This is a genomic window from Sporosarcina jiandibaonis (assembly GCF_013184495.1).
Lineage (GTDB): Bacteria > Bacillota > Bacilli > Bacillales_A > Planococcaceae > Sporosarcina > Sporosarcina jiandibaonis.
Genome location: NZ_JAAOIY010000007.1, coordinates 115,344 through 173,014 on the forward strand (window position 1 = coordinate 115,344; position 57,671 = coordinate 173,014).

Below are 57,671 nucleotides of genomic sequence, written 5' to 3' on the forward strand. Positions count from 1 at the left end.
CAAGGAATTGCGTCAACGCTATTCCAAAGAAGAAGTATCACGGTTGTTTTCAAAAGCCGCGGAAGAACTTTATAAACTAGGTGATTTTCTTAACGCCATTGAATTATCCATGCGAGGAAATATTTTTGTCGATGCAATGAAATGGATTGAAATCCATGCGCTTGATATTTTCAAACTTGGTTATACAGAAACTCTTAAAGGTTGGATTGACTTATTATTAAAAGAGCAGCAAGAACTAAGCATTGAAATGACAACATTATTTGCATTGGCTCATGCGATGTTACAAGATTTTGGTCGTACATTTCACATCATTGAACAATTGGAAAAGCGGCATGAAATAGATCATTGGATGGATAACGAAGAATACAACAACGAAGCCGCAGATTTTCTAGCAATTAAAGCTTATGCTTTGCTAGTTGATCAAAATAGTATGAACACCTCACTGCGGTTAATGTTGAAGCAATCAAAGCGGGAGGCGAAGGATTCTAACTTCAATAAAATATCGATTCGATACAATGTATGGAACCTGACACTATTGCATACAAAGATTGGCGGTAAAGGGAAACTTAACTGTGAAGAAATAGAAAGCTTCTTGAATAATCATCAAACAAAGGACTATAAACGATTAATTGTGACGGGATATTATCTGGGGGTGTACGCTGAAAAGTTGGTGGAATGGAATCGAAGCGAAGAGGCCTTGCTTGTCATAAAAGAGGCAATCAAAATTGGGAGAAGTTTTCGAGATTCTGGTCTGGTGATTCCGATGTTTGTATTAAAGTGTCGGATTGAAATCACTAAACAAGATTATGCAGAAGCACAGCACTATTTGGAAAAAGCGAAATCTTATGCACTAAACAAAGATGAACCTCACTGGGTGGATTTACTTCTATTAATGGAAGCAACAATCTTTATTCAACAGGATAAACTTGCAATAGCAGAAGAAAAACTCGCCGCAGCAAAAGCAAATGAATACATTGGTGGCATCGAAAACGAATTTTGGTGGTTTGTCCATGTTCGATTACTTATTAAAAAGAAAGACTTTGAAACAGGATTACAATTGGTCGAACAATTAAAAGCTCGTGCGTATGAAGAAGAACAAATCTCTTTAATAATAGAATCTTCTTTATTGGAAGCGACACTTCATAAGTTGAACGGAAATAATAGACAAGCGCTCGATATGCTAAATGAAGCCTTGAAATTCGGGAATCGTTATGGATATATAAGAATGTTCCTAAATGAGAGCGAAATCTATCCTTTGATGGAAAGGTATATCGAACTAAGAAGAGAGCGTCATATTCCATCCTGGAGTTCGATTCCCTTGGATTACGTTGAACGTATAATGAATATTTCCAAAGAAGAACAGTCTGCATCCGGATTGGTCGTTGAAAAGAAAAATCCGCTCCATGGGCTGACACCTCGAGAACTTGAAGTTTTGAAATTATTAACAACAGGCTTGTCGAACCGGAAAATTGCTGACGAGTTGTTTTTATCGCCTGGAACAGTTCGTATCTACTTATCCAATATTTATGCAAAACTACAAGTGAAATCCAGAACGCAGGCCGTAATTATTGCAAATGCACTATCGTTAGAACAGCATTGAAATAAAATCATTGTCAGAAGTTGAGCCTAAACGTTTTCAATTAATAGGTAAACAAACGAGCAATTCCACATGAATATGGAATTGCTCGTTTTATTACTTAATAACAGCTAAATCTATCTATATTATCCAAGTCAATCCCCATGTATACCCATCTTCTTTGTCTGCTGCGCCATCTCCAACCCGCTACTGATCTTCGACCGACAAAAACCGGTAAGAACCAGAATCCTTGCCTTCTTGAAAGCCAGATGAAAGTGAAGCGGTATAAGCAGCCTCTAATTGCACCGGGATCTACGGCGAATAGTTGCGTACTAGGATAGGTTGGCGTAGTACTAGGTGGTGCAGATCTAGGAGGTTGGGATCCTCCTTGCTGTCCTGGTGGAAAATCAGGTCTTCCTTGTCCTGGCGGGAATCCAGGACCTCCTTGCCCCGGCGGAAATCCGGGAATACCTTGCCCTGGTGGAAATCCGGGTCTTCCTTGCCCTGGTGAAAATCCAGACATTCCTTGCCAAGATGGATATCCAGGCATTTCGTATCCATAACCTCCTTGCCCCATTGAGTATCCGGGCATCCCATATTCGGGCGAAAATCCAGATCTTCCTGGTTCATACATATCTTGATCGTCATATCCATCGGGTAATCGCGGATACCATTGTTCTGCATCAAAATCTTCTGATCCTCTGTTTACCATTACAATTCTCTCCTTCCAAGCGATTCTACCTAGTGTATGCAACAATATTAGACAGCGATTGGACTTTTTTGTTTTTAAAACTTTATCGGTTTTCGACTGTCTAATGGACAGAAACGCGGAAGAGCACTAGGACGACAAAGGTCCCGACTCGCAAGCAAAATCTATTAAGTGCAAGCAGATGGTCATCTAGTGCAAGGAAACCACCCCCGACTGCAAGAAAATTAACACCGCAGACAACCCAACAATCTACCCCCGAAAACGCTTCACCACGCTGACACAGCGCACTGTTAGCACAGACTAAACTTTCGCAATAATCATTTTAAAAGCATTTTCATCGTGTAAGATGGAAGTAGAACTTAAATTGGGGGGAGTTAATATGGGAAAAGCATCTGAAAAAATCATGAGGTACCGGGGAAGCGAATTGAATACGAAAGGTTGGCAACAAGAAGCTGCACTTCGCATGTTAATGAATAATTTAGACGAAGAAGTGGCGGAGCATCCGGATGAGCTAGTCGTTTACGGGGGGATTGGAAAAGCGGCGCGAAACTGGGAGTCGTTTGACGCGATTGTTCGTTCACTTAAAGAACTTGAAAATGATGAAACTTTGCTCGTGCAATCCGGAAAACCGGTCGCGATTTTCAAATCGCATACAGACGCACCGAAAGTATTGATCGCAAACTCGAATCTCGTCCCCGCGTATGCGAATTGGGAAACGTTCCACGAACTCGATAAAAAAGGGTTGATGATGTACGGGCAAATGACCGCGGGTAGCTGGATCTATATCGGATCACAAGGAATTGTCCAGGGAACATATGAAACGTTCGCTGAACTCGCGAAACAACATTTCGGTGAGTCGTTAAAAGGAACGATTACATTAACAGCAGGCCTCGGCGGCATGGGCGGGGCGCAACCACTCGCGGTAACGATGGCTGGCGGGGTTTGTATCGGCATAGAAGTTGATGAAACACGTATCGACCGCCGTATCGAAACGCGCTACACGGACGTGAAAACCGATTCATTAGATGAAGCAATTCGATTAGCGGAAGAAGCTAAAGTGAAAGGGGAAGCGTTGTCGATTGGCCTATTAGGAAATGCATCGGATATTTTACCAGAAATGATCGCTCGTGGGTTTATTCCAGACGTGCTCACAGATCAGACATCGGCTCATGATCCATTAAATGGCTATATTCCTTCCGGCATGTCGCTTGAAGAAGCAGCAAAACTTCGGCAAGAGAATCCAGAAGAATATGTAAAGAAATCAAAAGCTTCAATGGCGAGCCATGTTGAATCGATGCTCGCGATGATGGACCTGGGTGCAATTACATTTGACTACGGCAATAACATCCGCCAAGTCGCAAAAGATGAGGGCGTCACACGTGCATTCGATTTTCCGGGATTCGTTCCCGCTTATATTCGCCCGCAGTTTTGTGAAGGTAAAGGACCATTTCGTTGGGTCGCGTTATCGGGTGATCCGGAAGACATTTACAAAACAGATGAAGTGATTTTACGCGAGTTTAGTGTAAACAGACATTTATGCAACTGGATTCGCATGGCTCAGGAGAAAATCGAGTTCCAAGGACTGCCTTCAAGAATTTGCTGGCTGGGGTACGGAGAACGTGCTCGATTCGGAAAAATTATTAATGACATGGTCGCTTCGGGCGAATTAAGTGCACCGATTGTCATCGGACGCGATCATCTTGACTCGGGTTCAGTCGCATCTCCGAACCGCGAAACGGAATCGATGAAAGACGGCTCGGACGCAGTTGCCGATTGGCCGATTTTAAATGCAATGATCAATGCAGTCGGCGGCGCGACTTGGGTTTCAGTTCATCACGGCGGCGGGGTCGGCATGGGGTATTCCATTCATGCGGGAATGGTCATCGTTGCAGATGGAACGATAGAAGCGGAAGCCCGAATCGAACGCGTATTGACGACTGACCCAGGTATGGGAATCGTTCGTCATGTTGACGCGGGTTATAATCTCGCAGAAAAAACAGCACGCGAGAAGGGCGTCAACATTCCGATGATGGCTAAAGGAGTTGAACAAAAATGAAATCAATCGTTTGGATAAAACACGCGTCACAACTCGCAACACTCGCACAAAACTCAGAAGGCCCGCGAATTAAAGAAGCGATGAATGAATTATCGATTATCGAAGACGGCAGCGTTTGGATAGAAGACGGGGTAATAAAAGCAGTCGGAACAACGACTGAACTTGAAAGAAAATTCAATGACCGCGCGCATGAAGCCGAAATTACAGACGCATCTGGCCATCTTGTCACACCGGGACTCGTCGACCCGCATACGCATGTCGCTTACGGTGGAAGCCGCGAACGTGAATTCGAAATGCGTCTCGAAGGCGCAACGTATATGGATATCATGAATGCAGGCGGCGGAATCCACGCGACGACTCGAATGACGCGAGAAGCGTCGGAAGATGAGTTAGTCGAGCAATCGAAAAAACGACTAGACTCATTTTTACAACACGGTGTAACGACGGTTGAAGGAAAAAGCGGTTACGGACTCGATTTGGAAAATGAACTGAAGCAACTTCGTGTGATGAAACGGCTTCAAGATGAACACCCGATAGATCTCGTTCCTACATTTATGGGGGCGCACGCTGTTCCGACAGATTATAAAGGTCGCGAAGAAGAATTTGTCGAGCTCATTATCGACGAAATGCTTCCAGCCGTTGCCGATGAAAAACTAGCTGTCTTCAATGACGTCTTTTGTGAAGTCGGCGTGTTTACCCCTGAACAGTCGGAACGTATTTTAGAAGCTGGAAAAATGTACGGCTTAATACCAAAAATTCATGCGGATGAAATCGAACCATATGGCGGCGCAGAATTAGCTGCGAAAGTAGGCGCGATTTCAGCAGAGCATTTATTGAAAGCGTCCGATGATGGTATTACGGCAATGGCGGATGCCGGAACAATCGCTTGTTTATTGCCAGCAACGGCTTTATTCCTACGGGAAGAGGCGGCCAAGGGGCGTAAAATGATTGACGAAGGGGTACCCGTCGCGATTTCAACAGACTGTAATCCCGGTTCTTCCCCGACAACATCGATGCCGCTCGTCATGAATTTAGCGTGCATTTCAATGAGACTAACACCTGCCGAAGCTTTGACGGCGGCAACCTATAATGCGGCATGCGCGATTCAAATGGAGAATAAGACCGGCTCGCTTGAAGTTGGAAAACAAGGCGATGTCGTGCTTTGGGATATTTCAAATTACCAAGAGTTGCAATATTTATTCGGAGTCAATCATGTGAAAACCGTCTGGAAAAAAGGCGTAAAAGTAGTTGGCTGATGAAATTAGAATAAAGGGTGGGTTTTCATGATTACATTAACAGGGTCAACACTAACTCTTGAGCAATTAAAAGCAATTTTATATAAAAGATCAGTTGTTTCATTAGACGAAAAAGCGATTGAACGCGTCAATAAAAGCCGACTCGCTGTCGAGAAAATAGTGCGAGAAGATCGAACTGTTTACGGCATTAATACGGGTTTCGGAAAATTTAGCGATGTCAGCATTGATGAAAAAGATACGAAAGCGTTACAACTTCATCTCATTCGATCGCATGCTTGCGGAGTTGGAGATGCATTCCCGGAAATCGTATCACGCGCCATGGTCGTTCTACGGCTTAATGCCTTATTGAAAGGTTTTTCGGGAATACGTGCAGAGGTGTTGGAACGATTCGCATACATGTTGAACCATCAAATCCATCCCGTCATTCCGCAACAAGGTTCTCTGGGCGCGTCCGGTGATTTAGCGCCGCTCGCTCATTTGGCACTCGTACTACTTGGAGAAGGCTTCGTTTGGCAAGGAATGGAGCATGTTCCAGCCGCTGATATATGGAAAAGGCATGGACTAGAACCAATCGTGCTTGAAGCGAAAGAAGGGCTCGCGCTCATTAACGGAACCCAAGCGATGACAGCCCAAGGCGTTATTAATTATTTAGAGGCGGAATCACTCGCCGTTGATAGTGAATGGATTGCTGCGATGACAATGGAAGCACTTCACGGGATAACAGATGCCTTCCATCCAGCCATCCACGAAGCGCGAGGGTATCCTGAACAAGTTGATGTCGCAAAAAGAATGCTAGATTTATTGGACGGCAGCAAAATGACGACATTCCAAGGTGAAAAACGTGTGCAAGACGCTTACTCGATTCGATGTATTCCGCAAGTGCACGGAGCAAGTTGGCAAGTGTTGAATTACGTGAAAGAAAAACTGGAAATCGAAATGAATGCGGCGACGGATAATCCGCTTATTTTCAATGACGGTGATACAGTCGTATCAGGCGGAAATTTCCACGGGCAACCAATTGCTTTCGCGATGGACTTTCTGAAAATCGGCATGGCGGAACTCGCGAATATTTCCGAGCGCCGAATTGAACGACTTGTCAATCCGCAACTCAATGAAGGATTGCCGCCATTTCTTAGCCCGGAACCGGGTTTACAATCCGGAGCCATGATTTTACAATATTCCGCGGCAAGCCTGGTTTCGGAAAATAAAACACTCGCTCATCCAGCGTCTGTGGATTCAATTCCTTCATCTGGAAATCAAGAAGACCACGTTTCGATGGGGACAATCGGTGCAAGACACGCACAGTCGATAATCAAAAACACTAGAAATGTTCTAGCTATAGAGGCACTCTGCGCATTAACCAGTTGTGCGATTCGCGGGAAAGAATTAATGGCATCCAAAACACGTATACAGTTTGAAAAATTACTAACCGTCGTTGACCCCATTAACGAAGATCGTATTTTCACACCGGATATCTTAGCGATTGAACAATTACTAAAGAAGAATCCTATGGATTAATATAAGGAACTGAGACCAATTACCAGGTTTCAGTTCCTTTTTTGAATCCAAATCGATCCTCGCTCGTATCTATATTTGGAGGGAAAGTAATATGTCAAAATGGACGCTTTATAAACTACTAACTATTTTAGGATTTTCATTCGTCATTATTTTAACGAATCTATTTGAAGAGAAAATCAGTGCATTCTTTTCATTCGTAAACTCTTTTATTGAGCCGAGCATTCTTGTTATATTCTTCACAGTGATATTAATTGTATGGGGATTTTCATCCTTATTACTATTACAAGAGAAAAAGGGCAGGCCGCTATTTGTACATAAGATATGGAGAATCATGCCGGCTATCATCGGGGTAATCCTATTCATTTCATTCATCGTATTCATAATCCTAGGTGTCACCATACTTTCGCAGATAACCCCAAAAATGCACTGGGTTTTAGATTTATCAATTATTTACTTTTTAGTTTTAATCTATTTGTTCGTATTGTCTATCATGCTTAGATATGGGATAGTGGAAACAAACAAAAGGACAATTATCACTTCTGCACATATTACAGTGCTCGTTCTTCTAGCAATACTATTCATGATTCCACAGTTATAGAAGGACACTTAATAACTTCCATCATATAGTGAGATTAGTTGATTGTAGTGGAGGGCGGCGACTCCAGCGGGAATAGAGGGCAAAGACGGAAAGAGAAAGTTCACTCTTTCTTTATCAACCGAAGGCCCCGCAAGAGCGAAGCGATGAGGAGACTGAGGTGATGCCCGTGGAACGCGTCCGCCTGGAACGGAAATCAACGGGCTAAATTAAAAACGAACATATGAATAATGGATTGTTTAAGTAGCATTCTCGTGTAATGGGGCGTATTATTACCGATTCCGCGTTTAGTAGTCTACTATTATAGTATTGATCACAGTCGAACCGAACACTTTCGATTACTGGAGGAATGACAATTGACTACAGAAGAAAAACCACATATTTTAATCGTTGACGGCATGGCCTTATTATTCCGCTCCTTTTTTGCGACATCCGCAATGGGGCATTTTTTTCCGAATGCGGAGGGCATTCCAACAAATGGCGTCCAGGGATTCGCACGCCATTCAATGACGGCAATGTCCCTATTCAACCCGACCCATATGGCAGTTTGTTGGGATATGGGCTCGCACACATTCCGAAATGACTTGTACGACGGTTATAAAGCGAATCGACCGGCGCCGCCCGAAGAACTTGTTCCGCAGTTCGATATGGCTCGAAGCGTTTCAGAACTAATCGGATGGAAAAGTTACGGCGAACCCGGTATGGAGGCCGACGATTTAATTGGCTCTATGGTGACCAATTGGGACGGCAAAGCCGACATAACAATTGTTTCTGGTGACAGAGATCTCCTGCAATTATTGCGTCCCGGCGTTAAAGTAGCCCTAATAAAAAGAGGATATAGCGAATACGACATCTACACAGACGAACGGTTCATCGAAGAATACGGCATAACGCCGTTTCAATACATCGATAAAAAAGCATTCACCGGTGACGCAGCTGACGGATACCCGGGCGTCAAAGGAATTGGACCAAAAACAGCATTGGCGTTAATTAAACAATATGGCTCCATTGAAGGCGTTCTAGATGCTCTAGACGAATTAACTCCAGCACGAAGAAAACGAATCGAAGAAGGCATGGAGATGCTTCACTTATCCAGAAAGCTCGCTGAAATTCATTGCGACTTAAAAGTATCAGACGAAATCGAAGACCTAACACTTCCAGTATATGATGTAGAAAAGAGAAGCCTATTTGAAAAAGAAGGCTATACAATGATCATGCGACATGCGGATTCATTATTTTCATGAAGATATAATTAGTAGCTACTATTCACTTTTGGAATGAATAGTGGCTACTTTTTAATTTGTATAAACGTCAAAATGGACTTATTTTTCTCATAAGATATCTTTCGTAATTGACTAGCCCGATTTCTACCGCCATTATCATGCACGATGAGAAATAGGTCATCACCACTTTTCTCATATCCAACAACAGGAACCCAATGATAATCGAAAGCAAATTTGCCGCGCCATCTGAATGTAAACCATTTATCAAACTTGGCGGCTACAGGACGGCCATTATCAATTTCATGAATGACCTCATCAATTGTACATTTTTCAACAGTCCACTCATTTCCAAGAAGCTTCTTCATATTGCGGATGAAACGCCAAGTAAATAATCCGATTTTTGTACTGCCCAGCAATCGGTACAGTTCATTTACTGCATGCATATTATGAGGAAAATGATACCCTAGAATCACATGAGCGGTCACCGGTCCACATGCAGATGGACGAAAACGTTTATCAATATCTTGTTCAAATTGTGATTTGCCAATTACATCGAGTACCGTTTTCATATCGAAACGCCCTTTCTTTACAGTCCTAATTAGTTATATTCAGTGTACAATCCAATTTCGATTCTGGATAATAAATTGAATCCTTCGAACCCCATCAAATTCAAAGTTTCTCTCTATTCTATGAATATGTACAGAATAAAATATTGCGAAAAATTAACTAATGCTCTATAATAAAAGTTATAGAAGTCGTTTCTATTTTTTTTGCCCAAATAATGAATGAGTGTTCATTCAAGAAAATAAAGGGAGGCATTGCACGTGGCTTATCAAATTAAAAAAGCAGCAGTTTTAGGTTCAGGTGTGATGGGTTCTGGAATTGCAGCCCATCTCGCAAACATCGGTATTCCTGTACTTTTATTGGATATCGTCCCAAAAGAATTGACAGACGAAGAGAAAGCGAAGGGGCTTACTCTTGAAGATAGCCAAGTCCGAAATAAAATTGCAAACAGCGCATTGCAAAAACTACTCAAACAAAAACCAGCTCCGTTAACTACAAAAAGCAACTTATCGCTTATCGAAGCAGGAAACTTAGAAGATGATCTTGAAAAATTGAAAGATGTTGACTGGATCGTCGAAGTGATTGTCGAGAATCTAGAAATTAAAAAAGAGTTATACGAAAAAGTGGATGCCGTGCGTAAGCCCGGCACGATCATTTCTTCAAATACATCGGGCATTAGCATTGAAGCGATGAAGGAGGGGCGTTCAGAGGATTTCCAGAAACATTTCCTAGGAACGCATTTCTTTAATCCGCCGCGTTATTTGAAACTACTTGAAGTGATTCCGGCAAGCACGACAGCTCCGGAAGTGGTAGATTTCATGGTCAGATTTGGCGAAAACACATTAGGTAAAGGCGTTGTCATTGCCAAAGATACGCCGAACTTTATTGCGAACCGAATTGGAACTTACGGGTTACTGGTTACCCTTCGAGAAATGGAGAAACGCGGATTTTCAATCGGAGAAGTCGACTCTGTAACCGGCACTTTAATAGGCCGTCCGAAATCAGCGACATTCCGTACATTAGACGTTGTCGGTCTGGACACATTTATGCATGTCGCCAAAAATGTCTACGACCAAACAGAAGGCGAAGAACAAAAAGTATTCGAGTTGCCGGCTTTCATGAAGAAAATGATTGAAAACGGATGGCTCGGTGCGAAAACGAAACAAGGATTCTATGTTAAGAAAGATAGAGAAATCCTGGAACTCGATCCAAAAACCTTCGAATACAGCAAAGCGAAAAGAATGAAAACGCCTTCAATCGAAATGGCGAAGCAACAAAAAGGGCTCGCGAATCGAGTGAAAACACTTGTCTACGCAAAAGACCGGACTGGTGAAATCCTATGGAACATCATGGCGCCGACGCTTCGCTACTCCGCTGAACTACATGGTGAAATAGCGGACGATATCGTAGCGATCGATAACGCGATGAAATGGGGCTTCGGTTGGCAGCAAGGACCGTTTGAAATATGGGATGCGATCGGGGTTAGTAAATCTGTTGAAAAAATGAAAGAAGAAGGTGCAGAGGTACCTGCTTTCGTACAACGTTTGCTAGATCAAAACTATAAATCTTTCTATAAAGAAGAAGACGGAGAACTGTATTTCTTCGACGGAGAAGGCTATAAGCCGGTTCCTGTTAATGAAAAAGTGATTGACTTAAAACGCTATAAGAAAAAGCACGGAGTCATTAAGAAAAATACAGGTGCTAGTTTAATAGACCTTGGTGATGGCATCGCTTTACTAGAATTTCATTCGCAATCGAATGCGATCGGGTTGGATATTTTGCAAATGATCAATTTCGCAATCGATGAAGTGGAAAAGAATTATAAAGGGCTTGTGATCGGCAACCAAGGAAAAAATTTCTGTGTCGGCGCGAACCTCGGCCTAATCTTGATGGAAGCGCAGGATGACAATATTTTTGAATTGGATTTCGTCGTTCGAACGTTTCAAAATGCGATGATGAAAATCAAATATTCGACGAAGCCGGTTGTCGCAGCTCCGTTCGGGATGACGCTTGGAGGCGGCGCTGAGGTTTGTCTCCCAGCGGCACATATTCAATCGACGACTGAAACTTATATGGGCCTAGTCGAACCGGGTGTCGGTCTGATTCCTGGAGGCGGCGGTAACGTCGGTTTGTATACTAAACACTTAAAAGGTTTGCCGAACGGCGTAAAAGTCGACTATCAAAACATCGCAAACAAAGTGTTTGAAACGATTGCGATGGCGAAAGTTTCAACTTCTGCCGATGAAGCGCGCGACAATAATTTCCTGGGCTTCGCAGATGGAATTAGCGTTAACGCAGACCATCAATTATACGATGCGAAACAAGTCGCTCTTTCATTATATGAAAATGGCTATCAGGCACCTAAACGCGAGAAAATCCCGGTAACAGGCGATTCCGGTTACGCGACATTACTACTCGGCGCAGAAGCGATGTTCTTGTCAGGGTATATTAGCGAGCATGACTTGAAAATCGCGAAGAAATTAGCATTCGTTCTAGCAGGCGGCAAAGTGCCATTTGGAACGCTTGTCGATGAGCAATATTTGCTCGACCTTGAACGTGAAGCATTCTTAAGCCTTGTAGCTGAACCAAAATCGCAACAGCGCATGCAACATATGCTGATTAAAGGAAAACCACTTCGCAATTAATGGCACCAAACATAGAGGAGGAAGAAATAATGCGTGAAGCAGTAATTGTAGCCGGTGCACGAACGCCGGTCGGAAGAGCGAAAAGAGGTTCTCTTGCAACCGTTCGTCCGGATGATCTCGGAGCGATTGCAGTAAAAGAAACATTAAAACGCGCAGGCGGTTACGACGGACCAATCGACGATTTAATCATTGGCTGCGCGATGCCTGAAGCAGAACAAGGAATGAATATGGCGCGCAATATCGGGGCGCTTGCAGGACTTCCGGATACAACGCCGGCGATTACCATAAACCGATTTTGTTCTTCAGGCTTGCAAACAATCGCATACGGTGCGGAACGAATTATGCTCGGGTCGTCAAAAGCGATTCTCGCAGGCGGCGCGGAATCGATGAGCATGGTTCCGATGATGGGGAATGTCGTTCGCCCGAATGTACGGTTGGCGGAAACAGCACCCCAATATTATATGGGAATGGGCCATACCGCCGAGCAAGTCGCTACAAAGTACGGCGTAAGCCGCGAAGATCAAGATGCATTTGCCGTACGTTCTCATGAAAGAGCGGCAGCCGCGATTGCTGAAGGCAAGTTTAATGATGGGATTGTTCCAGTAGAAGTAACTCAGCGATATGTTGATGACAGCGGAAAACCAGCGGAAAAGAAATTCATGTTTGAAATGGATGAAGGCGTTCGTCACGGTACAACGACAGAAGTGCTCGCGCGCTTACGTCCAGCGTTTTCTGTTACCGGCTCAGTAACTGCGGGGAACTCATCGCAAACTTCAGACGGCGCAGGTGCAGTTTTGATCATGGACCGCGAAGTGGCAGAAGCGGAAGGATTAAAGCCGATCGCTAAGTTCCGTTCATTCGCAGTCGGCGGCGTTCCACCAGAAGTGATGGGGATCGGCCCAATTGTAGCGGTTCCGAAAGCGCTTGAAATTGCCGGACTATCAATCGAAGACATCGATTTATGGGAACTAAACGAAGCGTTCGCATCACAATCGCTTCAAGTTATCCGTCATCTAGGTCTCGATATGGATAAAGTGAACGTCAACGGCGGAGCCATCGCGCTCGGTCATCCACTCGGTGCGACAGGATCGATATTAACTATACGCATGTTGGATGAATTAAAACGTCAAAATAAGCAATTCGGAGTCGTGACAATGTGCATCGGCGGCGGAATGGGTGCGGCTGGCGTATTTGAACTCTTATAAAAAGCACTAGATCTAGTTTGATAAATATATGAATATGAACCTAAATCTAGCGAAGGTACCTCGAAGGTCGCTGGAAAAGTATAAAGATGCTTCTTTATATATCACCACTCACCGATTTAGTGCGCAGTCGTGAGACTCCCGCGGGAAAAGCGAACAAAGTGCGAAAGAGAAGTGCGCTCTTTCCTTAGCCGAGACCCTGGACTGAGCGCAGCGAGGGAAGCGGCAGGGAAAGATTGAACTATATCTTTCCGCACTTTCGCGCTCGCCCGCAGGAAAGCGAACGCAGTGCGAAAGAGGAAATCGCTCTTTCCTTGGAGCACTAAATTATGTTCAAAGATAGTAACTATATTTGTTTTAATTAAAAGGAGGAACAAACAATGACTGAATCAACAACGGCTAATTTAATCAAAGGCGGCGCTTTTCTCATCGAAGACATCGAAGCAGATCGTGTCTTCACACCTGAGGATTTTACCGAAGAACAGAAAATGATCGCGAAAACAACCGAAGACTATGTATTGAATGAAGTTGTCCCTGTCATCGATAATTTAGAAAACCATGAATTCGAGCACTCCGTACGTTTATTGAAAAAAGCAAGTGATTTGGGTCTGCTGGGGGCAGATGTTCCAGAAGAATACGGCGGACTTGGTTTAGACGCCATTTCATCCGCGTTAATATCTGAGAAAATGTCCCGTGCGGGCGGCTTTTCAATTACCCACGGTGCTCATGTCGGCATCGGTACATTGCCGATCGTATTATTTGGAACTGAAGAACAAAAGGAAAAGTATCTGCCAAACTCGGTTACGGGAGATAAAATATCGGCTTACGCATTAACTGAACCAGGCTCAGGTTCGGATGCATTGGGTGCTAGCGCAAATGCGAAACTTAATGAGGCTGGAACGCATTATATTTTAAATGGTGAAAAACAGTGGATCACGAACGCTGGATTCGCAGATGTTTTCGTTGTCTATGCGAAAATTGATGGCGATAAATTCTCAACATTTATCGTTGAAAAAGACTTCCCGGGTGTATCTGTGGGTGCAGAAGAAAAGAAAATGGGGATCAAATCGTCTTCTACGCGTACATTAATTCTTCAAGATGCCGAAGTGCCTGTTGAAAACTTGTTGGGTGAAGTCGGGCGCGGTCACGTGATTGCGTTTAACATCTTGAACATCGGCCGTTACAAACTTGGAGTTGGAACAGTCGGCGGTTCAAAACGAACGCTTCAATTGGCGATTCAGTATGCCAATGGACGTAAACAGTTCAAAACGCCAATCTCTTCATTTAATTTAACTAAAGAAAAACTCGCAACGATGGCCGCGCGCACTTATGCAGCTGAAAGCTTGGTCTATCGGACAATTGGATATTTTGAAGAGCGAAATAGCGCCATGACTGCCGAAGAGCGTAAAGACGGAAAAGCGATTGCGGCATCGATTGCAGAGTACGCAATTGAATGTTCCATTAACAAAATTGTCGGTTCTGAATTACTAGACTATGTCGCTGACGAAGCGGTTCAACTACACGGTGGATATGGTTTCATGGCGGAATACGAAGTCGAACGCATCTACCGCGATTCGCGTATCAACCGGATTTTTGAAGGAACCAATGAAATCAATCGCTTGCTCGTGCCGGGAACTTTCATGAGGAAAGCAATGAAAGGCGAATTGCCGCTACTTGAAAAAGCACAGGGACTTCAAGAGGAACTTCTTATGATGATGCCTGAAGAAATCGGCGACGAAGCCCTTGCACAAGAGAAGGTGCTCGTGAAAAACGCGAAAAAGATCGGACTGTTAGTTGCTGGCCTTGCAGCGCAGCGCTTCGGTACTAAACTTGAACAGGAACAAGAGATTCTCGTCAACATCGCGGATATTGCAAGCAATGTATTTGGCATGGAATCGGCGCTTCTTCGTACGGAAAAAGCACTTGCCCGTAATGGAGAAGAAAAAGAAAAACAGAAAATCCTTTACACGGAGATATTCTGTCAGGAAGCTTTTGCAGAAATCGAAAAAGACGCTAAAGAAATATTGTTGGCGGCAGTCGAAGGCGATAACCAGCGCATGATGCTCTCTGCCCTTCGCAAATTAACCCGTTCGACTCCTTACAATATTATCGCGAAAAAACGCGAAGTTTCCGAAAAACTGATTGATGCTGAAAGATATATCGTTTAATTTATTTAGCAGTTGCCCAGATGCCTTTTTGGTATCTGGGTGAATTTTTGCTACAATGGGGTAAACGAAGGAGATGTTTATTGTTATGAAGCTGACCTATTACGGATACCCTAAATGCAGCACATGCAGAAAGGCGAAGAAATCGCTGGAGTCAAAAGAAGTTGACTTTGAAGAAGTGAACATTGCAGAAAACCCGCCAAGCGAAGATGAACTTCGTAAAATCATCGCCGCATCTGATTTGGACATTAAAAAGTTTTTCAATACGAGCGGAAAAGTATATCGAGAGCTTAATTTGAAAGAGAAATTACCGACAATGTCTGAAGATGAGAAAATAAAACTACTATCTTCAAACGGCATGTTGATCAAAAGACCGATTGTCCATGGAGATGGAAAAACAACTGTCGGATTCAAGGATGAAGAGTTTGAAAAAGTCTGGAAATAATGATTGCTCACCTTGTATTTACAGCTAGCTTATGGCACTATTAGATTGAAAGAATAACTATTTTGGAGGCTATGATTATGAACACACCAAAGGAATTTAAGTATTCAGAAGAACATGAGTGGGTAAAAGACGAAGACGGAAAGTTCCGTATTGGAATCACATACTTCGCGCAATCTGAACTAGGCGATATTGTTTTTGTTGAATTGCCTGAAGTTGGGGATGAAGTGACAGCGGACGAGCCTTTCGGTAGCGTTGAATCAGTTAAAACAGTTTCCGAGTTATATGCGCCAATTAGCGGAAAAGTAGTTGAAGTGAACGAAGAGCTAGAAGATAGTCCTGAGTATGTGAACGAATCTCCTTACGAACAAGCGTGGATGATTGTAGTAGAACCATCGGATATTACCGAACTGGATTCACTAATGTCAGCTGAAGAATATGATAAAATGACCATCGAGTAAACATCGACATGGGACGCCGAGCGTTATTCGGCGTTTTTTCACGTCTAGTTCCAGGCGCCAGCCCCTCGGGTCATAAGCAATCCAACAAGGAAGAATTGAACTGCATTCTTCTTAGGCAAAGGACGCCACGTCGTTGGATTGCTTATGCCTGTCGGGGCTAGACGGGCGCCTTGCACTTTTGTCTGTCTAAAGATGAAATTAGTCAAGGAGCTGGTCACTATGAAATTTGAAAAAGTGCTCATTGTAGAAGGTAAGTCGGATCGTATTAGAGTTCGCCGGGTACTTGCTGAACCAATCGAAATAATATGCACGCATGGAACGATAAGTCCGTACCATTTAGAAGAATTACTAACTCCTTACGAAGAACATGAGATATATGTCTTCATGGATGCAGATGAAGACGGTGAAAAAACCCGAGCCCTTTTCAAAAGAGAGTATCCACTGGCAATTCATCTTTACACAGAAAAGGTATATAAAGAAGTAGAAACAACACCCTATAACGTATTGGCGGCAGTTCTTCAGGCAGCACATTTTGAAGTCCGCCCTGAATTTTTGATAGTAAGAAGGTAGATACAATGGAAACATGGACAAGGGAAGAATGGGAAAGAAAGAGCAGCGAAATGGACACAGCGGTATTTTATTTGTACACGCCGATGTGCGGCACTTGTGCAGTCGCTTCAAAAATGATGAATGTAATTTCTGTCATGAAGCCCGACATGCCAATCGGGATGGCCGATTTGAATTACATTGAGGATTTGGCAATCGACTATCAAATTGAAAGTGTGCCATGCCTCCTCATTGCCAAAAAGGGCGTACTGCAGGAAAAGATTTATGCATTCAAGTCAGTGCCTGATCTTCTAGTGAAAATAAGTTGACATCTCTTAGTCGTTTGTGATAAATTTATTACTATAGTAAAAATAAAATTAAATCACTCTTATAAAGAGCGGCGGAGGGAAGTGCCCTATGAAGCCCGGCAACCATCACCTTTGTGAACTGGTGCCAAATCACACAAAGTGCGATCCACTTTGGAAGATGAGAGATTGGACAAACGCTTATTTCAAACGTCGAGCCTTTCTGCATCTAGCAGCAAGGCTTTTTATTATTTATAGAGGTGGAGAAAAATGATTCATTTAAAAGATGTTAACAAGGTCTTCGGCGAAGGCTCAAGCAGTATCGTTGCCGTAGACGGAGTCTCCTTTACAATTGCCGAAGGGGAAATCTTCGGTGTTATCGGATATAGTGGCGCTGGAAAGAGTACGCTGATTCGACTCTTGAATGGGCTAGAAATGCCGACGTCGGGAACAATCACAATCGGCGGGTTGGAGATATCTTCAACTAGAGGAAAAAAATTACGGGAAGCACGACAAAAAGTAAGTATGATTTTCCAACACTTTAATTTGCTATGGTCAAGGACCGTTAAAGACAATATTGCTTTTCCGCTTGAAATCGCAAATATTTCTAAAGTGGAACGAGAACGAAAAGTCGCTGAGCTAATTGAGCTTGTTGGCTTAAAGGGTCGAGAAAATGCCTATCCATCTGAATTATCAGGCGGACAAAAGCAGCGGGTCGGTATCGCTCGCGCCTTAGCGAATGATCCCGAAGTTTTACTTTGTGATGAAGCCACCTCTGCACTAGATCCAGAAACGACAGATTCAATACTCAATCTTTTAACAGATATCAATGAGCGGCTTGGTCTGACAATTGTACTTATTACACATGAAATGCAAGTCATCCGGAAAATTTGCCACCGGGTTGCAGTTATGGAAGAAGGCAAAGTGGTCGAAATGGGCAATGTCCTTGAGGTGTTCCAATCTCCACAAGAGCCGATCACGAAACGTTTCTTGTCGCAAGTGACAGAACCCGCGGAAGCAAAACAAGCCATGGAACATATCAAGAAAGAGTTTCCATCAGGAACACTTATTAAACTTGTTTTTGTAGGTGAACGAACTGGACAGCCGGTGATTACTAGCATGATTCGACAGTTTACGATTGACGTAAATATTGTTCAAGGGAATATAGCTCAAACGCATGACGGTGCATACGGCACGCTCATTCTTCAATTAGTCGGAGAAGAATCGATTATTCAAGAAGCTATCCATTATCTTAACGAACAAGATGTTCGGACGGAGGTGATCGGCAATGATTGAAAACCTATTTCCGAATGTTGACTGGGCTAAGATGTGGGAGGCGACTGTAGAGACGCTCTATATGACTGCAATGTCGACAGTGTTCACGTTTGTCATTGGATTGGCGTTAGGCGTGTTGTTATTCCTTTCTGGACCAGGTCAATTATGGTCAAATAAGCTGATTTCTACGATTGCAGGGGCATTCGTCAATATTTTCCGGTCAATCCCGTTTATCATATTAATTATTCTTCTTATTCCGTTTACAAAATTGCTTCTTGGCACGATACGCGGACCTGAGGCAGCTTTACCCGCATTAATTATAGGTGCGGCACCATTTTACGGTCGAATGGTCTTAATTGCCTTGCAGGAAATCGATAGAGGCGTCATTGAAGCTGCAAAATCGATGGGCGCAAAAACATCTACGATCATCTTTAAAGTATTATTACCAGAGTCAATGCCCGCCCTTCTCTCTGGAATTACGGTTACGGCAATCGCGCTGGTCGGATATACGGCGATGGCGGGAGTTATCGGGGCTGGAGGACTGGGAACGCTAGCCTTCTTGGATGGTTTCCAACGAAGCCGTGAAGATGTTACGCTAATGGCAACGATTCTAATTTTAATCGTCGTGTTCATCATCCAATTTATCGGAGATTTCGCTGTTAGAAAGCTGGATAAAAGATAATTATTGTAAGGAATACCGGGCTTTGCCTGTCAAATATATATACATCATAGAAAAGAGGAGATTAACCAATGAAAAAAGTTTTATCAGCAATTTTATTGGCAGCACTAGTACTAGCATTGGTAGCTTGCGGAACGAAAAATGATGGTGACAAAAACAATGCAAGTAGTGGCGGCAATGACCAAAAAGAATTAGTTATTGGTGCTTCGAATATACCGCATGCAATTATTTTGGAAAAAGTGAAACCGTTGTTGAAAGAAGAAGGCATCGATCTTGTCATTGAACAATACACAGATTACATCTTGCCGAACACGGACCTGGACTCTGGTGAAATTGACGCAAACTACTTCCAACATATACCGTATCTGGAATCGCAAATGAGCGATCATGGCTATGATTTCGTGAATGCGGGTGGAATCCATATTGAACCAATCGGCGTTTATTCAAAAAAATACAAATCTCTTAAGGAACTTCCAGACGGGGCAACAATCTTGATGAGTAATTCTATTGCCGATCATGGACGTGTACTTGCAATGCTTGAATCACAAGGGCTTATCAAGTTAGATGCGGACGTTGAGAAAACGACTGCCGAAGTAAAAGATATAGTCGACAATCCAAAAAATATCAAGTTCGAAGCAGACTATGAAGCTGCTTTATTGCCACAACTTTACAACAATGATGAAGGCGATGCAGTGTTGATTAACTCAAACTATGCAATCGATGCAGGCCTGAATCCGCTTAAAGATTCAATTGCGCTCGAAGATTCGGATTCACCGTACGTGAATGTTATTGCTGTTCGCAAAGGTGATGAAGATAAAGCAGAAATAAAAGCGTTAATCGAAGCGCTGAAATCGGAAGAAATTCAGGACTTTATCCTAGAAGAATGGGAAGGTTCAGTCGTTCCAGTAAAATAATAAAATATAGAAACGAAACGCTACCGGTAAAGCCAGGTAGCGTTTTTCTTTTTGTATTAATTATTTAAAAATAGTATTATTCATATTCTTCTATACTATTTATTAATTCGGGGTAGGAATATTCAATCATTAATAGTATACTTATCTACAAGATGTGTTGTAAGTATTTTCGACATATTGAATTAACTAAAAGCCTGAGGGGGATTGAAGTATGAAGAAAAATTGGTTAGTACTATTAGTTTTGGTATTTACTATGAGTATGATTTTAGCAGCTTGTGGTGAGGAGAAAACTGGGGAAAAGAAGGACAATGATAAAGGGACAGATAAGTTAGCTGCGGATCAAACGTTAAATGTGAATATCAGATCAGAACCGCCTTCACTAAATCCAGCGTTAGCAACAGATACGACATCAGGGGCGGTATTAAACCAGACGTTTGAAGGTTTAATGCGTGTAAATCAGGAAGGTAAAGTAGAAGAAGCCATGGCAGAAAGTTACGAAGTGTCTGATGACGGCTTAACATACACGTTTAAAATCCGGGAAGGTGCAAAATGGTCTAACGGAGACCCTGTTACAGCAAAAGACTTTGAATATGCTTGGAAATGGGTACTTGATCCAGCTAACGTGGACACAGACTATGCTTATCAATTGTATATGATCAAAGGCGCTGAAGCTGCGAAAGAAAAGGGCGGCTCTTTGGACGATGTGGCAGTAAAAGCTGAGGATGATCAAACATTGGTTGTCGAGTTGGAACAGGCAACAGCTTATTTCCTTGAATTGACTGCGTTTTATACGTTCTTTCCCGTCAATGCGAGTGTAGTGGAAGCAAATCCGAATTGGGCGCAGGACCAATCCGAAAATTATGTAACAAATGGTCCATTCCTAATGGAGTCTTGGAAACATAAAGATGAGATTGTTCTGAAGAAAAATCCTGATTATTGGGATGCGGATACAGTTAAGTTAGAAACAATCAAGATGGTTATGATTGAGGAAGAAAATACAGCAAAACAAATGTATGACAAAGGTGAATTGGATTGGCTAGGTTCTCCAACAGACTCGATTCCGTTGGCAGCAATCCCATCATACAAAAAGGATGATGTTTTAAACATATCTCCGCTTGCGGGCGTTTATTATTACGCATTTAACACAGAAGCAGAACCATTTAACAACGTTAATATTCGTAAAGCATTCGCAATGGCGATCAACCGCCAAGGGATTGTAGACAATATTACACAAGCTGAGCAAGCACCGGCGATGGCATTGGTTCCACCTTCGATTTTCGAAGAAAATGCAGAGGGCTACTTTAAAGATAATGATCTTGAAGAAGCGAAGAAATTGATGGAAAAAGGGTTAGAAGAATTAGGTTTGAGCGAGATGCCAACAATTAAACTATCTTATAACACAAGTGAAGCGCACGCTGCCATTGCACAAGCAGTTCAGGATATGTGGAAAAAAGGCCTGGAAGTTGATGTTGAGCTTCATAACGAAGAGTGGGGCGTCTATCTAGACTCCATGGGCGCGGGCGACTTCCAAGTTGGTCGTATGGGTTGGCTAGCCGACTTTAACGATGCTATCAACTTCTTGGAGATTTTTGAATCAGTTGGCGGAAACAACTATACAAACTGGGAGAATGCTGAATACCAAGGTTTGTTGAAAGAATCAAGAGCTGAAACAGACGTTGCAGCGCGTGAAGATCTCCTACGTAAAGCAGAAGATATCTTTATGGAAGAATTGCCGCTAGCGCCAATTTACTTCTATACGAACGTTTGGACAAATAAGGATAAAGTTAAAAATATTGAAGTATCGCCACTAGGTCTAGTTCAATACAAATGGGGCTATATTGCAGAAGAATAAATAGCAATACTGCTCAAGATAGTTATAGGTTTCATAGGGGTGATATGTTTTCACCCCTATTTTTCGTTCATAAAGAAGGAATCATCGCGAAAAGGCGTGCATCATTGGTTAGTGCGCTTTATCCAAAGGATTACGGAGGTGTTTTCACTTGGCTAGATATTTACTTAAACGAATCGGTTATATTCTCGTTTCTTTATTGTTTATCATAACAATCACATTTGGACTAATGAAATTAGCACCAGGTGGGCCTTTTACATCCGAACGAAAAACTTCTCCGGCAATTGAACGTCAAATGCAGGAAGCATACGGATTGAATGACCCGATACATGAACAGTATTTCAATTATTTGATTAGCGCCGCAAAATTTGATTTTGGTCCTTCTTTTAAATATGAAGGACAAGAAGTTACGGATATTATTAAACGAAGTTTTCCTTATTCATTATTACTTGGATTAGAAGCTATATTTATAGCATTGGCTTTCGGTGTGTTGTTTGGAACAATTGCTGCCATTAGACATAATAAGGCGAGTGACTATACAGTCATGGTTATTGCGATACTAGGGATTTCTGTCCCGAGCTTTGTCATGGCGACTATCCTGCAATTCATTTTTTCAATGAAATTGTCCTTGTTGCCTATTGCTCGATTCGAGTCTTTTGCTCATACGATTTTGCCGGCATTTGCTCTTGCGACGACACCGCTCGCATTTATTGCCAGGTTAATGAGGTCGAGTATGCTGGAAGTGTTAAATGCAGATTACATCAAAACGGCAAAGTCAAAAGGGTTGTCCGAACGTGTTGTGATTTATAAACATGGACTTCGAAATGCAATCTTACCGGTTGTATCCTACTTGGGGCCATTAGTGGCTGGTATATTAACTGGTAGTTTCATAATTGAAAAGATATTCGGTATTCCAGGTTTAGGTCGCGAGTTTGTTGAAAGCGTAACAAATCGTGACTACACCGTTATTATGGGTACTACTGTATTTTTTAGCGTCCTATTACTCATATCCATTTTGGTAGTCGATCTAATTTACGGGTGGATCGATCCACGGATAAAACTTGCGAATAAGGGGGCTAATAGTTAATGACACGCTTGCAACTTGAAAAAGCAGATTTCGAACCATTGGGCATAGACAATGAAGAATCTGAAAAAATTGTTGGTGAAAGTACGTCTTATTGGAAAGATGCTTGGCGTCGTTTCCGTGAAAATAAGCTGGCTGTTTTCGGAGTGATTACGATTCTATTACTCGCAATTATGGCCTTAATCGGCGAACCAATCTCAGGTAAAAGCTACAATGATACTAATATAATGAATGTGAACAAGACTCCGTCGGCGGAACATTGGTTCGGAACGGATAATCTTGGTCGAGATATATTTGCAAGAACTTGGTATGGTGCACGAATATCCTTATTCATTGGTCTCATGGCCTCTTTGATTGATTTAGTCATTGGAGTGATTTGGGGGGCAATATCCGGCTTTTTTGGCGGCAAAATAGACGAGTATATGATGCGGATAGCAGATATTTTGTATGGTGTACCTTATTTATTGGTCGTTATTTTGTTGATGGTTGTCATGCCTCCGGGGTTGTGGACGATGATCATTGCGATGAGCATAACCGGATGGATCAGTATGGCAAGGATTGTACGCGGACAGGTTCTGCAATTGAAATCCGAAGAATATGTCATGGCATCCAAATCCTTGGGAGCAAGTAATTCAAGATTATTATTCAGACATTTGATCCCGAATACGTTGGGTCCGATTCTTGTTACATTGACGCTAACGATTCCAACTGCAATATTTACAGAAGCATTTTTGAGTTATCTAGGTTTAGGTGTACCTGCACCTCGTGCGAGTTGGGGAACTATGTCTTCGGATGCATTATCTGGGTTTGAGTATTTTCCATATCAACTCTTTTTCCCGGCATTTTTCATCTGTTTGACGATTCTCGCATTTAATGTCATCGGCGATGGATTGAGAGATGCGTTGGATCCGAAGGAAGGCAAATAAGGAGGTACGCACAAATTGAAAAAAATATTAAAAGTAAATGATCTTTCGGTATCATTCGAAACATATGGTACGGATGTGCAGGCAGTTCGCGGAGTTTCTTTTGAATTAGAAGAAAAGGAAACATTGGCGATTGTTGGCGAGTCCGGTTCGGGGAAGAGTGTTACAGCCTATTCGATTATGCGATTAATCGATATGCCACCCGGGAAGTTCGATGGAGGAACAATTTTATTCAACGGTGAAGATTTAACATTGAAATCGGAAAAACAAATGCAAGAGATTCGCGGGAAAGAAATAAGCATGATATTCCAAGATCCGATGACATCATTGAATCCAACTATGACGATAGGGAAGCAAATTTCTGAAAGCCTGATCAAGCATCAAAACATGTCGAAGAAACAGGCATCCTCGCGTGGTGTTGAACTGTTGAAACTCGTTGGAATTCCGAACCCCGAAACCCGGATTAATCAATATCCACATCAATATTCTGGTGGAATGAGACAACGTGCGATGATTGCGATTGCTTTAGCTTGCAACCCTAAAATACTGATAGCAGACGAACCGACAACTGCACTAGATGTGACGATTCAGGCGCAAATCTTGGAACTCATGCGCGATTTGCAGGAAAAGACCGGCACGGCAATCATATTGATTACCCATGACCTGGGGGTTGTGTCTAGCGTAGCAAGTCGAGTCGCGGTAATGTATGGCGGTAAGATTGTAGAAACAGGAAATGTCGATGAGATATTCTATAATCCAAAACATCCATACACTTGGGGCCTGCTAGGTTCGATGCCGAAAGTAGATAGCAAAGGGGAGGAATTATTGGCAATCCCGGGCTCACCTCCGGATTTGGCGGATCCTCCTAAAGGATGTCCTTTTGTCACTAGGTGTCCGTATGCGATGAAAGTTTGCAGAAATAATATGCCCGAGTACACGCATTTATCGGATACGCAAAAGACCGCGTGCTGGCTATTGGATGAACGTGCTCCTCAAGTAGAAATACCGGAAACTGCTATTGTAGGAGGTTATAAGCAACATGTCTGAAAATCGAGAAAAATTACTTGAAATAAAAGACTTGAAAAAACATTTTAAAGTTGATCGAAATAAGATTTTAAAAGCAGTCGATGGAATCACTTTTGATATTTATAAAGGAGAGACATTCGGTTTAGTAGGAGAATCCGGTTGCGGAAAATCTACTGCAGGACGCACAATCATGCGGTTATATGAGTCAAGTGGGGGCGAGGTGCATTTCCAAGGTGAAAAAGTACATGCGAAAAAGTCTAAAAAAGAATTGAAAAAGTTTAATCGGAACATGCAAATGATTTTCCAGGATCCGTATGCCTCGCTAAATCCTAGAATGACGGTCAAGGATATCATTGCTGAGGGGATAGATATTCATGGATTGGTGAAAAGCAATGCTGAACGTGCCGCCAAAGTAAATGAATTACTTGAAACGGTAGGGCTGAACAGCGATCATGGCAACAGGTATCCGCATGAGTTTAGCGGCGGTCAACGACAAAGAATTGGTATTGCGCGTGCTTTAGCGGTAGATCCCCAATTCATCGTTGCAGATGAACCGATTTCCGCATTAGATGTATCGATACAAGCTCAAGTTGTGAATTTGCTTAAAAAACTACAAGTCGAACGCGGATTAACTTATTTATTTATCGCGCATGATTTATCGATGGTCAAGCATATAAGCGATCGCATTGGCGTGATGTATTTAGGCAGCATGGCTGAAGTAACAACGAGTGATGCCTTATTTGAAGAGCCGTTGCATCCTTATACGCAAGCCTTGTTAAGTGCAATACCAATCTCGGATCCAATATTGGAACGTAATCGAGAAAGAATGATTATCAAGGGAGATATTCCAAGTCCGATTGATCCGCCAAGCGGTTGTCGTTTTAGAACGAGATGCCCCTTCGCGCAAGATATATGCAGTGAAGTGGTGCCGAAAATGCTAGAAGAGAAGAAAGGCCATTGGGTGGCTTGTCACATATACAATGATAAATACAGCGATCAATTCGATGTACCGAACGTCCCGAGTTCTATGGGCATTCCTATTAATTGATGCTACATAGTTTTCTACTGAAGATACATCCCCCGAACCCCAGATTTATTTGGAGTTCGGGGGTTTTTAGCTTGGGAGTCGTTTCACATCTTTTCCAATGAATTTTCTTTGAAATAAATAAACATTTCACTTTTTGTTATGGTATCTTAAGATTAGTGTTAAAAAATTATCATTTTAGGGGGAAATAGATTTGAAGTTTAAGATAGGCCTTATATGGAGAATTGTCATAGCGATTGCATTGGCAGTAGGGTTAGGATTACTGGTTCCGATGATCGGCGAGGGTTTTGCGAAAGGATTCGTTCGCATTTTTGCTACATTTAATATGATCTTTGGCGGCTTTCTCAATTTCGTTGTCCCATTGATTATCATTGCTTTCATCGCACCTGGGATAGCCAAGCTTGGAAAAGGATCGGGAAAACTTCTAGGCGTCGCGACAGTCATTGCCTATATATCGACAATTGCCGCAGGGATTCTAGCCTTTTTTTCAGCTACAACATTATTACCGAACTTTATTGGAAACTTTGCAGAGGCGACGGTTAAAGAAGGGACAAGAGTTCCAGCAGAAACGTTTTTCGAACTTGAAATGACGCCGATAATGGGTGTCATGTCAGCGTTATTAATTGCATTCTTATTCGGGATCGGGATGGCAGCTATCAGTAGTAAATCGATGCTAGCAGTCTTTGAAGAACTCAATGATTTAATTGAACGAGTCATTTCATATGTCATTATACCGCTTTTACCAGTTCATATTTTCGGAATATTTTTAAACATGACGTATAGCGGAGAAGTTGCTAAAGTACTCTCTGTATTTGCTATCGTCTTTATAATGATTATAGTTCTTCATTTACTCATGTTGACCATCCAATATACGGTTGCCGGATCACTTTCAGGCCGCAATCCATTTGGATTAATGAAAACGATGGCGCCAGCTTATTTCACGGCTCTTGGGACACAATCATCTGCGGCAACGATTCCTGTTACATTAAGACAAGCGCGAAAAACAGGCGCATCCGAACGTGTGACAGACTTTTCTATACCGCTTTTTGCGACAATTCATTTATCAGGGAGCACGATTACACTTGTGTCATGCGCGATTGGTGTAATGCTTATGAATGACATGCCTATTGTATTTTCCAGTTTTCTAGGATTCATCTTCATGTTAGGCGTTACGATGATTGCTGCTCCTGGAGTTCCGGGCGGTGCAGTAATGGCCGCAGTTGGACTATTAAGCACAATGCTCGGTTTCAGCGAAGCGATGGTTGCACTCATGATTGCTTTATACATGGCCCAAGATAGTTTTGGAACAGCAACAAACGTAACTGGTGATGGTGCGCTTGCTGTCATTGTGGACAAGTTTACGAAAGATAAAGCTCCCGTTTCCGATTCTCAATGAATAGTGTTTAATTGAGAATAGCGTTTATAGTTTTATGATAACGCCTTAGAAGTCTTGAATTAGGGCTAATCTATTAAAAGCCGTGAATTCTCAATGATTTGCAAGGCAATGAATAATCGGGTAAGATTAGAATGATACTAAATAGAGAATGGTTTTCCGTTCATCTTTAACATATTGGAGGTATTGGAATGTCAACTTTAGAAATTAAAGGTCTTCATGTTGAAATTGAAGGCAAAGAAATATTAAAAGGTGTCGATCTAACAATCAACACTAACGAAATCCATGCAATCATGGGTCCAAACGGAACAGGTAAATCAACTCTCGCGCAAGCGATTATGGGGCACCCTAGATATGAAGTAACTGCAGGTACAATTACTCTTGATGGTGAAGATGTACTTGAAATGGAAGTTGACGAACGTGCTCGTGCCGGAATCTTCCTTGCAATGCAATATCCAAGTGAAGTTAATGGCGTCACGAACGCTGACTTCTTGCGTTCATCTATAAATGCCAAGCGTGAAGAAGGCGACGAAATTCCATTAATGAGCTTCATTCGCGAGCTGGATGCGAAGATGGAAACGCTTGAAATGGACGAAGATATGGCAACACGCTATTTAAACGAAGGATTCTCAGGCGGAGAGAAGAAGCGTAACGAAATTCTCCAGCTTATGATGTTGAAACCTAAATTTGCAGTGCTTGATGAAATTGACTCCGGTCTTGATATCGATGCATTGAAAGTTGTTGCAAAGGGTGTCAATGAATTGCGCGGCGAAGACTTTGGTTGCCTAATCATCACACACTACCAACGTCTATTGGATTACATCACGCCAGACAAAGTTCACGTAATGATTCAAGGTAAAGTCGTTCAATCCGGCGGTGCTGAGCTTGCACTTAAACTTGAGGAGCAAGGTTATGATTGGTTACATGAAGAACTTGGTATCGAAGCAGAAACTGTAGAGCAAGAAGCATAAAAAGGGGGACGATTCAAAATGACGGTTGAAACAAAATTGGCATTGACCGAACAGGATGTCCGTTCCTATTCAGAAAAAATGAATGAAGCAGCGTGGATGACAGATTTCCGCGCAGATGCATTTGCGAAATTGGAACAACTTCCAATGCCAAAACCAGATAAAACAAGAATTGATCGCTGGAATTTCACAGACTTTCCTATCCATGCGGTAGAAAGCTCTGTTTACTCATCTCTAGATGAACTACCGGCTAAAGCCCGTGAATTGTTTGATGCGGAAAAACCTGGTAGCTTATACATTCAACACAATAACACACCTGCATTTCTTTCATTATCAGATGATTTAAAGGCGAAAGGTGTTATTTTAACGGATATTTTCACAGCGACACGCGAACATGGCGAATTGGTGAAGAAATACTATATGACGAATGGTGTCAAAGTCGATGAACATAAACTTACAGCGCTTAACGCTGCGTTTATGAATGGTGGCGTTTTTGTATATGTTCCTAAAAACGTTGTTATTGAAGAACCGATTCAAGCACTGTTTTTACATGACGATGAGCAAGTTTCACTTTTCAACCACATAATCGTTGTTGCTGAAGCGAACAGTTCATTCACATACATCGAAAACTACATGTCGACTGTTGCAAACGCTAAAGGACAAGCGAATATAGTGTCTGAAGTGTTTACGGGAGATAATTCGAACGTAACATACGGTGCTGTAGATGTTCTTTCAGAAGGGTTTACAACTTACGTCAATCGCCGTGGAGTTACAGGCCGCGATAGCCAACTAAATTGGGTGCTCGGACTGATGAACGACGGTAACACGATTGCAGAAAACATCACGCATTTAGTTGGAGATAATTCTGGAGCTGACATGAAAACGGTCGTAGTCGGCACTGGAAAACAACGCCAAAACTTCACAACTGAAATTATCAGTTGGGGTAAAAACACGAACGGCATGATTTTGAAACATGCTGTTGTTAAAGATGAGTCAACGGCGATCTTTAATGGAATTGGCAAAATCACTAAAGGCGCGGTCGGATCTAACGCTGAACAAGAATCGCGTATGCTTATGTTGAGCCCGCGTGCACGCGCAGATGCGAACCCGATCCTGCTCATTGACGAGGACGAAGTAACAGCAGGTCACGCCGCGACAGTGGGTCGCGTCGATCCGATTGAAATGTTCTATTTAATGAGCCGTGGTATTACAAAGACAGAAGCAGAACGCCTCATCATTCACGGATTCCTTGCACCAGTTGTCGATAAATTAAAAGTCGAAGGTGTTAAGAAACTGTTGACGGAGGTTATTGAAAGGAAAGTGCGCTAATGCTTAACATAGACATCCGCAAACATTTTCCAATACTCGAACAAGAGATAAACGGGCATCCGCTCGTTTATCTTGATAGTGCTGCAACTTCCCAGAAACCGCAGCAAGTCATAGATGCAATCAGCAATTATTATGAAAAAGATAATTCAAACGTTCACCGCGGTGTGCACACGCTCGGTAACCAGGCTACAGAAGCATATGAAGGCGCGCGCGATAAGGTGCGCGATTTCATTAACGCGAAGTCGAGAGAAGAAATCATTTTCACGCGCGGAACGACAACGTCAATTAACATCGTCGCGCAAAGTTACGGCCGCGCAAATGTCGGCGAAGGCGATGAAATTGTTATTACTCATATGGAACATCACTCGAATATCATTCCGTGGCAACAACTTGCCAGAGAAAAAGGTGCTGTTCTTAAATTTATCGACCTTGAGGCAGATGGGACAATTACACTTGAAAAAGTACGTGAAGTTGTCACTGAGCGAACAAAAATCGTTTCCATCATGCATGTATCCAATGTGCTGGGGACCGTGAATCCAATCAAGGAAATCACTGAAATCGCGCATGAAAATGGCGCAATCATGGTTGTAGACGGGGCACAAGCTGCTCCTCATATGAAAGTTGATGTGCAGCACCTCGATTGCGACTTTTATGCGTTTTCTGGGCATAAAATGGTTGGCCCTACAGGTATTGGTGTATTGTACGGTAAAAAAGAATTGTTAAACAAGATGGAACCCGTCGAGTTTGGCGGAGAGATGATTGACTTTGTCGGTCTATATGAATCGACATGGAAAGAACTTCCGTGGAAATTCGAAGGCGGCACGCCAATTATCGCAGGTGCAGTTGGCCTCGGTGCGGCAATTGACTATCTCGAGGAAATCGGCTTGGATAATGTCGAAAAACACGAACAACATCTTGCCGAATATGCGATGAATCGCATGTCTGAAGTTGAAGGAATCACGATTTACGGACCACTCGAACCAGAAAAACGTGCAAGTCTGATCACATTTAATCTGAACGATGTCCATCCTCACGACCTTGCGACCGTGCTTGATATGCACGGAATTGCCGTGAGAGCTGGACACCATTGCTGTCAGCCGCTTATGAAATGGCTAGATGTATCGGCCACGGCACGCGCCAGCTTCTACATTTACAATACGGAAGAAGACGTTGATCGCCTCGTGGACGGACTCCGCATCGCAAAGGAGTATTTTAACGATGTCAACTAGAAATCTCGATCAGTTATACCGCTCGGTGATTATGGATCATTATAAAACACCGAGAAATAAAGGAGTAATTGAAGAAAGCAGTGTCACCGTCGACATGAACAACCCGACGTGTGGCGACGTGATCCATTTAACGATGCAAGTTGAAGATGGCACGGTTCAAAACGCAAAATTTGAAGGCGAGGGTTGTTCGATTTCCATGGCGTCTGCATCCATGATGACCCAGATGATTAAAGGGAAGTCGGTAGAAGATGCCTTATCTCTCGCAAACACAATTTCGAATATTATGCTAGGAAATGAATATGATGATTCCATCGAATTAGGAGATATTGAGGCGCTCTCTGGCGTAGCAAAATTTCCAGCCCGGATTAAGTGCGCAACACTTGCTTGGAAGGCGATGGAGCAAGGGGTCAGAAAAGACTCCGAATAAAATTTGAACGGAGGAATAGTTAATGGCTAAGAAATTACCAGAAATGGGCGATTACAAATATGGTTTCCAAGACAAAGATGTATCTGTTTTCCGTTCTGAGCGTGGACTGACTCGTGAAATTGTTGAAGAAATTTCTTCAATGAAAGAAGAGCCGCAGTGGATGTTGGATTACCGCTTGAAATCATTAGAATTGTTTTACAGCATGCCTACACCGCAATGGGGTGGAGATCTTAACTCACTAAACTTTGACGAAATCACGTATTATGTTAAAGCTTCTGAAGGAACTGAACGTTCATGGGATGAAGTACCAGAAGAAATCAAGCGTACATTTGATAAACTAGGAATTCCTGAAGCTGAACAAAAATATTTAGCAGGGGTTTCTGCTCAATATGAATCAGAAGTTGTTTATCACAACATGAAACAAGACTTGACGGATTTGGGCATTGTCTTTAAAGATACAGATTCTGCACTTAAAGAAGATGAGGAACTGTTCAAGAAATATTGGGGTACTGTAATTCCGAACTCTGACAACAAATTTGCCGCTTTGAACTCTGCAGTTTGGTCAGGCGGATCATTCATCTACGTGCCGCCAGGTGTTAAAGTAGAATCGCCGCTACAAGCTTATTTCCGTATCAACTCGGAAAATATGGGGCAGTTCGAACGTACAATGATCATCGTTGACGAAGGCGCAAGCGTTCATTACGTTGAAGGATGTACAGCACCTGTTTTCACAACGAACTCGCTTCACAGTGCGGTTGTTGAAATCATCGTTAAAGAAAATGCTTATTGCCGTTATACGACAATCCAAAACTGGGCGAACAACGTCTACAACCTCGTTACGAAACGTGCAGTTGTTGATGCAAACGGTACGATGGAATGGATTGACGGAAACATCGGTTCAAAATTGACGATGAAATACCCTGCAATTCTTCTTCGCGGAGAAGGCGCACGCGGTATGACATTATCAATCGCGATTGCCGGAAAAGGACAACATCAAGACGCGGGCGCGAAAATGATGCACTTAGCGCCAAATACGTCTTCCACAATCGTTTCTAAATCAATTTCACAACACGGTGGAAAAGGAACTTACCGTGGAATCGTACATTTTGGTCGTAATGCAGACGGAGCACGCGCGAACATCGAGTGTGACGCATTGCTAATGGATGACATTTCAACATCTGATACAATTCCGTACAACGAAATCCTGAACGACAACATTTCACTTCAACACGAAGCAAGTGTTTCCAAAGTTTCAGAAGACCAGCTCTTCTACTTAATGAGCCGCGGTGTTCCTGAACTGGAAGCAATTGAAATGATCGTATTAGGCTTCATCGAGCCATTCACAAAAGAACTACCGATGGAATACGCAGTAGAAATGAACCGCTTGATTAAATTCGAGATGGAAGGTTCAATCGGTTAAAATCTTATAAACATTTAGAACACTGACACAATTGGCTTGTGTCAGTGTTTTTTTAATTTATTTCTTTGTGGCCAGTTTTATCCTGTTCAACTTCAAAATACCTTGAGCTAGATTTTTAATTTAGTAATTTAAATCATTTTATTGGAGGTAGCAAATGAACTTGACTGGAAATTGGTTAAGTATGGTTACGTATAAACGGTTAATATTTTATGTTTTGATCACATTGGTTTTGTTAGTTATCATCTATGGATTCACGTCAAAAAATAGAACTTCTATTGATAAAGCTGAAATTCCGGATAATGCAGGGGAAATAGAGGGGTATGTGGTATCCAAAAGAATGAGTTATATATGGGTAGCAGATGAACCAGTCAGTATATGGAGGAGAGTAGCGGGAATTGTAACCGAAGATTATGGCAAGGGACGTATTATGGTATACAGGCATGCTGATGCCGATAAGAACGTATTAAATGGCTTGAAGATAAACCAAAAAGTACGGGTATATTGTGATAATATAAAAGAATCAAATCCACCAAAAACATCAGCTTATTATGTGTATATAGTTAATGATGAGTAGGGTTGTATATAAAGGCAAACAGTGAAAAACTATATTTGTCTTTTTACTCTACCTTATAGTTTTTCAAATAAAATCGGCCTTTGTGGTCGGTTTTTGATTTTCAACAATTATTTGCAGAATAAATCATTGAATATATGATAGGATGAGAGTATTCAATAATCATATAAGGAATTCAACATTGTAATGCCGAAGGGGAGAATGGTAATGGAATTTATTATATTAGCTATTATTGCATTAGCGGCAGGAGTTATTGGAGCGCTCGTTGGATTGGGCGGCGGGATTATTCTTGTCCCAGCAACACTATTTATTGGTGTAAATCTTGGCATGATTTCTGGAATCACGCCACAAACTGTCGTAGGTTTATCAGTTATCATGATGATTTTTACGGGGCTTGGCTCAACGCTTTCAAATATGAAAACAAAAACCGTAGACTTTCGCAGCGGGTTCATTTTCTTTGCGGGCAGCATACCGGGAACGCTTCTCGGTGCATTTGTAAATAAAGGATTAGATCTGCCGTCTTTTAATTTATATTTTGGTATTTTACTTATTCTATTATCCATACTGTTACTCGTTCGTAATTATTTGAAACCCGTCAGTTGGTTTGTCAAACGTGGAAAGACGCGGGATTTTACGGATGAATCTGGTACATCATATACATATGGCTACCCGGTTTGGTTTGCATTATTATTAACATTTGGCGTTGGATTCGCATCCGGACTATTTGGAATCGGAGGCGGATCAATCATCGTTCCTGCTATGATTTTACTATTTTTATTCCCGCCTCATGTTGCAGTGGGGACGTCGATGTTCATGGTTTTTTTATCGGCCATCGTGAATTCGATTACGCATATTTCACTTGGCAACGTACCATGGATTTATACGATACCGGTTGTTCCGGCTGCGTATATTGGCGCGAAGCTAGGGACAAAGTTAAACCAGAAAATGAAATCCGAAACACTCGTATTCGCTTTACGAATCATACTTCTCCTTCTCGGTATTCGTTCGATTGTGGATGGTATTTGGGGGTGAATTGGAGGGTTCATAATGGAGACAATACATATTTATCATACAAATGACATACATAGTCATTTCGAAAATTGGCCTCAAATCAACCGGCTTCTCATTGAAAAAAGACAATCGCATGAAGCAGCAGGAGATGCATTTTTTCTTTTCGATATCGGAGACAATGTAGATCGATCGCATCCTTTTACTGAAGGAACCAAAGGAAAAGGGAATATCCGCTTGCTCAATGAAGCCGGCTATGATGCGGTGACAATTGGGAATAATGAAGGCATTACGATGTCGAAAGAAGCCCTTTCCTCGCTGTATGATGATGCGGAGTTTGATGTTATTCTCGGAAATCTTGTGGATTTGGATGGTGAATTTCCGCAATGGGCAAGTGAATACAAGATATATGAAACCGATAGAGGAACAAAAATAGGGGTTATTGGTGCGACAGCATTATATACACAGTTTTATGCTACCTTAGGGTGGAGAATATTGCCTCCGCGGGAGAAATTGAAAGAAATTGCTGAGAAAATTGCATCGAAGGCAGATATACTTATTTGTTTATCACATATGGGACTTGCGGAAGATGAAAAGCTAGCAAAAGAGTGTCCGCTCATCGATGTCATTTTAGGAGCCCATACGCATCATCTCTTCACTGATGGAGAGTTTGTCGGGAATACCCTTCTGGCGGCGACAGAGAAGTACGGAGACTATACAGGCCATGTCACAATCGAGTTCGACGAAGTGATGAAACGGGTCAGTGATAAGAGGGCAACTTTATATCCGTCAGAAACTTTGCCGGTTAACGACGATGATGTTAAAAAACTTAATGAATTACTCGACCTCGGGAAACTAGCGATGCAAGAAAAGCTTTTTTACAATCCAAGCCCATTAAAGCAAAATCTATTTGCGCCGAGTCCGTTATCTGCTTTTTTCGGTCGTGCTTTGATCGATTATACCAAGGCGGATTGTGCCATGTTTAACGCCGGAATTTTTCTTGGGAGCCTTGACAGCGGCTGGGTAACGAAAGAAGATATGCATTCGTTGTTGCCGCACCCGATAAATGTCTGCGTGATTTCTCTTGAAGGAACGGAATTGCTGGAAATCTTCGATTTATCGTTGAATGAAGAATGGCCAAAAGTAACAGTGAAGGGATTAGGATTCCGCGGGGCATTAATGGGAGCCATGTTATATGAAAGGTTATATAAAAATAGATACGGGCAACTTTTTGCGGGCAATCGCGAAGTTGTTCCAGGCGAGATTTATACGCTAGCCACACTTGATATGTTTACTTTCGGCTTCTTTTTTCCATCTCTAAAATACGCAAAAAAGGATTATTATATGCCCGAATTAATCCGGGACATCGCAAGTGACTATGGTCGTAAATATTTCAGAGAATCAACGGCTCCTCCTGAGCATAATCTATAGCAGGAGGAGTCGTTTTGAGATTTCAAGGACAGGTAAGACGAAGATCAAAGTTCCGAAGAGGAAAATGGGTGCCGCTATTAATCCCTGCGATCTTATTTGCCATCGTCTTCTTTTTCTATTTGGTCAATATCAGACTTACGCCAACATATGTCTCATATGCTGAAGTCCAAACGCAAAAAATTGCATCACACGTCATTAGTCAGGCGATTAGTACGCGAATTGCAAATGTCCTCGATGTGAATGATATCATCGAACATGTTCCAACGGAAACGTCGAATATGGTTACGACTAAATTTAATACGCAAATCATAAACAGAGTGTTAGCAGATACGCGAAATCTTGTCGAGATGCATTTAGCTCAAGCCGAAGCCGGGAATCTAGACATGTTGCCGCTTACCGACGATATAGAATACGATCCGGAAAAAATGGAAGATCAAGGCGGTGTTGTCTTTTTCGTCCCGATCGGTCAAGCAACGAATATACCGCTTCTTGGGAATCTAGGACCAAAAATACCAATCCGCTTTCATGTGATCGGGGACGTACAAGCAAATGTATCTGCATCGATTGAAGAGTTCGGTATTAATAATGCGTATATCGAAGTGAACATTTTGCTGCGAGTAAATGTCCAAATAATCGTTCCGCTTGCGGCAAAAACAAGTGTTGTTGAACAGAAAATACCGGTTGCAATTGGTTTAGTTCAGGGAGCTGTACCGCATATTTTTAGTTCAGGAGATGGTGGTGCAGGAGCTCCGTCATTCGAAGTTCCAGTTCCGCTTCCGGCAGGAGAGTAAATAGCGCAGTTGAAAAATAGGATGAATCATGTTAGTATTAGCTATAGAAAAAAATATCGATAGGGTAGAGGCTGCATTGCTTAAGAGTAACTCACGCGAGAAAGACATTCGAAGACCGTGGTGAAAGGAAGCTTTGCCGAAGTTTAATGGGTTTGTCAAGCCGATTAAGCTGGGGTCATTCCGAATAGGGATGACACTGTCATACTGCGAATGCGCGTATGATGAGCTACAAATCGTGCGTTTGATAATCGATTTATCCAACACAACGATAGCGTAGAAAGAGCCGGTTCCTAATGCATCTAGCATGCAAATGGACCGGTTTTTTAATTCCCTGAATACCTCGCCTTACGAAACGGAGGAAATCAAGAATGATTGGAACATGGTTGTCTATACTGCCGCCAATAATTGCCATACTCATGGTGCTGGCGACGAGAAGGGTTCTGCTGTCACTCGGTGCGGGAATTATTTCTGCCGCATTACTAGCCGCATCCTTTTCACCTATGGAATCGGTACAAAATTTATGGAACGCGATGATCGTCTCCTTCTGGGAGGAAGGCGCTTTAAATACATATACCATTTATATTATGTTATTTATCCTTCTGTTAGGCGTTATTACCGCATTTGTTAGTTTGTCAGGTGGAAGCCGGGCTTTCGCTGAATGGGCATTGCATCGTATTAAAACGAAACGAGGCGCAAAACTGCTAACGGTTTTCCTAGGAATAATTATTTTTGTTGACGATTACTTCAATTCACTTGCAGTTGGTCAAATAGCTCGGCCGATAACTGATCAGCACAAAATTTCACGTGCGAAACTAGCTTATTTCATTGATTCAACATCAGCGCCAATTTGTGTTGTTTCACCGATATCAAGTTGGGGAGCTTATTTAATTGGACAACTTGCATTGATTTTCGGTGGCGCTGCTGCGATTAGCTATTCACCGTTGTCGGCATTCATCATGATGGCGCCGATGAATTTTTATGTCATTGCAACTCTTGCTATCGTATTCTTCTTTGCTTGGAACGACATTGACTTATTTGAAATGAAAAAACATGAAAAACTTGCGACAGAAAAAGGGCAATTATACAGTCCCGATAAAGAAATCCCGGGACAATTGAAAGAAGATTTTCCAGTGCATGCTCATGGCCGTGTGAGAGACCTTGTAGCACCGATTGTTGCGTTAGTCGGCGTGACACTTCTAATGATGGTGTGGACTGGCTACTCGGCAAGTGTTGCCGATGGATTGGAAATTAGCATTTGGTCGATATTTGAAAATACGGATGTTCCTTTTTCATTACTTTCAGGTGGTTTAGCGGGCACAATCCTAGCTGCTATTTTGTATTTGTCGCAAATGAAACAAAATGAAACAGCTAGTTATCCGCTTATGGGGCGTGCACTTGTTAGTGGTATAAAGTCCATGTTACCTGCAGTCTTCATCTTGATTTTTGCGTGGGCATTAACCGATCTAATCGCGGTGTTAGAAACAGGCGTATACTTGTCTAGTGTCGTGACGAACGCTAACCTTCCCGTGGCATTTTTACCGGTCATCATGTTTATCCTTGCAGGTTTGATGGCTTTCTCAACTGGAACATCATGGGGGTCATTCGGTATTCTAATTCCGATTGCTGCTCAAATTATGATCGATGCAGCGCCTGAAATGTTGTTGCCTTCGCTAGCCGCGGTTCTTGCTGGAGCTGTTTTCGGAGATCATAGTTCGCCGATATCTGATACGACAATCCTTTCATCTACTGGTGCTGGATGTAATCATATGGATCATGTTACGACGCAACTGCCTTACGCTTTAATCAGTGCTGCGATTGCTTGTGTTGGGTATTTAGTCTTAGGTTTTACAGGTGCAATTTGGTTGGGCCTACTCGCCGTAATTATTATATTAATAATTCTATTTACGGTGTTGATTCTACGGAATAATAAACGGGAAATCCCATCAACTGAATAATGTTCAAAATAAAGAAGTGATGACTTGTCATCACTTCTTTATTTTTTTCATAGTATTAATGGAGAAAAAAGTATTTTGACAATTATCAGATAGGTAGTTATAATAAACTAGAAGACTGTGATTTAATCTTCAGACAAATAGAATTCGAGTTTTACAAAACGGGGGAGGAAAAAGTATGAAACAACGATCACAGTGGGGCACACGGGCGGGCTTTATATTGGCCGCGGTCGGTTCCGCAGTAGGACTCGGCAACATCTGGCGTTTTCCGTATGTAGCATACGAGAACGGAGGCGGCGCATTCTTTATACCATATTTATTTGCATTGCTTACTGCAGGAATTCCGATTTTGATAATGGAGTTCACCATCGGACATAAGTACCGTGGCTCTGCACCGCTTTCTTTTTTCCGCATGGGAGGCAAGAGAGCAGAATGGATGGGTTGGTGGGGCATTTTCGTCTCATTCGTCATCTCGACCTATTACGCTGTCATCATCGCATGGGCGATGAAGTATACGGTCTATTCGTTTAATATGGCTTGGGGATCAGATACGCAAAGTTTCTTATTTGGCGATGTACTGAAATTAGCCGAGACTCCGGGTGATGTCGGTGGATTCGTCCCAGGCGTGTTATTACCTCTTATACTAGTTTGGGCAATTGCTTTTATTATTTTATTCGCTGGTGTAAAAAGAGGAATCGAACTTGCGAACCGGATATTCATACCGACGCTTGTCGTTGTGTTTTTACTTGTTGTAATTCGAGCGGTTACACTTGATGGGGCACTGCTCGGGCTAGATGCATTTTTTAAACCTGATTTAAGCAAGTTAGCCAATCCGACCGTTTGGGTCGCGGCATATGGGCATATTTTCTTCAGTTTATCAATTGCCTTTGCCATCATGATCACTTACTCGAGTTATCTTCCGAAAAAATCAGATATAACGAACAACGCATTTATCACCGGGTTTGCCAACTCGGCATTTGAACTATTAGCCGGAATCGGTATTTTCGCAGCACTTGGGTTCATGGCAACACAAGCTAATGTTGCGGTTGCTGATGTGGCATCAGCTGGCGTTGGTTTAGCATTCGTTGTTTTCCCGCAAATCATTAATGAGATGCCGGGCATGAATGGAATATTCGGGGCATTGTTCTTCTTGTCTCTCGTCTTGGCGGGTCTAACTTCACTGATTTCTATTTCTGAAACGTATATTGCTGGTATAGCTGACAAATTTAATATTTCAAGAAGCAAGTCTGTTATATTCACGGTCGGTTTAGCCGCGATCATTTCTACATTGTTTGCGACACGCGGAGGATTATTCTTCCTGGATGTAGCGGATTACTTCATCAACCAATTCGGTGTGGCAGCGATCGGGCTTGTTGAAGTAGTACTCATCGCTTGGTTTTTCAGAAAGGTCGATGTATTCGAAAGGCATGCAAATGCATTATCAGACATCCAAATTCGTTCTTGGTGGAAAATTTGCTTAGGATTCATTACCCCGTTAGTGCTCGGTTATATGATGTTCGGTTTAATACGCACAAACGTGATGAAACTACATGAGCAGCCTGACGGCAGCTTAGGTAACTACGAAGGATACAGCGATGCATTTATCTTGTATGGCGGATGGTCGGTTGCCTTGTTCGCGCTGGCAATGGGAATTATATTCACATTGTTCAAATGGAAACAGAACACGATTGAAGAAACCGATTATGTAGAAACGAAGGAGGATTCATTATGAGTGGTGGAGCAATATTGATGATGGTCGTCGGAATCCTCATAATATGGGGAGGACTAGCGGCAAGTATCGTAAACGCAGTGGTTAAATCAAGAGCTAGCAAATAATATGAGAAAGTGCCCGACAAAACGGGCACTTTCTTTTTTTTTTAGATTCCTAAAATCTCTGTGAGGTTGTTCAGATAATGTAAATGTGATACATTAAAAACAGTCAAAGAAATGCGCTAATTATGTGAATCCTTCACCTAGATTGGAAAGAATGGAGTCGGTAAACGTGTCATGTAGACCAGAACGTGGAAAAAAGTCAGAACATTTAAGAAAACCCGAGTGGCTCAATATTAAATTAAATACGAATGAAAACTACAGAGGACTTAAGAAATTAATGCGGGAACAAAATCTAAATACGGTTTGTGAAGAAGCCCGCTGTCCGAATATCCATGAATGCTGGGGTGAACGCCGTACCGCCACTTTCATGATTTTAGGGGCGACTTGTACGCGCGCGTGCCGCTTCTGCGCTGTAAACACAGGATTACCCAACGAACTTGACCTGGCTGAACCAGAACGCGTTGCTGATTCAGTACAACTTATGAATTTAAAACATGTTGTTGTAACGGCTGTTGCTCGTGATGACCAAAAAGATGGCGGATCTGCAGTTTTTGCAGAAACAATTCGCGCGATCCGCAGGAAAAACCCATTTACTACGATAGAAGTTCTTCCTTCTGATATGGGCGGGGTCTATGAAAATCTAGAACGTATCATGGATGCTAAACCAGATATTCTAAATCATAATATTGAAACGGTACGCCGTCTAACGCCGAGAGTTCGTGCACGTGCAACGTATGACCGTTCACTTGAATTGCTCCGGCGAGCAAATGAAATGTACCCGGACATCCCAACGAAATCTTCGTTGATGCTCGGTCTTGGCGAAACGCATGAAGAAATTCTAGAGACAATGGACGACCTAAGAGCAAACAATGTAGACATCATGACAATTGGTCAATACTTACAACCAACGAAAAAACATTTAGTTGTTCAAAAATATTATACGCCACAAGAATTTGGCGAATTAAGAAAAATTGCAATGTCAAAAGGGTTCTCCCACTGTGAAGCTGGGCCGCTCGTTCGTTCAAGTTACCATGCAGATGAACAAGTTAACGCAGCCGCTAAAGAAAGACAGCGATTAGGTGAAGAGAAGCTTGAAGAAACTCTGCAAAGTTGAGTGGCGGTGAAAAGATAAATGATAACACTTGAAAATTGGGAATATGAAATCATCAAAGATTTTCGAAATGGTTTTCAAGAAGAAGCTTTGCTAGAACGGTATAGCGAAGTGTTGCAAAAATATGATTATATACTCGGTGATTGGGGATATGGGCAACTTCGATTAAAAGGTTTTTTTGATGACCGTAATCAGAAAGCTACTTATGAGACTAAAATAAGTACTTTGCAAGATTATCTTTACGAGTATTGTAATTTCGGGTGTGCTCACTTTGTCTTGAAGAAGGTAGGCAAAGTTAAAAAAATATAACCAGTCAACGGGCGCCCATGTAAAGATCTCACGAGATCAATACAAGGGCTTCCTTTTTTTATGTCCACGTATGGTAGAATATAAAAGGATATCGAATTTAGATGAGAGGGGTAAACAAATGTATTTCATTGATCGAAATCAAATAGAAAATGCACTGACCCATATGGAAAAATTGCTGACGCTTTACAACGAAGAAAAAGAGTGGACGAGTGATCTAATTCATTCCCTCGCAGTAGCTCGACTTAGTCATGTTGTTATCGAATCAATTATCGATGTCGGCAATTCAATGATTGACGGCTTTATCATGCGCGATCCAGGGAGTTATGAGGATATTATCGACATTATGGAAGATGAAAAAGTGATAACAGCCGATATGACTGATCCATTAAAGGATGTCATTGATCTTCGGAAAATGATTGTCAGAGATTTTATCAATGTAAACACGGGAACGGTCATTGAAGTTTTAAACCAATCAATGGATGCGCTGATTGCATTTCCGACGAAAGTTCGTCACTATCTAGATCATGAACTGGGACCGGTATCTGCATTTTTACCTGTCGAGGAGGAACTATGAAGAAATATAACGTATATTGTCTTGACCTGGATGGCACTGTATATCACGGGACAGAGCCGATTCCTGAAGCAGTGTCTTTCATTGCAAACTTGCAATCACAAGGCATCGAACCTTATTACATAACAAATAATTCGACAGCAACACCAGAACAAGTTATAGAAAAGCTTGCCTCTTTTGGAATCAGAACATCGGTCGAGCAAATTATGACGTCGGCAATCGTCTCGGCAAATTATTGCAAAAAACATTATGACGGAGCTACGGTTCAAATTATTGGTGAAAAAGGATTACATGACGCGTTAGTTTCGGCAGGTTTGAAAATCGTAAAGGAAAATCCTGATATTGTCGTTGTGGGACTTGACCGCGAAGTAAATTATGCGAAGTTCACCGAAATTGCCTTGGCGATCCGCTCGGGTGCAAAATTTATCGCGACCAATGGGGATAAAGCAATTCCGACAGAGCGAGGTTTGTTACCTGGCGCAGGATCAATCGTCAAACTTGTGGAATTTACAACAGGGGTAAAGCCTGTCTTTATCGGAAAACCAGAGTCGCATATGTTAGCTTTTATAAAAGAGGAAAACGGGTATAGTAAAGACGAAATGGTGATGGTGGGCGATAATTATGACACGGATATTCTTTCCGGGATTCACTATGGAATCGACACCATTTATGTAGAGGGCGGCGTTACATCGGTAGAAGAACTTTTAAGCAAAGACAAACAACCGACTCATATAGTTAAATCGCTTGCGGATTGGCAACTATAAAAAAACTTTCCGTGTAAGAACACGGAAAGTTAATAAATTCGGGCGAACTTTAGCCCTTCTAAAAGAGCGGATTATCTTCTATGAATTGATAGATGCGCTCTGTCAGTTCCTCAGATGTATCGGCTTCTACAATTTCACCATTGACCAAAGCATAAAGTGATTCAGCGCATATTGTACAATAGCTTAAACAACCATATTCGAGAACATCGAGGTTGGGATCTAGCTCTAGTTTTTCTAAAGTTTTATGTGAACCGTTTGCAAGATTACTCATGCAAAATTCGACAATTGGATTCACGGAGATCACCTCACTATTAGGAATCCTACTACTTTATGATGCATCCGTCAATTTCTCAGCCTTATTGTGAAACATGTCACAACTTGATATAATCAAATACGAGAAGCCAACGGAAATTGAGTTACAAAGGAGAAAAATATGAGAAAACTTGTCTTATTAGGTGCTGGATACGGGAATATGCGTATTTTACTGCGTCTTTTAACGAAGGATTTACCTAGCAACATTGAAATAACTCTAGTCGACCGTACTCCATTTCACAGTCTGAAAACAGAGTTTTACGCACTTGCCGCAGGAACGGTATCAGATTCAGTTGTACGTGTACCATTACCTGTTCACGATCAGCTAAAAGTGGTAGAAGGCGAAATTATCGAAATTTCTCCTGATGAAAAAAGTGTGTATCTTGATGATGGACAAATCATTACGTACGATGAACTTGTTATCGGCCTCGGTTGTATGGACAATTATCATGATGTGCCAGGCGCGGCGGAACATACATATAGCATTCAAACAATTGGCAAGTCGCGTATAACCTATGAAAAATTATTAGGTCTCGGCGGCGGGGCGACTGTTGCAATCGTCGGAGCCGGCTTGAGTGGAATCGAACTTGCGAGTGAACTTCGCGAAAGCAGACCCGATTTGACGATTAAGTTATTTGATCGCAGTCCTCGAATTTTAAGAGATTTTCCAGAACGATTAAGTAATTATGTAAAAGGTTGGTTTGACGAGCATAACGTTGACGTTGTCGCGGAATCAAACATTACGAAAGTTGGTCCGGGTGTGCTATATAACCATGAAGAGACCATTCCGGTAGATGCGGTTGTTTGGACAGCGGGAATTCGTCCGGTTACTCCCGTACAAAATATTGATACAGAAAAAGGTGACTCAGGTCGCCTAGTGTTAAATAAATATCACCAGTTACCAAATTATAATGATGTTTATGTAGCAGGAGATTGCGCAGCTCTTCCTTACGCGCCAAGTGCGCAAGTCGCAGAGGAACAAGCAGAGCAAATTGTAAAAGTCTTGCGTCATGTGTGGAATGAAGAACCGCTGCCTGAAAAAATGCCGGAAATCAAATTGAAAGGTTTCCTAGGTTCATTAGGTAAAAAGCAAGGCTTCGCCTACCTCGCAGACCGCACCGTAACAGGCCGCATCGCACGTCTACTAAAATCAGGCGTACTATGGATGTACAAACGCCATAATGGCTAATGAAAAGGAAAAAGTATGGATGAGATTTTTCAACAAAAATCTCATTCCATACTTTTTTTGATCCATTATTTAAGTAATTGTTTATTATATGAATCATTGATTTCCGTTTCGTGCGGACGCTTTCCACGTGCATCATTTACTAGCCTCATAGCCAAGCTTCTCAAGCGCATTAAAAACAGGTTTCAATTGGATATGGCCTTCGCCGATCATTTCATCGTTAATCATGACTAGCGGATAAAAATATTCGTCGTTGCGGACTTTTTCGGCAATTTCATTTTGTCGATCATTCTCAATTGTAGAATCGATATCAATGTACTCGATGTTGAAAGGTTGTTCAGGATATTTTCGACTGATGGCAGCTTCTAACCATTCATGCGTATCCTTGGCGGACGGGGCATTTACACAGCTTGCACAAATCACATCTGCACCGTAAACTTCAATCACTACATTAGGATTTTTCAATTAAAAACACTCCTTTGGAATTCAAAGATGGATTTTTTCTTCTTTCCAGTTTATAATGATTATTATAAGGAAAGGGGACGAAATTAAATGACTGATGCAGCATTAACAGAACCAGTACAAGAAGTACTAAATAAATTACGCCCATTTCTTCTTCGCGATGGAGGAGACTGTGAGCTCGTCGATGTTGAGAATGGTATCGTAAAACTTCGCCTTCTCGGTGCTTGCGGCACATGCCCAAGTTCAACGATTACACTAAAAGCGGGTATTGAACGCGCTCTGCTCGAAGAAGTTCCAGGCGTAGTAGAAGTAGAACAAGTATTTTAACTTGAAAATTACTCCATTAAAAAGGCCTGATTCGGGCCTTTTTTTGGTTTACTTTAGTAACGCTCCAACTTTATTATAGCTTAACCAACATTAAAAACGAGTTTTTTTGATTGCATAGAACGTCGAAAGATTGCTACAATAGATGTAAAGGATAGGGAAGGTGAACGTAAATGACTCAATTAGTTGAACTATCAGAAGCGGCAGCATACCGCGTTAAAGAAATGATGCGTCATAATGGGGAAGAAGGTTCATACCTCCGTGTCGCGATTAATGGCGGTGGGTGCAGCGGACTCACTTATGGTTTAGGATTTGAGAGAGAATTGACCGATAAAGATCAGTTACTGAAGCAACATGACATCGAAATGATTGTTGCGAACGACGATGTAGATATATTAAAAGGTACGCAAATTGATTATAAAGAATCCCTCATGGGGGGCGGATTCACGATTAATAATCCGAACGCAATATTATCATGCGGTTGCGGAACCTCATTCAGAACAGCGACAAAGGTCGGTTCACCGGAAGACTGTTAAAAAAATATCTCGGAATTATTACATCCGAAGCATTCTATTAAATTAAGGATCCTTCTAAAAAAGCATTTAGGAGGGTCTGTTTTTTTTGCTTGCACATCTACACGACTGCCTATTCAGTATTTTCATACCATTCCCAATTAAATTGCGGTATTGAAATACCCTTCCAAAAGGGCTAATATAGGAGAGAGTAAGTTTGTTAAAAATGTGACGGCAACTCGGAACGTGTAAATTTAGTGCAGAGAGCTCTGCATGTCATTTTACCTGTTCTGAGTAAAATAAAAAATTAAAAGGTGGTTCGATCTTCGTGAAAAGACCGACAATATTAGTTTTAGGTGCAGGATACGGCGGCTTATCAACAGTTGTTAATTTACAAAAATCTTTGGGAGCCAATGAGGCTAACATCGTTCTTATTAATAAAAATGACTATCACTATGAATCTACATGGTTGCATGAAGCATCTGCGGGGACACTATCTCCTGAACAAGTGCGTTATGATATCAAAGATGTAATTGCATCTCATGTTGATTTTGTTCAAGCGACCGTTGAGGCAATCGATGTAAAAGGGAAAGTTGTAACGACAAATGTCGGAACGCATACATACGATTACCTCGTTATTTCACTCGGTTTCGAAGGTGAAACATTCGGTATTCCTGGACTTGATAAATATGCTTTGTCGATTGCAAACGTTAAAGCAGCTCGTCAAATCCGCGAACATATTGAATACCAATTCGCGACTTGGTCACTAGAAACGGAGAAAGACGATAGCCGTCTAACGATTATTGTCGGCGGGGCTGGATTCACAGGAATCGAATTCTTGGGTGAATTAGGTAATCGTGTACCTGAACTTTGTAAAGAGTTTGATGTTCCATTCGAAAAAGTACGTGTGCTTTGCGTTGAAGCGGCGCCAATGGTTCTTCCAGGATTCGATGAGGACCTTGTTAAATATGCGGTTAGTCAACTAGAATCAAAAGGCATCGAGTTTTCAATCGGGACACCAGTTGTGGAAGCGACTGAAGAAGGCGTGAAAATTAAAACAGGCGAAGATGAGTTTGAATTCATTAAAGCGGGTACAGTTGTATGGGCTGCAGGCGTACGCGGTAACCGTCTAATCGAAGAAACGGGTATTGAAAACATGCGTGCACGCGTCAAAGTGGACAAAGATCTTCGCGCACCGGGTTATTCTGACGTATTTATCGTTGGAGACTGTGCACTTATGATCAACGAAGAAATCAACCGTCCATATCCGCCAACAGCTCAAATTGCGATGCAACAAGGTGATATGTGTGCCAACAATATTATTGCACTTTTAAAAGGACAACCAACAGAAGATTTTACACCAGATATTAAAGGTGCTATTTGTTCACTTGGAAGTGACGATGCGATTGGTGTCGCATTTGGCAAGAAATTGACCGGTAAAAAGGCCTCATTCATGAAGAAAGTGGTTGATAATCGCTCGCTATTCCTCATTGGCGGAATCGGTTTAACAATTAAAAAAGGTAAATTCAATATATTATAATAAGAGGTTTGCAAAGCATCTACCTGTCAGTTTTTAATTGACAGGAGATGCTTTTTTCAAATTGGAGGTCTTAAGATGTCGCGGAAAAAAAGAGGAAACGTTTGGCTGGGTGCTGCAGGTTTAGTCAGGCATAGTAATGGAAATTGGCTTGTTGTAAAGAAAAAATACAGTGCTTTAATGGGGAAATGGTCTTTTCCGGCTGGTTTTGTCGATGTTGGAGAAACAGCGGACATTGCAGCAGTTCGCGAAGTGAAAGAAGAGACGGGAATTGACTGCAAAGTCGTGGCCATGATCGGGTTTCGAACAGGCGTGTTGCAAGATGAAATAAGCGATAATTTAGCAATTTTTCTCCTGAAGCCTATCGATGAAAATCAACCCATCATACCTCAAGAGGAAGAAATTTCTGAAGTTGCTTGGAAAAGTCCAGCAGAATTGAAAGCGGATAAAAATGTGTCCGTTATGATTCATGAAATTGCGGAACATGTATTGGAATCAGGCTTTGATGAAATATTAAATGTAAATCCGGGAGATGGATTCGGGTATACGTCTTACAAATTATATTTCAATAAGTAATGGTCAAGACATTGCATCTTAAATCTGACAAATTATCGAACTAGTGATGTTCTGTTGAATGCTTCCGACAATTCATGTAAAATTATGAATGGAAAATGGAGGTTACCCTAATGACTTTTATGAATGCTTTAGCGATTGCAGCAGCCTCGCCACAAGGATCGATTTCACTTGTTCATGTCGTGTTATCCGTACTTATATTTATCGTGATCTTTTTCGGTATCGGATTTTTATTGAATATGTTACTTCGAATGACCTGGCTAATGGCGATTATTTATCCGATTATCGTTATTCTAATCATTGATGAAGTGAAAATATACGAATATATAACGAAACCAGCATATGCGTTTAAACTTTTGGGCGTGAAATTCATGGCGCTTCAAACAGCAGACATTATCATACTAACAAGCGGTCTTGTCGGCGCAATTATTTCTGGATTTGTCATGAAATTACTCCGCAAGCAAGGATATCAAATGTTCTAATTCAATATTAAAAAGAGAGGTTAGCAAATTATTGCTGAACCTCTCTTTTCCATTTCTTAAACAAAATAAGTATAAATAATAATCGAAATTATAACACCGGTGACGGCACCAGCGAATACCTCACTCGGCTTATGTCCCAGCAAAGTTTTTAATTCTTTGATTTTCTGTTCTTCGTCTTTTTTCTGCCAGCCCTTCGCTTCTTGTACAAAAGTTTGAAAGTCGACCCGCATTTGGTTAATGATGATTGCTTGTTGACCTGCCTGGAAACGAATTCCAGTTGCATCAAACATCACGATGACCGCAAAAATCGCCGAGACTGCAAAAAGTGGCGAATCGATTCCCGTTTCGTAAGCAATTGCAGTTGTGAGAGATGTGACTGCAGCTGAATGGGAGCTTGGCATCCCGCCGGTAGAAGTCATGAGCTTCCAGTCAAGTTTTCGAGTGATTAGAAATTTAATCGGGATTTTAATGAACTGCGCAAAAATAATACCGAATAATGCCGCAAGAAGCGGGATATTTTGAAAAATAGCCATTTAAATTTACAACTCTTTTCTACGAAAAATATTATCGATAGTATACCATATAAAACCAATAGAAGAACAGAAATCATAAAAATGAGAAAGGTCATTTCTAACAAATGAAATTATAGTCTATAATTAAAGATGTACTTAAAAAGGGGGATTCTAATGAAAATTAATATGGTCGAACAAAATTTTAACAAGGTTGAAACTGAAGTCCTTATCATTGGTGTACCCGAACATCCGGAAAATACTCAAGGGTGGGAAGACTTCGTTGCATCCTATAGCAACAGTTTTCCTGAGTGGGTAAGATCGGGTCAGATAAAAACTGATTATAAACAAGTTGTTAAAATGCCGGCTTTTAATGAGAACGGATTCGAACGAATTTTGTTTATAGGGCTTGGAGCGAAAAGAAAATTAAGTGAAGATCGGCTGCGTGCAGTATTTGCAACCGTCGGGAAAGAACTTTCAGACATGAAAGCTTCCTCAGTTGCCATTTGGCCGACTCCATTTACAAATGAAAAAATAACGGATGAGGATGTAGCCTTTATTGCGGCCGAAGGAATTGGACTTGGCATGTATAAGTTTGCAGGCTATAAAACTGATTCCAATGAACGCGACGTTTCACTTGAAGAAGTGTCATTTTTATCAGATACAAATCAAGATGAGTTTAAGGCAGCTTTTGAAGTAGGAAGCATAAATGCCCAGGCAGTAAATGAGGCGCGAAACCTTGTGAATATGCCGCCAAATATGTTAACTGCGACTGAAATGGCAAACTATGCCCGTCAACTTGCGGAAAAATATGATTTTGAAATCGAAGTTCTCGGAAGAAAAGAAATGGAAGAGCAGGGAATGGGCGCGATCCTAGCGGTCAATAAAGGATCCGTTGAAGAACCGCAACTCATTGTTTTAAAATATACTGCAACCGATACATGGGAAGACGTTGTCGGGCTCGTCGGAAAAGGGATTACATACGACACAGGAGGTTATTCACTAAAACCGCGTGACGGTATGGTTGGCATGAAAGGCGATATGGGTGGAGCGGCTGCTGTCCTTGGCGCCATGCAAATCATTGGGGAAACACGTCCCGCGAAAAACGTCATAGCCGTCATTGCTTCAACTGATAATATGGTATCTGGCGATGCCTTTAAACCGGATGATGTCATCACGTCGTTAAGCGGTAAAACAATTGAAGTGTTAAATACGGATGCAGAAGGTCGTCTCGTTCTTGCAGATGCGGTTACATTTGCCAAGCAAGCCGGTGCAGACTATTTAATCGACGTAGCGACGCTCACAGGAGGCGTTATCGTTGCATTAGGCAAAGACAAGACGGGAGCACTTACAAACGATGAGGCGTTCTTTGAAGAGTTTATGCATGCAGCAACCGAAACGGGAGAATTTGTTTGGAGACTTCCATTAACTGAAAGCGATAAGAAACGTCTTCGCAAAAGTGAAGTAGCTGATTTAAATAACTCCCCAGGTCGCGATGGTCATGCGATATTCGGCGGGGGATTCATCGGAGAATTTGTCGGTGATACGCCTTGGATTCATTTGGATATTGCAGGTACTTCAGACGCGAGTTCTGCCCATGATCTCGGTCCAAAAGGAGCAACTGGCGTTATGGTCCGCACGCTTGCGACAGTTGTCGAACGCATGGCAAATACCGATATAAACAACTAATAGGCTGCTGTCCTCTTTCTCATGTTCTTGTTTGAATAGGATAAGTGAGAAGTGAGAAGTGAGAAGTGAGAAGTGAGAAGGGGGAAGGTAAATTGCCTAGAGGATTTCACGGCCATCACGGCCATCACAGCCATCGCGGACATAGACACGGCGGCTTTGGTTTTGGAGGATTTGGAGGACCATTTATTGGAGGATTAGCAGGCGGTCTCTTAGGAAGCGTATTGTTTGATGGATTCGACGGAGGCTACCCACCGTACTACGGTTACCCATATGCCCCGTATCCGTACTACGGCTATCCGCCATATGGATATTATCGACCGTTTTAATAATTTGAAGAAAAAAGCATGGAAACCGATATAACCGGTCTCCATGCTTTTATTATAATTTTTCTTTTTTCGCTTGTTCAACAACTTCTGCTAAATCATCGCCCACAGTATGTTTAGTCGGTTTTACACCTGACATATATGCGGCTCTACTCATCAAATGGCCGCCAATGGGGGCAGTAATGAATAAGAAAAGAATGCCGAGAAGGATTTTTATACTAAAATGTCCTTCGTTTAGCCAAAAGTGAAAGAACACTCCGACCAAGATGCTGAGCACGCCTAGCGTAGCGCTTTTAGAAGCTGCATGTGCACGTGTGTAAACATCAGGTAGACGTATGACGCCGATAACTGTAACGACCGTGAAAATGAGTCCTATACCGATTGTAGCAACGATTAGTGTATTAGTAATTACGGTCACGCTCGATTATCTTTCCTTTCTCTATAAAATTGGAGAAGCTAACTGTCCCAATAAACGATAAAACTGCAAGTAGTAAAATCACTTCTAAGAAAAATCCAGTTTCAAATAAAATAGAAAGTAGCGCTGTTGCTGAAATAAACATAACGCCAATAGCATCAAGGGCGACAAGTCGATCCGGAATCGAAGGTCCGCGGAAAATTCGATACAACATACCTACCATTGATAAAATGACAACAATTAGAGAAATCCAAATGAATGTCATCATGGACGACTCACCTCCTTGATTGCTTTTTCAAACGTGTTTTTAATTGAATCGATTGCATCATCGACATCATCTGCGTCTATCGCATGAACGTATAAAATGTTTTGATCATCAGAAACATGAACGACAATCGTTCCCGGCGTTAACGTAATAAGGCTAGAAAGCAATGTAATTTCCCAATCTTGTTCAAGGTCAGTCGGCAGCGCAAAGATTCTAGGTTGGATATCCAGTTTCGGACGAAGCACCAAGCGCAACACTGAAATATTGGACATTATTAATTCCCGGATGAAAAGGAACGTTAACTTAATCGCAGCCCAAAGTCGTTCAATATAAAGTCTCTCATGAAAAAATCGTCTCATCATTAGAAGGAGAATGAACCCGATTAAATAACCGATGACGAATGTCGTAACCGTCATCGATGAGCTCAAGAACATCCAGACGAGCGCGATGAAAAAGTTTAACAGTATTTGGAAAGCCATCGTCATCTACTCCTTTAGAACCGCATCAATATAAATAGACGGTTTTAATAATACATCCGAAGCGTCCGTCATATACGGAACAATCCATTCTGTTCCAACTCCATACGCAATCGAAATCACGACAAGCAGGGCAGCGGGAACAATCATAATTCGGTAAGAACGGCGCTTTGTAGTTGGTAATTCGACAGGCTCTCCCCAAAATGCATAGATGAAAATTCGAATAACGGATAATAGAACAATTAAACTAGAGGCGAGAATAAAAACACTCCCCCAAACATTACCCGCTTCAAATGCGCCTTTCACAATAAGAAGCTTACCCGTAAATCCGCTGAGCGGGGGAATTCCCGCAAGGCCAAACGCCGCAATTAAATACATCCAACCAAGAGGGGCATTGGTCTTCATTAGTCCGCCCATCTTACGTAAATTTGAAGTACCCGTAATTGCGATGATGATACCAATAAGGAGGAATAACGCTCCTTTAATAATCATGTCATGAATTAAATAAAACATCGCGCCAGTCATGCCGGCATCATTCATTTGCGCAACACCAAATAAAATGACGCCGACTGCAATAATGATGTTGTAAATCATAATGTGTTTCAAATCAAAATAAGCAAGAGCACCGATACACCCCGCAACAATTGTCAGGATGGATAACACTAACAGTAACTCATGTGTCACCGGCATATTATGAATGAAAAACAATGTGTAGGTCCGAGTAATTGCGTAGACGCCAATTTTCGTTAACAAGGCACCGAACAATGCAAGCACTGGGATAGGCGGTGCAGAGTATGAGCCAGGTAACCAAAAGTAAAGCGGGAAAATCGCGCCTTTTATTCCGAAAACGAGAAGGAATAGAATCGCAATTACTGTGATAATACCCGGTTGCCCGACTTCTGCAATTTTCACCGAAATATCTGCCATGTTTAACGTACCAATGACGGAATACAACAACGCAATTGCCACGACAAACAATGCGGAAGAGATCACATTAACAAGTATGTATTTAATGGATTCGCGTAATTGTTTTTTCTCGCCGCCAAGGACGATGAGTACATAAGAAGCCATCAAAAATACCTCAAAGAATACAAACATGTTGAAAATATCACCTGTCGTAAACGCCCCATTCACACCTGTGAGCATAAAGAGTACCGCGGGATAATAATAGAACCGTTCTCTCTCTTTACCGATTGCTTCAAAACTGTACATCACAATGAAAAATGTAATGAGAATTGAAGTCGTTACGAGTAAAACGGATACCATATCAGAAACCATCGTAATTCCGAAAGGTGCCGGCCAACTTCCAAGTGTTAATGTTTGTACGCCGTCAGCTTTCACTTTAGCCATAAGAACTAGCGAGAAAGTGAAACTAATTGCTAAGCCGATGAGCGTCAAAGTCCTTTGGACACGGACATTCTCCTTAAAGAATAGAAGAATAATCGCGAAGAAAAACGGCAAAATGATCGGCAATAATAAAAGATTAATCATGTTCGTCATTTCCCTTCATTAAATTCATATTATCGGTCTTGTGTTCAGCATACGTTCGGTAAAATAGAACAATAATGAATGCCGTTACACCGAAGCTAATGACGATCGCCGTTAAAATAAGCGCCTGCGGAAGGGGGTCTACATAATCTGTAACCCCTTCAGCGAGAACGGGCGGCGATGTACCCCCTAGTCCTCCCATCGTTAAGATAAGTAGATGGGCCCCATGACTGAGAAGACCCGTTCCGAGAATAATGCGGAGCAAGCTTTTAGATAAAATCAAGTACACAGCCGCCATGAATAAAATGCCGATAACAATCGCCATCACAAACTCCATTACGAATCCCCTCCAATCGTTTGGATCATCGTAATTGTTGAACCAACTACGACAAGATACACGCCCGCATCAAAAATCATTGCTGTATGCAGTGACGAAACCCCGAAGAGTGGTAAGTTAAAATCATCATAAGCATGCGTGAAAAATGGTACATCGAATAAAATCGAACCCGCTGCTGTTCCGAGAGCTAGCAATAAACCGACGGCTACAACAATCATAAAGTTGAACGGCAATGCTTTTTGAACAGTTTTCAAGTCAAAAGCAAGCAGTAAAAGGACGATTGCTGCTGTTGTAAGAAGTCCGCCGACAAATCCGCCCCCGGGTGCAAAATGTCCGGCGAAAAATATATGAATTGAAAAGAGAAAGATGATGAAAAACACAACTTTCGTTCCGGTTTGTAAAATGACATCATTTGTTTTCATCAGAATTCTCCTTTCTTGAAAGGCGTAATCGGATCATGCTATATACGCCGATGCCTGCAATCGCGAGGACGGCAATTTCGAACAAGGTATCAAATCCACGATAATCCACGAGAATGACGTTTACTATATTTCCACCCGCTGCTTCTGTAAAGACCGTATCTTTATAGTATTGGGATATCGATGGAATGAGCTTTTGCGAATGTGCGGATAAAGCAAGTAGTGTCATGGTAATACCAACTGCCGCAGCGATTATAAAATTGCCTAAACGAAACTTTGTACTTTCACCGTGCCTTTTGAGTGCTGGCAGGTGATGGAATGCTAACAAGAATAGCGCTACCGAAACTGTTTCAATTACCAGTTGTGTCAAAGCTAGATCTGGCGCTTTGTATATGACGAAGAACAGGGCAACAGAGTAGCCAACGCCTCCTAGTGCGATAATCGCCGCTAATCTGGTTTTAGCAAATAATACCATTACTACAGCGAGCACGAGGATGACAGCTGTCATGATGCCGTAAGTATTCAGCGGAGAAAAGCTTTCCATATCAACTGCAAATGCGTCTTGTATGAAAAGAGCCGCAGTCGTAATCGCAGCGATGAATGCAAACATATAGACCAGGTATGTTCTGATTAATCCCGTCATATAGAAACGAGACAACCGGTTCATACCGCTTTCTCCGAAAACCATTAATGTGTCATACAACGCATTCAAAGAGAAATACTGCGGTTGTATATCGTATAGTTTTTGCCATTTCGACATGGTTAAGAAAAGAAATGCGCCTAAAGCGATAATGCCTAACGTCATCATAAGTTCAGGCGACCATCCATGCCAGGCAGAAACGTTTACAGTGACTTCATCGGGATGATTGTACAAACCGGATTGCATCGCAACAACAGCTGGCTTGACAAACATTTTTCCAATCAGATTCGGGATGAAGAAAATCACAACGACGATAGCTGCAAGAACGACTGGTGAAAGAAGCATTCCAAGTGAAGTTTCTTTTGGCTCTTTCGGAAGTGATTGCATTTTTCGTTTTCCGGCAAACGTTTTAAAGACAAAATAGAAACTATATACAAATGTAAAGACGCTTGCCACCCAAGCAACAATCGGGAATATAATACCCCATGTGGCAAAGTTAAATAATTCGAAATCGCGAAGGGCCAGCATCGAAGTGAGGAAAAGTTCCTTACTTAAAAATCCGCCGAAAGGCGGCAATCCTGCCATGGACATAGAGCCGATAAACGCTACGGTGAAACTGACCGGCATAATGCTCATCAAGCCACCAAGTTTACGAATATCTCGGGTTCCCGTTTCATGATCAACAATCCCCGCCACCATGAATAAGCTTCCTTTAAACATCGCATGGTTAATTAAATGGAAAATCGCAGCAAATGCCGCAAATTTGAAAATCGCTGCATCAGCGCCGGTTACGTGGTACGCAACAGCACTAGCACCTAGTAAAGACATGATTAGTCCAAGTTGACTCACCGTAGAAAAAGCAAGAATGGCTTTCAAGTCTGTTTGTTTTACAGCAAAGAACGACCCCCAGAATAAGGTGAGGAGACCGATTCCTGTAACGAGCCAAATCCACACTTCTGAAGACGCAAAGATGGGTGTGAAGCGGGCGACAAGATAAAGTCCAGCTTTGACCATCGTTGCTGAGTGGAGATAAGCACTTACTGGTGTAGGCGCTTCCATCGCATCGGGCAACCAAATGTAAAATGGAAATTGTGCGGACTTCGTAAAGGCACCGAGTAAGACTAGGACAAGTGCCAGCGTGAAGTAATCATGTCCGATAAAGGAGGACGCATTTGCGATTAATTCGCGGATGGAATACGTATCTCCCATAATGGATAGAAGTACAAGTCCACCGAGCATCATCAGTCCGCCGAATACAGTTATCATCATCGACTTGAGTGCGCCGAATCGCGAACGATCCCGGGTGTACCAGTAACCAATCAGTAAAAATGATGAAATGGATGTTAACTCCCAAAACAAATAGAGAGTAATCATGTGATCGGATTGTACAATTCCCAACATTGCAGTCATAAACATTAGTAAATACACGTAAAAGTTGTTCAATTTCTCACGTTTTTTGTCAAGATAGAAAATAGAGTAAAGCACAACGAGTGCTCCGATTCCAGTGATGAGCAAAGAGAAAAGAAGACTTAGCCCATCGATATAGGCGATAAATGCAATATCGAGCGATGGAATCCATGATAGTGTTGATGTATCGACATTGCCGTTCAAAGTCTTTTCAATAAAACGTAAATAATAGATGAACAAAGCAGCCGATATGATAAATACGAACCATCCTGTATGTATGTTTTTTACTGTCTTATATAGGAATGGAACGAAAAGTGCTGCCACTATCGGCAGAAAAATTAACAATACGAATTCCAAGAAAATCCTCCTTCCAAATCATTGTTTTCATCAAAAGACGCAAAAAAAGTCTACCACTAAAGGCATAGATACCCCTTGGTGACAGACTCCTCCAAAACACGTCCGTTTATTTGATTGAGGTCAGTATAGCATGACCCGCGAATATTGTAAAATAGTTTTAGCTCATAGTCAAAATAACGATGAAGTAAGCAATCATTGCGATTAAACCTACAGGAACGCCGAAACGCGCCCACTCCAAGCTGGTAATATTTAATTTTCCGGCCGCGATGATGTTTGGAATATTTCCAGGGATTAGCATACCGCCGCTGATCAGTAATCCAAGTAAAATCGCTTTTATCGTCGGTCCATCCATCGCAGGGCTAATTTCCGCTGCAGCTAATGTCGCATTATCCAATACAGCAGAAATCATATTAATCCAATAAAGTACGAGTGGACTAAGTCCGAGCAAGTACTTCTCGATAAACGGTTCGAATCCCGCACCAAGTAAAGTTAATGCCATGACGAATAAATAAATATTAAAACTGCGAATAAAGATTTTAAAGTAGGATTCTTTCTCTAGCTTTGATGATAGCCCATTTGAAGATTTCTTTGGGGTGATCAGGACAGCAGCAAGAATTCCGAATATAATTACCGCAGGGATGACATCCGGTCCTATCAATCGTAATAAATAGAAGAAGTCTTCATTCAATTTGCTTGTAGCGATTGTAGAAAGCGGTTCGCCAATCGGTGTCAACGCAGCGCCCATTCCAATTGAAAAACAAGCTAACACGACTAAGCGAATTTCAGATTTTCT

59 protein-coding genes and 2 riboswitches (2 of these 61 cut by a window edge) are annotated in these 57,671 nt (G+C 42.0%); of the genes, 46 read left to right on the top strand and 13 right to left on the bottom strand.

Annotated features, from left to right (window positions below):
• Positions 1-1,600: the 3' portion of a winged helix-turn-helix domain-containing protein gene (locus G8782_RS16090; protein ID WP_172373057.1), read on the top strand. The gene continues 998 nt to the left of window position 1, outside the view; only the last 1,600 of its 2,598 coding nucleotides appear in the window; the start codon falls outside the window, past its left edge; the stop codon is at positions 1,598-1,600.
• A gap of 97 nt (positions 1,601-1,697) precedes the next feature.
• Here the strand turns inward: G8782_RS16090 and G8782_RS16095 are convergent, their stop codons facing one another.
• A complete protein-coding gene (locus G8782_RS16095) occupies positions 1,698-2,288 on the bottom strand; it encodes a hypothetical protein (RefSeq protein WP_343035084.1) in 591 nt (196 codons plus the stop codon).
• Positions 2,289-2,664: 376 nt separating this feature from the next.
• Between G8782_RS16095 and hutU the strand changes: the two genes are divergently transcribed.
• The 5 genes from hutU to G8782_RS16120 all read left to right on the top strand — a co-directional run bounded on the left by hutU (position 2,665) and on the right by G8782_RS16120 (position 8,954).
• Entirely contained in the window at positions 2,665-4,341 is a 1,677-nt protein-coding gene (hutU, locus tag G8782_RS16100; RefSeq protein ID WP_172373059.1) for a urocanate hydratase, read from the top strand.
• Positions 4,338-5,597 carry an imidazolonepropionase gene (hutI, locus tag G8782_RS16105; RefSeq protein WP_172373061.1) on the top strand — a complete coding sequence of 420 codons (1,260 nt, stop codon included), beginning with the start codon at positions 4,338-4,340 and terminating at the stop codon, positions 5,595-5,597. The genes hutU and hutI overlap by 4 nt, the downstream gene beginning before the upstream one ends.
• A gap of 27 nt (positions 5,598-5,624) precedes the next feature.
• Entirely contained in the window at positions 5,625-7,115 is a 1,491-nt protein-coding gene (gene hutH / locus G8782_RS16110; RefSeq protein ID WP_172373063.1) for a histidine ammonia-lyase, read from the top strand.
• 91 nt (positions 7,116-7,206) lie between these two features.
• Positions 7,207-7,713, top strand: a complete 507-nt coding sequence (locus G8782_RS16115) for a hypothetical protein (protein ID WP_172373065.1) — start codon at positions 7,207-7,209, stop codon at positions 7,711-7,713.
• A 353-nt stretch (positions 7,714-8,066) separates the two neighbouring features.
• A complete protein-coding gene (locus G8782_RS16120) occupies positions 8,067-8,954 on the top strand; it encodes a 5'-3' exonuclease (protein WP_172373067.1) in 888 nt (295 codons plus the stop codon).
• A gap of 44 nt (positions 8,955-8,998) precedes the next feature.
• Here the strand turns inward: G8782_RS16120 and G8782_RS16125 are convergent, their stop codons facing one another.
• Entirely contained in the window at positions 8,999-9,502 is a 504-nt protein-coding gene (locus G8782_RS16125) for a C39 family peptidase (RefSeq protein ID WP_172373069.1), read from the bottom strand.
• A 255-nt stretch (positions 9,503-9,757) separates the two neighbouring features.
• Between G8782_RS16125 and G8782_RS16130 the strand changes: the two genes are divergently transcribed.
• From G8782_RS16130 to G8782_RS16285, 32 genes are all read left to right on the top strand, one after another.
• Positions 9,758-12,142 carry a 3-hydroxyacyl-CoA dehydrogenase NAD-binding domain-containing protein gene (locus G8782_RS16130; protein WP_172373071.1) on the top strand — a complete coding sequence of 795 codons (2,385 nt, stop codon included), beginning with the start codon at positions 9,758-9,760 and terminating at the stop codon, positions 12,140-12,142.
• Positions 12,143-12,171: 29 nt separating this feature from the next.
• Positions 12,172-13,347, top strand: coding sequence for an acetyl-CoA C-acetyltransferase (locus G8782_RS16135; RefSeq protein ID WP_172373073.1), 1,176 nt, complete (start codon positions 12,172-12,174; stop codon positions 13,345-13,347).
• A 377-nt stretch (positions 13,348-13,724) separates the two neighbouring features.
• Complete coding sequence (locus G8782_RS16140; protein WP_172373075.1) at positions 13,725-15,512, top strand: acyl-CoA dehydrogenase family protein; 1,788 nt, start codon at positions 13,725-13,727, stop codon at positions 15,510-15,512.
• Positions 15,513-15,597: 85 nt separating this feature from the next.
• The gene (locus G8782_RS16145; protein ID WP_172373182.1) at positions 15,598-15,954 is read left to right on the top strand and encodes an arsenate reductase family protein; all 357 of its coding nucleotides are present in this window, start codon (positions 15,598-15,600) and stop codon (positions 15,952-15,954) included.
• A 77-nt stretch (positions 15,955-16,031) separates the two neighbouring features.
• Complete coding sequence (gene gcvH, locus G8782_RS16150) at positions 16,032-16,412, top strand: glycine cleavage system protein GcvH (protein ID WP_172373077.1); 381 nt, start codon at positions 16,032-16,034, stop codon at positions 16,410-16,412.
• 219 nt (positions 16,413-16,631) lie between these two features.
• Positions 16,632-16,982: a toprim domain-containing protein gene (locus G8782_RS16155; RefSeq protein WP_172373079.1), complete on the top strand. Its 351-nt coding sequence runs from the start codon at positions 16,632-16,634 to the stop codon at positions 16,980-16,982.
• Positions 16,983-16,987: 5 nt separating this feature from the next.
• The gene (locus tag G8782_RS16160; protein ID WP_172373081.1) at positions 16,988-17,287 is read left to right on the top strand and encodes a thioredoxin family protein; all 300 of its coding nucleotides are present in this window, start codon (positions 16,988-16,990) and stop codon (positions 17,285-17,287) included.
• 56 nt (positions 17,288-17,343) lie between these two features.
• Positions 17,344-17,451: riboswitch (SAM riboswitch) on the top strand.
• 82 nt (positions 17,452-17,533) lie between these two features.
• Positions 17,534-18,559 (top strand): methionine ABC transporter ATP-binding protein, encoded by a 1,026-nt coding sequence (locus G8782_RS16165; RefSeq protein ID WP_172373083.1) that lies wholly within the window; start codon positions 17,534-17,536, stop codon positions 18,557-18,559.
• Complete coding sequence (locus G8782_RS16170; RefSeq protein ID WP_172373085.1) at positions 18,552-19,220, top strand: methionine ABC transporter permease; 669 nt, start codon at positions 18,552-18,554, stop codon at positions 19,218-19,220. Before G8782_RS16165 ends, G8782_RS16170 begins: the two co-directional genes overlap by 8 nt.
• A 68-nt stretch (positions 19,221-19,288) precedes the next feature.
• Positions 19,289-20,131 (top strand): MetQ/NlpA family ABC transporter substrate-binding protein, encoded by an 843-nt coding sequence (locus G8782_RS16175; protein ID WP_172373087.1) that lies wholly within the window; start codon positions 19,289-19,291, stop codon positions 20,129-20,131.
• A 211-nt stretch (positions 20,132-20,342) separates the two neighbouring features.
• Positions 20,343-21,983: a peptide ABC transporter substrate-binding protein gene (locus tag G8782_RS16180; protein WP_172373089.1), complete on the top strand. Its 1,641-nt coding sequence runs from the start codon at positions 20,343-20,345 to the stop codon at positions 21,981-21,983.
• Between the two features lie 148 nt (positions 21,984-22,131).
• Positions 22,132-23,067 (top strand): ABC transporter permease, encoded by a 936-nt coding sequence (locus tag G8782_RS16185; protein WP_172373091.1) that lies wholly within the window; start codon positions 22,132-22,134, stop codon positions 23,065-23,067.
• Positions 23,067-23,990: an ABC transporter permease gene (locus G8782_RS16190; protein ID WP_172373093.1), complete on the top strand. Its 924-nt coding sequence runs from the start codon at positions 23,067-23,069 to the stop codon at positions 23,988-23,990. Before G8782_RS16185 ends, G8782_RS16190 begins: the two co-directional genes overlap by 1 nt.
• 15 nt (positions 23,991-24,005) lie before the next feature.
• Entirely contained in the window at positions 24,006-25,034 is a 1,029-nt protein-coding gene (locus G8782_RS16195; protein WP_172373095.1) for an ABC transporter ATP-binding protein, read from the top strand.
• Positions 25,027-26,061, top strand: coding sequence for an ABC transporter ATP-binding protein (locus G8782_RS16200; RefSeq protein WP_172373097.1), 1,035 nt, complete (start codon positions 25,027-25,029; stop codon positions 26,059-26,061). The genes G8782_RS16195 and G8782_RS16200 overlap by 8 nt, the downstream gene beginning before the upstream one ends.
• Before the next feature lie 190 nt (positions 26,062-26,251).
• Positions 26,252-27,454 carry a dicarboxylate/amino acid:cation symporter gene (locus G8782_RS16205; protein ID WP_172373099.1) on the top strand — a complete coding sequence of 401 codons (1,203 nt, stop codon included), beginning with the start codon at positions 26,252-26,254 and terminating at the stop codon, positions 27,452-27,454.
• A 188-nt stretch (positions 27,455-27,642) separates the two neighbouring features.
• Positions 27,643-28,422 (top strand): Fe-S cluster assembly ATPase SufC, encoded by a 780-nt coding sequence (gene sufC / locus G8782_RS16210; RefSeq protein WP_172373101.1) that lies wholly within the window; start codon positions 27,643-27,645, stop codon positions 28,420-28,422.
• 18 nt (positions 28,423-28,440) lie between these two features.
• Positions 28,441-29,748: a Fe-S cluster assembly protein SufD gene (gene sufD, locus G8782_RS16215; RefSeq protein ID WP_172373103.1), complete on the top strand. Its 1,308-nt coding sequence runs from the start codon at positions 28,441-28,443 to the stop codon at positions 29,746-29,748.
• The gene (locus G8782_RS16220) at positions 29,748-30,977 is read left to right on the top strand and encodes a cysteine desulfurase (protein ID WP_172373105.1); all 1,230 of its coding nucleotides are present in this window, start codon (positions 29,748-29,750) and stop codon (positions 30,975-30,977) included. Before sufD ends, G8782_RS16220 begins: the two co-directional genes overlap by 1 nt.
• Entirely contained in the window at positions 30,967-31,404 is a 438-nt protein-coding gene (sufU, locus tag G8782_RS16225) for a Fe-S cluster assembly sulfur transfer protein SufU (RefSeq protein WP_172373107.1), read from the top strand. Before G8782_RS16220 ends, sufU begins: the two co-directional genes overlap by 11 nt.
• A 22-nt stretch (positions 31,405-31,426) precedes the next feature.
• Positions 31,427-32,824, top strand: a complete 1,398-nt coding sequence (gene sufB / locus G8782_RS16230; protein WP_172373109.1) for a Fe-S cluster assembly protein SufB — start codon at positions 31,427-31,429, stop codon at positions 32,822-32,824.
• A gap of 154 nt (positions 32,825-32,978) precedes the next feature.
• Positions 32,979-33,398: a DUF3221 domain-containing protein gene (locus G8782_RS16235; protein ID WP_172373111.1), complete on the top strand. Its 420-nt coding sequence runs from the start codon at positions 32,979-32,981 to the stop codon at positions 33,396-33,398.
• A 204-nt stretch (positions 33,399-33,602) separates the two neighbouring features.
• Positions 33,603-34,427, top strand: coding sequence for a sulfite exporter TauE/SafE family protein (locus tag G8782_RS16240; RefSeq protein ID WP_172373113.1), 825 nt, complete (start codon positions 33,603-33,605; stop codon positions 34,425-34,427).
• A gap of 15 nt (positions 34,428-34,442) precedes the next feature.
• A complete protein-coding gene (locus G8782_RS16245) occupies positions 34,443-35,834 on the top strand; it encodes a bifunctional metallophosphatase/5'-nucleotidase (RefSeq protein ID WP_216667910.1) in 1,392 nt (463 codons plus the stop codon).
• A 14-nt stretch (positions 35,835-35,848) separates the two neighbouring features.
• Positions 35,849-36,625 (top strand): sporulation protein YunB, encoded by a 777-nt coding sequence (yunB, locus tag G8782_RS16250; protein ID WP_172373114.1) that lies wholly within the window; start codon positions 35,849-35,851, stop codon positions 36,623-36,625.
• A gap of 57 nt (positions 36,626-36,682) precedes the next feature.
• Positions 36,683-36,862, top strand: a riboswitch (Lysine riboswitch).
• 131 nt (positions 36,863-36,993) lie between these two features.
• Positions 36,994-38,580: a Na+/H+ antiporter NhaC family protein gene (locus G8782_RS16255; protein WP_172373115.1), complete on the top strand. Its 1,587-nt coding sequence runs from the start codon at positions 36,994-36,996 to the stop codon at positions 38,578-38,580.
• A 175-nt stretch (positions 38,581-38,755) separates the two neighbouring features.
• Complete coding sequence (locus G8782_RS16260) at positions 38,756-40,309, top strand: sodium-dependent transporter (protein WP_172373116.1); 1,554 nt, start codon at positions 38,756-38,758, stop codon at positions 40,307-40,309.
• Complete coding sequence (locus G8782_RS16265) at positions 40,306-40,413, top strand: methionine/alanine import family NSS transporter small subunit (protein WP_172373117.1); 108 nt, start codon at positions 40,306-40,308, stop codon at positions 40,411-40,413. Before G8782_RS16260 ends, G8782_RS16265 begins: the two co-directional genes overlap by 4 nt.
• 151 nt (positions 40,414-40,564) lie before the next feature.
• Positions 40,565-41,524 (top strand): lipoyl synthase, encoded by a 960-nt coding sequence (lipA, locus tag G8782_RS16270; RefSeq protein ID WP_172373118.1) that lies wholly within the window; start codon positions 40,565-40,567, stop codon positions 41,522-41,524.
• 18 nt (positions 41,525-41,542) lie between these two features.
• A complete protein-coding gene (locus G8782_RS16275) occupies positions 41,543-41,830 on the top strand; it encodes a YutD family protein (protein WP_172373119.1) in 288 nt (95 codons plus the stop codon).
• 118 nt (positions 41,831-41,948) lie between these two features.
• Positions 41,949-42,404: a DUF86 domain-containing protein gene (locus G8782_RS16280; RefSeq protein WP_172373120.1), complete on the top strand. Its 456-nt coding sequence runs from the start codon at positions 41,949-41,951 to the stop codon at positions 42,402-42,404.
• Entirely contained in the window at positions 42,401-43,165 is a 765-nt protein-coding gene (locus tag G8782_RS16285; protein WP_172373121.1) for a TIGR01457 family HAD-type hydrolase, read from the top strand. Before G8782_RS16280 ends, G8782_RS16285 begins: the two co-directional genes overlap by 4 nt.
• 58 nt (positions 43,166-43,223) lie before the next feature.
• On the opposite strand, the gene G8782_RS16290 is transcribed toward G8782_RS16285, so the two are convergent.
• A complete protein-coding gene (locus tag G8782_RS16290) occupies positions 43,224-43,460 on the bottom strand; it encodes a YuzB family protein (protein WP_172373122.1) in 237 nt (78 codons plus the stop codon).
• Positions 43,461-43,598: 138 nt separating this feature from the next.
• Between G8782_RS16290 and G8782_RS16295 the strand changes: the two genes are divergently transcribed.
• Positions 43,599-44,666 (top strand): NAD(P)/FAD-dependent oxidoreductase, encoded by a 1,068-nt coding sequence (locus G8782_RS16295; RefSeq protein WP_172373124.1) that lies wholly within the window; start codon positions 43,599-43,601, stop codon positions 44,664-44,666.
• A gap of 132 nt (positions 44,667-44,798) precedes the next feature.
• On the opposite strand, the gene G8782_RS16300 is transcribed toward G8782_RS16295, so the two are convergent.
• Positions 44,799-45,128: a YuzD family protein gene (locus G8782_RS16300; protein WP_172373126.1), complete on the bottom strand. Its 330-nt coding sequence runs from the start codon at positions 45,126-45,128 to the stop codon at positions 44,799-44,801.
• A gap of 87 nt (positions 45,129-45,215) precedes the next feature.
• Here G8782_RS16300 and G8782_RS16305 point away from each other — a divergent pair, with 87 nt between their 5' ends.
• From G8782_RS16305 to G8782_RS16325, 5 genes are all read left to right on the top strand, one after another.
• On the top strand, positions 45,216-45,452 hold the full coding sequence (locus G8782_RS16305) for a NifU family protein (RefSeq protein WP_172373129.1): 237 nt from the start codon (positions 45,216-45,218) through the stop codon (positions 45,450-45,452).
• 170 nt (positions 45,453-45,622) lie between these two features.
• Entirely contained in the window at positions 45,623-45,985 is a 363-nt protein-coding gene (locus tag G8782_RS16310) for a HesB/IscA family protein (RefSeq protein ID WP_172373131.1), read from the top strand.
• A gap of 304 nt (positions 45,986-46,289) precedes the next feature.
• On the top strand, positions 46,290-47,501 hold the full coding sequence (locus tag G8782_RS16315) for an FAD-dependent oxidoreductase (RefSeq protein ID WP_172373133.1): 1,212 nt from the start codon (positions 46,290-46,292) through the stop codon (positions 47,499-47,501).
• 75 nt (positions 47,502-47,576) lie between these two features.
• Entirely contained in the window at positions 47,577-48,074 is a 498-nt protein-coding gene (locus G8782_RS16320; RefSeq protein ID WP_172373134.1) for an NUDIX domain-containing protein, read from the top strand.
• A gap of 119 nt (positions 48,075-48,193) precedes the next feature.
• Positions 48,194-48,553 (top strand): YuiB family protein, encoded by a 360-nt coding sequence (locus G8782_RS16325; protein WP_172373186.1) that lies wholly within the window; start codon positions 48,194-48,196, stop codon positions 48,551-48,553.
• Between the two features lie 56 nt (positions 48,554-48,609).
• Here the strand turns inward: G8782_RS16325 and G8782_RS16330 are convergent, their stop codons facing one another.
• Positions 48,610-49,086 carry a divergent PAP2 family protein gene (locus tag G8782_RS16330; RefSeq protein ID WP_172373135.1) on the bottom strand — a complete coding sequence of 159 codons (477 nt, stop codon included), beginning with the start codon at positions 49,084-49,086 and terminating at the stop codon, positions 48,610-48,612.
• Between the two features lie 153 nt (positions 49,087-49,239).
• On the opposite strand from G8782_RS16330, the gene G8782_RS16335 reads away from it, so the two are divergent.
• Together G8782_RS16335 and G8782_RS16340 are read left to right on the top strand one after the other, a co-directional pair.
• Entirely contained in the window at positions 49,240-50,751 is a 1,512-nt protein-coding gene (locus G8782_RS16335; protein WP_172373136.1) for a leucyl aminopeptidase, read from the top strand.
• Between the two features lie 92 nt (positions 50,752-50,843).
• Positions 50,844-51,077 (top strand): hypothetical protein, encoded by a 234-nt coding sequence (locus tag G8782_RS16340; protein WP_172373137.1) that lies wholly within the window; start codon positions 50,844-50,846, stop codon positions 51,075-51,077.
• 52 nt (positions 51,078-51,129) lie between these two features.
• On the opposite strand, the gene mnhG is transcribed toward G8782_RS16340, so the two are convergent.
• The 8 genes from mnhG to G8782_RS16380 all read right to left on the bottom strand — a co-directional run.
• Complete coding sequence (gene mnhG / locus G8782_RS16345) at positions 51,130-51,492, bottom strand: monovalent cation/H(+) antiporter subunit G (protein WP_172373138.1); 363 nt, start codon at positions 51,490-51,492, stop codon at positions 51,130-51,132.
• Positions 51,476-51,757, bottom strand: a complete 282-nt coding sequence (locus tag G8782_RS16350) for a Na(+)/H(+) antiporter subunit F1 (protein WP_172373139.1) — start codon at positions 51,755-51,757, stop codon at positions 51,476-51,478. The genes mnhG and G8782_RS16350 overlap by 17 nt, the downstream gene beginning before the upstream one ends.
• Entirely contained in the window at positions 51,754-52,233 is a 480-nt protein-coding gene (locus G8782_RS16355) for a Na+/H+ antiporter subunit E (RefSeq protein WP_172373147.1), read from the bottom strand. Before G8782_RS16355 ends, G8782_RS16350 begins: the two co-directional genes overlap by 4 nt.
• 6 nt (positions 52,234-52,239) lie before the next feature.
• Complete coding sequence (locus G8782_RS16360) at positions 52,240-53,721, bottom strand: Na+/H+ antiporter subunit D (RefSeq protein WP_172373149.1); 1,482 nt, start codon at positions 53,719-53,721, stop codon at positions 52,240-52,242.
• The gene (locus tag G8782_RS16365; protein ID WP_172373151.1) at positions 53,714-54,055 is read right to left on the bottom strand and encodes a Na(+)/H(+) antiporter subunit C; all 342 of its coding nucleotides are present in this window, start codon (positions 54,053-54,055) and stop codon (positions 53,714-53,716) included. The genes G8782_RS16360 and G8782_RS16365 overlap by 8 nt, the downstream gene beginning before the upstream one ends.
• Positions 54,055-54,477, bottom strand: a complete 423-nt coding sequence (locus G8782_RS16370) for a Na(+)/H(+) antiporter subunit B (protein ID WP_172373152.1) — start codon at positions 54,475-54,477, stop codon at positions 54,055-54,057. Before G8782_RS16370 ends, G8782_RS16365 begins: the two co-directional genes overlap by 1 nt.
• The gene (locus G8782_RS16375; protein WP_172373153.1) at positions 54,464-56,878 is read right to left on the bottom strand and encodes a Na+/H+ antiporter subunit A; all 2,415 of its coding nucleotides are present in this window, start codon (positions 56,876-56,878) and stop codon (positions 54,464-54,466) included. The genes G8782_RS16370 and G8782_RS16375 overlap by 14 nt, the downstream gene beginning before the upstream one ends.
• Before the next feature lie 157 nt (positions 56,879-57,035).
• A protein-coding gene (locus G8782_RS16380; protein WP_172373154.1) for a DUF1646 family protein crosses the window boundary here: on the bottom strand, positions 57,036-57,671 show its 3' portion. Its footprint extends 381 nt past the window's final position; only the last 636 of its 1,017 coding nucleotides appear in the window; its start codon lies off the right edge, out of view; it ends in the stop codon at positions 57,036-57,038.

Bases quoted from the DNA above. Each gene is read 5' to 3' on its own strand.
- lipA (WP_172373118.1), top strand. From the start codon at position 40,565: ATGGAGTCGGTAAACGTGTCATGTAGACCAGAACGTGGAAAAAAGTCA.
- hutI (WP_172373061.1), top strand. From the start codon at position 4,338: ATGAAATCAATCGTTTGGATAAAACACGCGTCACAACTCGCAACACTC.
- G8782_RS16235 (WP_172373111.1), top strand. From the start codon at position 32,979: ATGAACTTGACTGGAAATTGGTTAAGTATGGTTACGTATAAACGGTTA.
- G8782_RS16190 (WP_172373093.1), top strand. From the start codon at position 23,067: ATGACACGCTTGCAACTTGAAAAAGCAGATTTCGAACCATTGGGCATA.
- G8782_RS16240 (WP_172373113.1), top strand. From the start codon at position 33,603: ATGGAATTTATTATATTAGCTATTATTGCATTAGCGGCAGGAGTTATT.
- sufB (WP_172373109.1), top strand. From the start codon at position 31,427: ATGGCTAAGAAATTACCAGAAATGGGCGATTACAAATATGGTTTCCAA.
- G8782_RS16260 (WP_172373116.1), top strand. From the start codon at position 38,756: ATGAAACAACGATCACAGTGGGGCACACGGGCGGGCTTTATATTGGCC.
- G8782_RS16335 (WP_172373136.1), top strand. From the start codon at position 49,240: ATGAAAATTAATATGGTCGAACAAAATTTTAACAAGGTTGAAACTGAA.
- G8782_RS16280 (WP_172373120.1), top strand. From the start codon at position 41,949: ATGTATTTCATTGATCGAAATCAAATAGAAAATGCACTGACCCATATG.
- G8782_RS16325 (WP_172373186.1), top strand. From the start codon at position 48,194: ATGAATGCTTTAGCGATTGCAGCAGCCTCGCCACAAGGATCGATTTCA.
- hutH (WP_172373063.1), top strand. From the start codon at position 5,625: ATGATTACATTAACAGGGTCAACACTAACTCTTGAGCAATTAAAAGCA.
- G8782_RS16295 (WP_172373124.1), top strand. From the start codon at position 43,599: ATGAGAAAACTTGTCTTATTAGGTGCTGGATACGGGAATATGCGTATT.
- G8782_RS16285 (WP_172373121.1), top strand. From the start codon at position 42,401: ATGAAGAAATATAACGTATATTGTCTTGACCTGGATGGCACTGTATAT.
- sufU (WP_172373107.1), top strand. From the start codon at position 30,967: ATGTCAACTAGAAATCTCGATCAGTTATACCGCTCGGTGATTATGGAT.
- G8782_RS16175 (WP_172373087.1), top strand. From the start codon at position 19,289: ATGAAAAAAGTTTTATCAGCAATTTTATTGGCAGCACTAGTACTAGCA.
- G8782_RS16245 (WP_216667910.1), top strand. From the start codon at position 34,443: ATGGAGACAATACATATTTATCATACAAATGACATACATAGTCATTTC.
- sufD (WP_172373103.1), top strand. From the start codon at position 28,441: ATGACGGTTGAAACAAAATTGGCATTGACCGAACAGGATGTCCGTTCC.
- gcvH (WP_172373077.1), top strand. From the start codon at position 16,032: ATGAACACACCAAAGGAATTTAAGTATTCAGAAGAACATGAGTGGGTA.
- G8782_RS16160 (WP_172373081.1), top strand. From the start codon at position 16,988: ATGGAAACATGGACAAGGGAAGAATGGGAAAGAAAGAGCAGCGAAATG.
- G8782_RS16140 (WP_172373075.1), top strand. From the start codon at position 13,725: ATGACTGAATCAACAACGGCTAATTTAATCAAAGGCGGCGCTTTTCTC.
- G8782_RS16180 (WP_172373089.1), top strand. From the start codon at position 20,343: ATGAAGAAAAATTGGTTAGTACTATTAGTTTTGGTATTTACTATGAGT.
- G8782_RS16170 (WP_172373085.1), top strand. From the start codon at position 18,552: ATGATTGAAAACCTATTTCCGAATGTTGACTGGGCTAAGATGTGGGAG.
- G8782_RS16305 (WP_172373129.1), top strand. From the start codon at position 45,216: ATGACTGATGCAGCATTAACAGAACCAGTACAAGAAGTACTAAATAAA.
- G8782_RS16275 (WP_172373119.1), top strand. From the start codon at position 41,543: ATGATAACACTTGAAAATTGGGAATATGAAATCATCAAAGATTTTCGA.
- G8782_RS16145 (WP_172373182.1), top strand. From the start codon at position 15,598: ATGAAGCTGACCTATTACGGATACCCTAAATGCAGCACATGCAGAAAG.
- G8782_RS16370 (WP_172373152.1), bottom strand. From the start codon at position 54,477: ATGAAAACAAATGATGTCATTTTACAAACCGGAACGAAAGTTGTGTTT.
- G8782_RS16125 (WP_172373069.1), bottom strand. From the start codon at position 9,502: ATGAAAACGGTACTCGATGTAATTGGCAAATCACAATTTGAACAAGAT.
- G8782_RS16220 (WP_172373105.1), top strand. From the start codon at position 29,748: ATGCTTAACATAGACATCCGCAAACATTTTCCAATACTCGAACAAGAG.
- sufC (WP_172373101.1), top strand. From the start codon at position 27,643: ATGTCAACTTTAGAAATTAAAGGTCTTCATGTTGAAATTGAAGGCAAA.
- G8782_RS16330 (WP_172373135.1), bottom strand. From the start codon at position 49,086: ATGGCTATTTTTCAAAATATCCCGCTTCTTGCGGCATTATTCGGTATT.
- G8782_RS16115 (WP_172373065.1), top strand. From the start codon at position 7,207: ATGTCAAAATGGACGCTTTATAAACTACTAACTATTTTAGGATTTTCA.
- hutU (WP_172373059.1), top strand. From the start codon at position 2,665: ATGGGAAAAGCATCTGAAAAAATCATGAGGTACCGGGGAAGCGAATTG.
- G8782_RS16350 (WP_172373139.1), bottom strand. From the start codon at position 51,757: ATGATGACATTCATTTGGATTTCTCTAATTGTTGTCATTTTATCAATG.
- G8782_RS16265 (WP_172373117.1), top strand. From the start codon at position 40,306: ATGAGTGGTGGAGCAATATTGATGATGGTCGTCGGAATCCTCATAATA.
- G8782_RS16310 (WP_172373131.1), top strand. From the start codon at position 45,623: ATGACTCAATTAGTTGAACTATCAGAAGCGGCAGCATACCGCGTTAAA.
- G8782_RS16360 (WP_172373149.1), bottom strand. From the start codon at position 53,721: ATGATTAATCTTTTATTATTGCCGATCATTTTGCCGTTTTTCTTCGCG.
- G8782_RS16200 (WP_172373097.1), top strand. From the start codon at position 25,027: ATGTCTGAAAATCGAGAAAAATTACTTGAAATAAAAGACTTGAAAAAA.
- G8782_RS16135 (WP_172373073.1), top strand. From the start codon at position 12,172: ATGCGTGAAGCAGTAATTGTAGCCGGTGCACGAACGCCGGTCGGAAGA.
- G8782_RS16320 (WP_172373134.1), top strand. From the start codon at position 47,577: ATGTCGCGGAAAAAAAGAGGAAACGTTTGGCTGGGTGCTGCAGGTTTA.
- G8782_RS16255 (WP_172373115.1), top strand. From the start codon at position 36,994: ATGATTGGAACATGGTTGTCTATACTGCCGCCAATAATTGCCATACTC.
- G8782_RS16095 (WP_343035084.1), bottom strand. From the start codon at position 2,288: ATGGTAAACAGAGGATCAGAAGATTTTGATGCAGAACAATGGTATCCG.
- G8782_RS16355 (WP_172373147.1), bottom strand. From the start codon at position 52,233: ATGGCTTTCCAAATACTGTTAAACTTTTTCATCGCGCTCGTCTGGATG.
- G8782_RS16365 (WP_172373151.1), bottom strand. From the start codon at position 54,055: ATGGAGTTTGTGATGGCGATTGTTATCGGCATTTTATTCATGGCGGCT.
- G8782_RS16155 (WP_172373079.1), top strand. From the start codon at position 16,632: ATGAAATTTGAAAAAGTGCTCATTGTAGAAGGTAAGTCGGATCGTATT.
- G8782_RS16165 (WP_172373083.1), top strand. From the start codon at position 17,534: ATGATTCATTTAAAAGATGTTAACAAGGTCTTCGGCGAAGGCTCAAGC.